Origin of the sequence: Anaerotruncus sp. AF02-27, assembly GCF_003465835.1 — a bacterium.
In the GTDB taxonomy this organism is placed as follows: Bacteria; Bacillota; Clostridia; order Oscillospirales; family Ruminococcaceae; genus Anaerotruncus; species Anaerotruncus rubiinfantis.
Genome location: NZ_QSBX01000001.1, coordinates 108,518 through 165,877, shown reverse-complemented (window position 1 = coordinate 165,877; position 57,360 = coordinate 108,518). Strand labels below are relative to the sequence as shown.

56 protein-coding genes (1 of these 56 running past the window's edge) are annotated in these 57,360 nt (G+C 57.0%); 39 read left to right on the top strand and 17 right to left on the bottom strand.

The window, feature by feature from the left end:
* The 4 genes from DWV16_RS00855 to DWV16_RS00840 all read left to right on the top strand — a co-directional run.
* On the top strand, nucleotides 1–275 hold the final stretch of the coding sequence (locus tag DWV16_RS00855) for an NAD(P)/FAD-dependent oxidoreductase (RefSeq protein ID WP_118477563.1). 955 nt of this gene lie to the left of the window's left edge; only the last 275 of its 1,230 coding nucleotides appear in the window; its start codon lies off the left edge, out of view; its stop codon occupies nucleotides 273–275.
* Complete coding sequence (locus DWV16_RS00850) at nucleotides 275–1,000, top strand: glutamate synthase (protein ID WP_066457330.1); 726 nt, start codon at nucleotides 275–277, stop codon at nucleotides 998–1,000. The genes DWV16_RS00855 and DWV16_RS00850 overlap by 1 nt, the downstream gene beginning before the upstream one ends.
* A gap of 72 nt (nucleotides 1,001–1,072) precedes the next feature.
* Nucleotides 1,073–2,392: a glutamine synthetase family protein gene (locus DWV16_RS00845; RefSeq protein ID WP_066457331.1), complete on the top strand. Its 1,320-nt coding sequence runs from the start codon at nucleotides 1,073–1,075 to the stop codon at nucleotides 2,390–2,392.
* 35 nt (nucleotides 2,393–2,427) lie between these two features.
* Nucleotides 2,428–2,997, top strand: a complete 570-nt coding sequence (locus DWV16_RS00840; protein ID WP_118477561.1) for an ANTAR domain-containing response regulator — start codon at nucleotides 2,428–2,430, stop codon at nucleotides 2,995–2,997.
* 56 nt (nucleotides 2,998–3,053) lie between these two features.
* On the opposite strand, the gene DWV16_RS00835 is transcribed toward DWV16_RS00840, so the two are convergent.
* Entirely contained in the window at nucleotides 3,054–4,220 is a 1,167-nt protein-coding gene (locus DWV16_RS00835; protein WP_066457335.1) for a M20 family metallopeptidase, read from the bottom strand.
* Between the two features lie 242 nt (nucleotides 4,221–4,462).
* Between DWV16_RS00835 and DWV16_RS00830 the strand changes: the two genes are divergently transcribed.
* A complete protein-coding gene (locus DWV16_RS00830; RefSeq protein WP_066457337.1) occupies nucleotides 4,463–4,858 on the top strand; it encodes a hypothetical protein in 396 nt (131 codons plus the stop codon).
* 3 nt (nucleotides 4,859–4,861) lie between these two features.
* A complete protein-coding gene (locus tag DWV16_RS00825) occupies nucleotides 4,862–5,071 on the top strand; it encodes a helix-turn-helix transcriptional regulator (RefSeq protein WP_066457339.1) in 210 nt (69 codons plus the stop codon).
* 56 nt (nucleotides 5,072–5,127) lie between these two features.
* On the opposite strand, the gene rbr is transcribed toward DWV16_RS00825, so the two are convergent.
* The 4 genes from rbr to DWV16_RS00805 form a co-directional block, all read right to left on the bottom strand.
* Nucleotides 5,128–5,667: a rubrerythrin gene (gene rbr, locus DWV16_RS00820; protein ID WP_066457342.1), complete on the bottom strand. Its 540-nt coding sequence runs from the start codon at nucleotides 5,665–5,667 to the stop codon at nucleotides 5,128–5,130.
* A gap of 87 nt (nucleotides 5,668–5,754) precedes the next feature.
* Complete coding sequence (locus DWV16_RS00815) at nucleotides 5,755–6,588, bottom strand: Mrp/NBP35 family ATP-binding protein (protein WP_066457346.1); 834 nt, start codon at nucleotides 6,586–6,588, stop codon at nucleotides 5,755–5,757.
* A gap of 68 nt (nucleotides 6,589–6,656) precedes the next feature.
* Entirely contained in the window at nucleotides 6,657–7,244 is a 588-nt protein-coding gene (locus tag DWV16_RS00810; protein WP_118477560.1) for a GNAT family N-acetyltransferase, read from the bottom strand.
* Nucleotides 7,245–7,377: 133 nt separating this feature from the next.
* Nucleotides 7,378–8,061 carry a YitT family protein gene (locus DWV16_RS00805; protein ID WP_118477559.1) on the bottom strand — a complete coding sequence of 228 codons (684 nt, stop codon included), beginning with the start codon at nucleotides 8,059–8,061 and terminating at the stop codon, nucleotides 7,378–7,380.
* Between the two features lie 169 nt (nucleotides 8,062–8,230).
* Between DWV16_RS00805 and dinB the strand changes: the two genes are divergently transcribed.
* A complete protein-coding gene (dinB, locus tag DWV16_RS00800) occupies nucleotides 8,231–9,475 on the top strand; it encodes a DNA polymerase IV (RefSeq protein ID WP_066457356.1) in 1,245 nt (414 codons plus the stop codon).
* A 91-nt stretch (nucleotides 9,476–9,566) separates the two neighbouring features.
* Here dinB and DWV16_RS00795 read toward each other — a convergent pair whose 3' ends face one another.
* Both DWV16_RS00795 and DWV16_RS00790 read right to left on the bottom strand, forming a co-directional pair.
* The gene (locus DWV16_RS00795) at nucleotides 9,567–10,136 is read right to left on the bottom strand and encodes a 4Fe-4S binding protein (protein WP_118477557.1); all 570 of its coding nucleotides are present in this window, start codon (nucleotides 10,134–10,136) and stop codon (nucleotides 9,567–9,569) included.
* Nucleotides 10,133–10,333 carry a 4Fe-4S binding protein gene (locus DWV16_RS00790; protein WP_066457360.1) on the bottom strand — a complete coding sequence of 67 codons (201 nt, stop codon included), beginning with the start codon at nucleotides 10,331–10,333 and terminating at the stop codon, nucleotides 10,133–10,135. Before DWV16_RS00790 ends, DWV16_RS00795 begins: the two co-directional genes overlap by 4 nt.
* Nucleotides 10,334–10,984: 651 nt before the next feature.
* On the opposite strand from DWV16_RS00790, the gene DWV16_RS00785 reads away from it, so the two are divergent.
* The 7 genes from DWV16_RS00785 (at nucleotide 10,985) to DWV16_RS00755 (ending at nucleotide 17,777) form a co-directional block, all read left to right on the top strand.
* Nucleotides 10,985–11,917: a substrate-binding domain-containing protein gene (locus tag DWV16_RS00785; RefSeq protein ID WP_066457362.1), complete on the top strand. Its 933-nt coding sequence runs from the start codon at nucleotides 10,985–10,987 to the stop codon at nucleotides 11,915–11,917.
* A gap of 173 nt (nucleotides 11,918–12,090) precedes the next feature.
* Nucleotides 12,091–12,978: a phosphate ABC transporter permease subunit PstC gene (gene pstC / locus DWV16_RS00780; RefSeq protein WP_066457364.1), complete on the top strand. Its 888-nt coding sequence runs from the start codon at nucleotides 12,091–12,093 to the stop codon at nucleotides 12,976–12,978.
* A complete protein-coding gene (gene pstA, locus DWV16_RS00775) occupies nucleotides 12,979–13,866 on the top strand; it encodes a phosphate ABC transporter permease PstA (protein ID WP_066457370.1) in 888 nt (295 codons plus the stop codon). It abuts the gene before it with no gap.
* A gap of 5 nt (nucleotides 13,867–13,871) precedes the next feature.
* Entirely contained in the window at nucleotides 13,872–14,627 is a 756-nt protein-coding gene (gene pstB / locus DWV16_RS00770; protein ID WP_066457372.1) for a phosphate ABC transporter ATP-binding protein PstB, read from the top strand.
* Between the two features lie 24 nt (nucleotides 14,628–14,651).
* Nucleotides 14,652–15,311: a phosphate signaling complex protein PhoU gene (gene phoU / locus DWV16_RS00765; RefSeq protein WP_066457374.1), complete on the top strand. Its 660-nt coding sequence runs from the start codon at nucleotides 14,652–14,654 to the stop codon at nucleotides 15,309–15,311.
* Nucleotides 15,312–15,393: 82 nt separating this feature from the next.
* Entirely contained in the window at nucleotides 15,394–16,074 is a 681-nt protein-coding gene (locus DWV16_RS00760) for a response regulator transcription factor (RefSeq protein WP_066457379.1), read from the top strand.
* Between the two features lie 20 nt (nucleotides 16,075–16,094).
* Entirely contained in the window at nucleotides 16,095–17,777 is a 1,683-nt protein-coding gene (locus tag DWV16_RS00755) for an ATP-binding protein (protein ID WP_066457381.1), read from the top strand.
* A 50-nt stretch (nucleotides 17,778–17,827) separates the two neighbouring features.
* On the opposite strand, the gene DWV16_RS00750 is transcribed toward DWV16_RS00755, so the two are convergent.
* A complete protein-coding gene (locus DWV16_RS00750) occupies nucleotides 17,828–18,541 on the bottom strand; it encodes a GAP family protein (protein ID WP_066457385.1) in 714 nt (237 codons plus the stop codon).
* Nucleotides 18,542–18,939: 398 nt separating this feature from the next.
* On the opposite strand from DWV16_RS00750, the gene DWV16_RS00740 reads away from it, so the two are divergent.
* The gene (locus DWV16_RS00740; protein WP_243007249.1) at nucleotides 18,940–19,302 is read left to right on the top strand and encodes a hypothetical protein; all 363 of its coding nucleotides are present in this window, start codon (nucleotides 18,940–18,942) and stop codon (nucleotides 19,300–19,302) included.
* 130 nt (nucleotides 19,303–19,432) lie between these two features.
* On the opposite strand, the gene DWV16_RS00735 is transcribed toward DWV16_RS00740, so the two are convergent.
* From DWV16_RS00735 to DWV16_RS00705, 7 genes are all read right to left on the bottom strand, one after another.
* Nucleotides 19,433–21,988 carry a 3'-5' exonuclease gene (locus DWV16_RS00735; RefSeq protein WP_118477554.1) on the bottom strand — a complete coding sequence of 852 codons (2,556 nt, stop codon included), beginning with the start codon at nucleotides 21,986–21,988 and terminating at the stop codon, nucleotides 19,433–19,435.
* Nucleotides 21,985–22,707: a DUF523 domain-containing protein gene (locus DWV16_RS00730; RefSeq protein ID WP_243007248.1), complete on the bottom strand. Its 723-nt coding sequence runs from the start codon at nucleotides 22,705–22,707 to the stop codon at nucleotides 21,985–21,987. Before DWV16_RS00730 ends, DWV16_RS00735 begins: the two co-directional genes overlap by 4 nt.
* A 127-nt stretch (nucleotides 22,708–22,834) precedes the next feature.
* On the bottom strand, nucleotides 22,835–23,791 hold the full coding sequence (locus tag DWV16_RS00725) for an ABC transporter permease (protein ID WP_066457408.1): 957 nt from the start codon (nucleotides 23,789–23,791) through the stop codon (nucleotides 22,835–22,837).
* Nucleotides 23,791–24,882 (bottom strand): ABC transporter permease, encoded by a 1,092-nt coding sequence (locus tag DWV16_RS00720; RefSeq protein ID WP_066457418.1) that lies wholly within the window; start codon nucleotides 24,880–24,882, stop codon nucleotides 23,791–23,793. The genes DWV16_RS00725 and DWV16_RS00720 overlap by 1 nt, the downstream gene beginning before the upstream one ends.
* On the bottom strand, nucleotides 24,879–26,414 hold the full coding sequence (locus DWV16_RS00715; protein WP_118477553.1) for an ABC transporter ATP-binding protein: 1,536 nt from the start codon (nucleotides 26,412–26,414) through the stop codon (nucleotides 24,879–24,881). The genes DWV16_RS00720 and DWV16_RS00715 overlap by 4 nt, the downstream gene beginning before the upstream one ends.
* A gap of 156 nt (nucleotides 26,415–26,570) precedes the next feature.
* Entirely contained in the window at nucleotides 26,571–27,791 is a 1,221-nt protein-coding gene (locus DWV16_RS00710; protein WP_066457424.1) for a BMP family ABC transporter substrate-binding protein, read from the bottom strand.
* Between the two features lie 95 nt (nucleotides 27,792–27,886).
* Nucleotides 27,887–28,465, bottom strand: a complete 579-nt coding sequence (locus DWV16_RS00705) for a xanthine phosphoribosyltransferase (protein ID WP_066457431.1) — start codon at nucleotides 28,463–28,465, stop codon at nucleotides 27,887–27,889.
* A gap of 360 nt (nucleotides 28,466–28,825) precedes the next feature.
* On the opposite strand from DWV16_RS00705, the gene DWV16_RS00700 reads away from it, so the two are divergent.
* The 14 genes from DWV16_RS00700 to DWV16_RS00635 all read left to right on the top strand — a co-directional run bounded on the left by DWV16_RS00700 (nucleotide 28,826) and on the right by DWV16_RS00635 (nucleotide 43,926).
* Complete coding sequence (locus tag DWV16_RS00700; protein ID WP_066457433.1) at nucleotides 28,826–29,374, top strand: helix-turn-helix domain-containing protein; 549 nt, start codon at nucleotides 28,826–28,828, stop codon at nucleotides 29,372–29,374.
* A gap of 69 nt (nucleotides 29,375–29,443) precedes the next feature.
* Complete coding sequence (locus DWV16_RS00695) at nucleotides 29,444–31,114, top strand: AMP-binding protein (protein WP_066457436.1); 1,671 nt, start codon at nucleotides 29,444–29,446, stop codon at nucleotides 31,112–31,114.
* A 187-nt stretch (nucleotides 31,115–31,301) separates the two neighbouring features.
* Nucleotides 31,302–32,762: a carbon starvation CstA family protein gene (locus DWV16_RS00690; RefSeq protein WP_341423463.1), complete on the top strand. Its 1,461-nt coding sequence runs from the start codon at nucleotides 31,302–31,304 to the stop codon at nucleotides 32,760–32,762.
* Between the two features lie 144 nt (nucleotides 32,763–32,906).
* Nucleotides 32,907–33,395 (top strand): ribosome maturation factor RimP, encoded by a 489-nt coding sequence (rimP, locus tag DWV16_RS00685; RefSeq protein WP_066457442.1) that lies wholly within the window; start codon nucleotides 32,907–32,909, stop codon nucleotides 33,393–33,395.
* A gap of 46 nt (nucleotides 33,396–33,441) precedes the next feature.
* Nucleotides 33,442–34,506 (top strand): transcription termination factor NusA, encoded by a 1,065-nt coding sequence (gene nusA, locus DWV16_RS00680; RefSeq protein WP_187116772.1) that lies wholly within the window; start codon nucleotides 33,442–33,444, stop codon nucleotides 34,504–34,506.
* Nucleotides 34,507–34,598: 92 nt separating this feature from the next.
* Complete coding sequence (gene rnpM, locus DWV16_RS00675; protein ID WP_066457445.1) at nucleotides 34,599–34,874, top strand: RNase P modulator RnpM; 276 nt, start codon at nucleotides 34,599–34,601, stop codon at nucleotides 34,872–34,874.
* Nucleotides 34,867–35,169: a ribosomal L7Ae/L30e/S12e/Gadd45 family protein gene (locus tag DWV16_RS00670; protein WP_118477552.1), complete on the top strand. Its 303-nt coding sequence runs from the start codon at nucleotides 34,867–34,869 to the stop codon at nucleotides 35,167–35,169. The genes rnpM and DWV16_RS00670 overlap by 8 nt, the downstream gene beginning before the upstream one ends.
* A 117-nt stretch (nucleotides 35,170–35,286) precedes the next feature.
* On the top strand, nucleotides 35,287–37,911 hold the full coding sequence (infB, locus tag DWV16_RS00665) for a translation initiation factor IF-2 (RefSeq protein ID WP_118477551.1): 2,625 nt from the start codon (nucleotides 35,287–35,289) through the stop codon (nucleotides 37,909–37,911).
* Between the two features lie 14 nt (nucleotides 37,912–37,925).
* On the top strand, nucleotides 37,926–38,264 hold the full coding sequence (rbfA, locus tag DWV16_RS00660; RefSeq protein ID WP_066457449.1) for a 30S ribosome-binding factor RbfA: 339 nt from the start codon (nucleotides 37,926–37,928) through the stop codon (nucleotides 38,262–38,264).
* 19 nt (nucleotides 38,265–38,283) lie between these two features.
* Nucleotides 38,284–39,288, top strand: coding sequence for a bifunctional oligoribonuclease/PAP phosphatase NrnA (locus DWV16_RS00655; RefSeq protein ID WP_066457452.1), 1,005 nt, complete (start codon nucleotides 38,284–38,286; stop codon nucleotides 39,286–39,288).
* A complete protein-coding gene (gene truB, locus DWV16_RS00650; protein ID WP_066457464.1) occupies nucleotides 39,276–40,187 on the top strand; it encodes a tRNA pseudouridine(55) synthase TruB in 912 nt (303 codons plus the stop codon). The genes DWV16_RS00655 and truB overlap by 13 nt, the downstream gene beginning before the upstream one ends.
* A 28-nt stretch (nucleotides 40,188–40,215) precedes the next feature.
* The gene (gene ribF / locus DWV16_RS00645) at nucleotides 40,216–41,151 is read left to right on the top strand and encodes a riboflavin biosynthesis protein RibF (RefSeq protein ID WP_066457467.1); all 936 of its coding nucleotides are present in this window, start codon (nucleotides 40,216–40,218) and stop codon (nucleotides 41,149–41,151) included.
* 185 nt (nucleotides 41,152–41,336) lie between these two features.
* Nucleotides 41,337–41,603: a 30S ribosomal protein S15 gene (gene rpsO / locus DWV16_RS00640; RefSeq protein ID WP_207734290.1), complete on the top strand. Its 267-nt coding sequence runs from the start codon at nucleotides 41,337–41,339 to the stop codon at nucleotides 41,601–41,603.
* Nucleotides 41,604–41,805: 202 nt separating this feature from the next.
* The gene (locus DWV16_RS00635; protein WP_118477550.1) at nucleotides 41,806–43,926 is read left to right on the top strand and encodes a polyribonucleotide nucleotidyltransferase; all 2,121 of its coding nucleotides are present in this window, start codon (nucleotides 41,806–41,808) and stop codon (nucleotides 43,924–43,926) included.
* Nucleotides 43,927–44,085: 159 nt separating this feature from the next.
* On the opposite strand, the gene DWV16_RS00630 is transcribed toward DWV16_RS00635, so the two are convergent.
* The gene (locus tag DWV16_RS00630; RefSeq protein ID WP_118477549.1) at nucleotides 44,086–44,616 is read right to left on the bottom strand and encodes a GNAT family N-acetyltransferase; all 531 of its coding nucleotides are present in this window, start codon (nucleotides 44,614–44,616) and stop codon (nucleotides 44,086–44,088) included.
* 273 nt (nucleotides 44,617–44,889) lie between these two features.
* Here DWV16_RS00630 and DWV16_RS00625 point away from each other — a divergent pair, with 273 nt between their 5' ends.
* From DWV16_RS00625 to DWV16_RS00610, 4 genes are read left to right on the top strand one after another with little or no spacing between them, the layout of a single operon-like run.
* On the top strand, nucleotides 44,890–46,176 hold the full coding sequence (locus DWV16_RS00625; protein WP_242863631.1) for a hemolysin family protein: 1,287 nt from the start codon (nucleotides 44,890–44,892) through the stop codon (nucleotides 46,174–46,176).
* A 3-nt stretch (nucleotides 46,177–46,179) separates the two neighbouring features.
* Nucleotides 46,180–46,986 (top strand): glutamate 5-kinase, encoded by an 807-nt coding sequence (gene proB / locus DWV16_RS00620; protein WP_066457478.1) that lies wholly within the window; start codon nucleotides 46,180–46,182, stop codon nucleotides 46,984–46,986.
* A 37-nt stretch (nucleotides 46,987–47,023) separates the two neighbouring features.
* Nucleotides 47,024–48,268, top strand: coding sequence for a glutamate-5-semialdehyde dehydrogenase (locus tag DWV16_RS00615; protein ID WP_066457481.1), 1,245 nt, complete (start codon nucleotides 47,024–47,026; stop codon nucleotides 48,266–48,268).
* Nucleotides 48,269–48,291: 23 nt separating this feature from the next.
* The gene (locus DWV16_RS00610) at nucleotides 48,292–49,074 is read left to right on the top strand and encodes a hypothetical protein (RefSeq protein ID WP_066457482.1); all 783 of its coding nucleotides are present in this window, start codon (nucleotides 48,292–48,294) and stop codon (nucleotides 49,072–49,074) included.
* A 77-nt stretch (nucleotides 49,075–49,151) separates the two neighbouring features.
* Here the strand turns inward: DWV16_RS00610 and DWV16_RS00605 are convergent, their stop codons facing one another.
* Nucleotides 49,152–50,405 (bottom strand): AraC family transcriptional regulator, encoded by a 1,254-nt coding sequence (locus DWV16_RS00605; protein ID WP_066457484.1) that lies wholly within the window; start codon nucleotides 50,403–50,405, stop codon nucleotides 49,152–49,154.
* A 295-nt stretch (nucleotides 50,406–50,700) separates the two neighbouring features.
* Here DWV16_RS00605 and arcA point away from each other — a divergent pair, with 295 nt between their 5' ends.
* The 6 genes from arcA (at nucleotide 50,701) to DWV16_RS00575 (ending at nucleotide 57,244) form a co-directional block, all read left to right on the top strand.
* Nucleotides 50,701–51,918 (top strand): arginine deiminase, encoded by a 1,218-nt coding sequence (gene arcA / locus DWV16_RS00600; RefSeq protein ID WP_066457487.1) that lies wholly within the window; start codon nucleotides 50,701–50,703, stop codon nucleotides 51,916–51,918.
* 45 nt (nucleotides 51,919–51,963) lie between these two features.
* Nucleotides 51,964–52,956 (top strand): ornithine carbamoyltransferase, encoded by a 993-nt coding sequence (argF, locus tag DWV16_RS00595; RefSeq protein ID WP_066457490.1) that lies wholly within the window; start codon nucleotides 51,964–51,966, stop codon nucleotides 52,954–52,956.
* 19 nt (nucleotides 52,957–52,975) lie between these two features.
* Nucleotides 52,976–53,935, top strand: coding sequence for a carbamate kinase (gene arcC, locus DWV16_RS00590; protein ID WP_066457493.1), 960 nt, complete (start codon nucleotides 52,976–52,978; stop codon nucleotides 53,933–53,935).
* Nucleotides 53,936–53,950: 15 nt separating this feature from the next.
* Nucleotides 53,951–54,856, top strand: a complete 906-nt coding sequence (locus tag DWV16_RS00585) for a DMT family transporter (protein ID WP_079988201.1) — start codon at nucleotides 53,951–53,953, stop codon at nucleotides 54,854–54,856.
* A 161-nt stretch (nucleotides 54,857–55,017) separates the two neighbouring features.
* Nucleotides 55,018–55,794, top strand: coding sequence for an SDR family NAD(P)-dependent oxidoreductase (locus tag DWV16_RS00580; protein ID WP_118477548.1), 777 nt, complete (start codon nucleotides 55,018–55,020; stop codon nucleotides 55,792–55,794).
* A 10-nt stretch (nucleotides 55,795–55,804) separates the two neighbouring features.
* A complete protein-coding gene (locus DWV16_RS00575) occupies nucleotides 55,805–57,244 on the top strand; it encodes an amidohydrolase family protein (protein ID WP_118477547.1) in 1,440 nt (479 codons plus the stop codon).
* Nucleotides 57,245–57,360: the final 116 nt, after the last annotated feature.

The window sequence follows — 57,360 nt, the reverse complement described above, 5'->3', positions numbered from 1 at the left end:
ACTTCTTCGGCCTGCATATCATCACGGCGGGCAGTTGCGAAGGCGAAAGCTGTGTTTTCGAGCAGGACGGAAGTTACAAACGGCTGGTCATCCGGGACGGAAAGCTGGTCGGCTATATCCTGATCGGCGCGGTGGAGCGCGCGGGTATCTACACCGCGCTTATCCGCGACCGCACGCCGCTCAACTCGATCGATTTTGAGCTGATTAAGGAAAAACCGCAGCTGATGGCCTTTTCGAAAATGGACCGCCTGCGCAAACTGGGGGGACTGGATTGATGAAAATCACGGTTGGAAATATGAACTTTCAGGAGCTGAACGAAAAAATCCGAGCAAGCGCCGACCGGCAGATCCGGCTTGAAAACTGTATCGGGCAGCGGTATATTGCAAGCGGGCTTGCAGATCGGGAAATATACATCACCGGCGTGCCGGGCAATGCCCTGGGTGCGTATCTCAGCGGCGGATCGATCACGACCGCTGGAAACGCACAGGACGCGGCCGGCGACACAATGAACGGCGGCGAGATCGTCATCCATGGTTCTTGCGGCGACGGTAGCGGTTATGGAATGCGCGGCGGCAGAATCTATATCCATGGCAATGTTGGTTACCGGGCGGGCATCCATATGAAGGCCTATCGGGAAAAGCTGCCGGTCATGGTGATCGGCGGGGTAGCGGGAAGCTTTTTGGGGGAATATCAAGCAGGCGGACTGATTGTTGTGCTGGGGCTTGGGAGAAGCGCGGATACGCCGATTACCGGTTATTTCTGCGGCACCGGGATGCACGGCGGAAAGATCTTTCTGCGGTGCGCCGCCCCGCCGGCCAGCCTGCCTGATCGGATTCTTGTGCGGGAAGCGGCCGCCCAGGATCTTGCGGAAATTGAACCATACGTCACCGAATTCTGCAAAAAATTTGGTGAGGACCGCGCGGAGATTTTGGACAGCCGGTTTTATGTCCTGACCCCGGACAGCAAGAATCCATATAAACAGCTTTATACCTATAATTAAACGTGGTACAATAAAATTGCAGGAAACCGATTACAGAAAGAAAGCGGCGTATGGTTTGGAAGGGGTTTGGTTATGGATTATACAATGAACGAAGTGCTGCGGTTTGTTGAAGAAAATGATGTAAAGTTTGTGCGTCTGGCCTTCTGCGATATCTTTGGCACGCTTAAAAATATTTCGATCATGGCGAACGAATTGGAGCGCGCATTCCAGCAGGGAATCGGTTTCGACGCTTCGGCAGTCGAAGGGTTCATGAACGTGGAGGAAAGCGATCTGCTCCTCTTCCCGGATCCGGGCACATTGGCAGTGCTGCCATGGCGGCCCGCGCAGGGGCGGGTTGTGCGGTTTTACTGTGACATCCGGCATCCGGACGGCCGTCCGTTCGCAGGGGATGGCCGGAGTATCCTCAAAAACGCGGTGGCAAAAGCCGCCGCGGCCGGATATGAGGTGCGTGTCGGCGCGGAATGTGAATTCTATCTGTTCCAGATGGATGAACACGGCGAACCCACCAACATCCCGCACGATCAGGGCGGCTATCTCGATATTGCGCCGCTTGACCGCGGGGAGAATGTCCGGCGGGAAATCTGCCTGACGCTGGAGGAGATGGGGATCTATCCGGAAAGTTCCCACCATGAGCAGGGACCGGGCCAGAATGAGATCGATTTCCGCTATTCGGACGCGCTCTCCTGCGCGGACAATTTCATCACCTTCAAATCGGTGGTGCGCACCATCGCCGCGCGCGACGGGCTGTTCGCGTCGTTCATGCCCAAGCCGTTCCCGGACAAGAGCGGAAGCGGCATGCACATCAACCTGTCGCTTTTTAAAGATGGGATCAACCTGTTCACCAACCGGGGGAATTTCCACAGCCCGGTCGCACATAGCTTTATTGCGGGCGTGATGCGCCGCATTCCGGAGATCACCCTGTTTCTCAATCCGACGGCCAACTCCTACCGCCGGCTCGGCGCCTTTGAGGCGCCCGCCTATGTGAGCTGGTCGCGGGAGAACCGCTCCCAACTCATCCGTATCCCGGCGGCGGACGGGGAATACGCCCGGTTCGAACTGCGTTCGCCCGATCCGCAGTGTAACCCGTACCATGCGTTCGCGCTGCTGATGGAAGCGGGTTTGGAGGGCGTGCGGGAAGGCCTGCCGCTGCCTGAACCGTTGAATCTGAACCTGTATGCCGCGCCCGCCGCGCTGCTTGCGCAATGTGAAAAGTTGCCGGGTGATCTGGGGGAAGCGGTGGAAAAAGCGGCGTCCAGCGCTTTCGTGTCACGGGCGCTGCCTCAGGAGACGGTGGAGAAACTGGTCTGTGTGCGGAAGAAGGAATGGCGGGACTGTCAGGCCGCTGCCGACCGGGATGGTTTCGAGTGGAGGCATTCGTTTGACCGGCTGTAAAATAGGGGCGGATTGCTCTTTGGAGGGGTGACGGCATGGAAAGCGTTTTTATCGTATCCAGTTCCCAGCAGGCGGCCGATCTGCTCAGCGGCCTGCTGGGGACAGCGGGATACCGCCAGACAGCTTATGCAAAGTCCGGCGCTGAAGCGCGCCGGATGCTGATCGATAACGATTTTGGCCTCATCCTGGTAAATACGCCGCTGACGGATGAATTTGGGCATGAACTGGCCATTTCGGTTTCTCAGATGACCACGGCGGGGGTCATGCTGCTTGTGAAAAACGAAAATGCGGACGAAGTATCAGCCAGGGTGGAGGATTATGGTGTGCTGGTCGTGGCAAAACCGGTCATCCGGCCGATCTTCTTTCAGGCGCTCAAGCTGGTGAGCGCGGCGCGCAACCGGATCGTGGGTCTGCAGAGCGAAAACGTCAGACTGCAGAGCAAGATTGAAGAGATCCGCCTAGTCGACCGCGCGAAGTGCGCGCTCATCCAATACCTCAATATGACCGAACCGCAGGCTCACCGATACATCGAAAAGCAGGCAATGGATATGCGCACCACCCGCCGCGAAATCGCGCAGAACATTTTAAAAACCTACGAGGTGTAAAAGAACAATATAAGGGGCGCCGGCTAAAGCCGGCGCCCCTTATACATTGCGAAAAATCAGAATATCATGTCTTTTGCAAGCTGGAACAGCACCTGCTGGACTTCAAGGATCGGCTCGCAGTCAACAAATTCATTTGGCTTGTGGCAGACCCCCAGGTCGCCCGGTCCGAAGGACATCGTATTCGGATTCGAGAGCGAACCCGCGATGACCGCGGCGTCGGTATAGCAGGAGAAGAAATTGATGACCGGCTCCTCACCCAGCACCTTCCGATAAGCATCTATGGCCGCGTTGTAGAGTTTTGCATCCGGATCGCGCTCGATCGGGGGCCGCTGAGCAATGATGTCATAAGTGACTTTTACGCCCTTGACAACCGCCTCGGCGTCCGCGATCGCCTCATCGAGGATGCGGATGGCATCCTGTGGGGTGGTCGGCGGGGAGAGACGCACATCAATGCACAGATCTACCTGATCGGAAACGACGTTCGTGTTGATGCCGCCCGCTATGGTGCCGAACGCAACCGTGGAATCACCCAGCTCCGGATGGCTCGGGAACCGTTCGATTCGCTCGCGGAATCCGTGGATCACTTCGCCCATTGCCGCGATGGCATCGATTCCCTGCCACGGGGTGGAAGCGTGAGCGGCGCGGCCCTGCGCGTGGATTTTAAACCAGATCTTGCCCTTGTGGGCGACAATAATTTCCTTTTTGGTGGGTTCCTGGTCGGCGACCCAGCTGTCCGCCCGGACCCATCCGCTGGTCATCGACTGTTCCGCGCCGGTCATGACGTTGCCCTCCTCGTCGAACGAGGCAATGAACACAAAGGAGTGCTTCGGCTTTTTACCCATCTCGGCGAGCGATTTGAGGGTCATCATGGCGCAGGCCATGCCCGATTTCATGTCGCATGCACCGCGGCCGTAAATTTTCCCGTCGATGATCTGGGCGGCGTAGGGATCACAGTTCCAGCCTTCGCCCTCGGGGACGACATCCATGTGCGAGATGTAGACGAGATTCGGATGCTCGATTTCACCCGGGAGATGGGCGATGACGTTGAATCGCTTGGGATCCGCCGGATACGGATCGCGAAAGACTTCCACACCCGGCAGTTTGGAGCACCAATCGTAGATGAAATTTCCAACTTCGGTTTCATAAACGCCAGGGTTTGTGCTCTTGTGGCGCACCAGCTGTTGGGTCAGCTGGATGACCTCATAGTCCGCGTAATTTTTCATAGTCAGACACCTTCCTTACAAAAAATATCTCCGAAAATATCCACCCCTATGATACAACTCTTTGTCTGCAAGGTCAATTTTTTCGGGTGTTTTCTACGAAAAATTGGTATATAGGACGATTGGAGTTGGTACAGATGTGCAATAGCCTGATCGGATATTTTGAAAGTGCGGCTTGACAGAAAATTTTTAAAGTGATATATTTATCTCATAAGATACAAATAAATCACATTGGAGGAATCTGTATGAAGCTTCCGCGCCTTTCCATCGTCCGTTCCAAACAGGTGGAGCTCATCTGCACCGGCACGATCGGCGCTCTGCTGCTCTACGCCGGGCTGCCGATTGAAAAACCCGCATGGACCATGCTGTTCGTCATGCTGTTTGCGCTGCTCGCCGGACTGGGAATCGTCCTGGAGGTCCTCATTCCGAAGGAGAAATCGGACGAACGGGCCAGGAAAAACGAAGCGCAGGCGGACGCCCTGGTATTTAACCTGGTCTATATTGCCGCTGCCGTGGTTACGCTGCTCACGCTTGGAGAGGTCAGCCTTTCAATCACCTCCACCGAAGTGATCTACTGCTTTGTGGCCATGGGGATCCTGCGCAGCGGTGTCTTTCTCTACTATGAGCGGTTCGGGGAGTAAGGCATGCTGAAGACGAAGATACGCGAACTGCGGGCACGCGCCGGGATGGAACAGGGGGAGCTTGCGCGGCTGGTACAGGTGCGCAGGGAAACGATCGGCCGGCTGGAAAAAGGACAGTACAACCCCTCCCTCAAGCTTGCGATGGATATTGCGCGGGTGTTCGGCAAGACGGTGGAGGAGATTTTTACCTTCACCGAAGGACCGGAAAAATAATTCCCCGGCGGGACAGAAGTCCCGCCGGGGAGAAGAGGGGGAATAGAAAGGGGATATCAATAATTTTGAGCGCGCACCTGGAACCATGCCTGTGGTTTCTCGCAGACCGGACACATCTTGGGCGCTTCGGGTCCCTCGAAGATATGGCCGCAGTTGAGGCAGATCCAGGTGACCTGCTGCGGCTTTTTGAATACCATCTGGTTCTTGACATTCTGGAGCAGCGTTTCATAGCGTTCCATATGCTCTTTTTCCACTTGGCCAACCAGTGAGAACAGCGCGGCGATCTTGTCGAAGCCTTCGGCTTTGGCTTCCTCGGCAAAGGTTTTGTACATCTCTTCCCATTCGTAACGCTCGCCGTTGGCGGCGTCCTGCAGGTTCACATCGGTGGCGGGCATGCTTTCATGCACCAGCTTGAACCAGATTTCAGCGTGTTCCTTTTCATTATTCGCGGTCTCCTCGAAAATGCGGCCGATCTGTTCAAAACCATCCTGTTTGGCTTTGGCAGCATAGAAGGTGTATTTGTTGCGGGCCTGGCTTTCGCCGGCAAACGCGGCAAGCAGATTGGCTTCGGTTTTGGAACCTTTGAGAACTTTCATATCCATAAAACTCCTTTGTCAGAATCTTTATGGATAGTTTCGCCCAAAAAAACCCGCTTCATACAATGAAGCGGGTTTTTTTTACCGTTATTCCTGCAAATTTTCCACAGCGTCGGCGGCTCCGTCCATCCAGTCGCCTTCAAACAGCTCGACAACGCCTTTATCCACAACCTGTGCGATGTCGGGATTGATCGGCAGCTTCGCAAGCACCTTGAGCCCATGCTGCGCGGCGATTGCATCGATGTGGCTCTCGCCGAAAATCTGAATCTTTTTGCCGCAGTCGGGACACTCGACATAGCTCATATTTTCCACAATACCGAGAATCGGGATTTTCATCATGTCGGCCATCTTGACCGCCTTTTCCACAATCATCGAAACCAGTTCCTGCGGGGAGGCCACCACAATGATCCCATCGAGCGGGATCGACTGGAAAACGGTGAGCGGCACATCGCCGGTTCCGGGCGGCATATCAACAAACAGGTAATCCACATCGTTCCAGATCACATCGGTCCAGAACTGTTTGACCACGCCGGCAATGGCCGGACCGCGCCAGATGACAGGATCGCTCTCGTTCTCAAGCAGCAGATTGATCGAGATAACGTCGATGCCGGTTTTGCTCTTGACCGGGTAGATCCCCTCCGGACCGCCTTCGGCGCGTTCATGCAGGCCGAACGCCTTGGGGATCGACGGGCCGGTGATATCCGCGTCCATGATTGCGGTGTTGTAGCCGCGGCGGTTGAGGAGCACCGCGAGCATCGAGGTGACAAGGGACTTGCCGACGCCGCCCTTACCGCTCACCACGCCAATTACCTTGCGGATACAGCTCAGTTCATGGGGCTTTTCGAGGAAATCCTCCGGCTTCATCTGCCGCTCGCTGCAGTTTTGGCTGCAGGATTCACAATTGTGGTTACATTCGCTCATTTAACAGTACATCTCCTTTTGGAGTATTATCCACACGAATATTAGTATATTGCGCCCTGGCCGGTTTGTCAAATCGAAAACCGGCCTTCACAATGCGGTTGCAGGATTGCTTCCAGCGTTTCGCGCGGGAGCTCCCGGATGGGGCGGATGGGTTCAGGCTGCGGTTCATATGGCGCGATCTGCTTTTCAAACCAGACAACGTCGCGCCATGCACCGCACTTGAAGCCCGTGTTCCGGAAAAAACCAGCCCGGGTAAAGCCCATCGAGAGATGCAGCTTTTCGCTTTTCAGGTTTGGCTGGGTGACCACACCGTAAACCGTTTTGATATTCTGCAGCTTCAAAACTTCCATTAAAACCCCATATAATTTCCGGCCGAGTCCTTTTGATGTGACGGACGGGTCAAGGTAGATCGAAAGTTCGGCGTTCCACTGGTATGCTTCCCGCTCCATCTGCCGGTGGGCGTAAGCATATCCGACGGCCCGCCCGCCTTCCTCGCAGACCAGGTAAGGATATACGCTGGAAATGGATGCAATCCGTTCGGAAAACGCCTGCTCGGTGGGGAGGGTGTATTCAAAGGTGATTGTGGTTTCGACATACTGCGCATAGATGCGCAGCAATGCCGCGGCGTCATCGGGGGCGGCAAACCGGATTTTCATGAGAATTCCTCCTGGAGATTTCTGGCTTTTATCTTAACACGAAGCGGCGGTCTTGACAAGGCGCGCATGGGAAAAGAGAAGGCGTGAAATGATTGCACATTTCACGCCGTACTGATAAAATAGAAGGGAACGCTCAGGAAGGATTGGGCTGTGCCGCCGGGGCGGCCGGAAAGAGCCGCCAGCGTTCACAGCACAGACAGATGAGATGCTTTTTGAACCAGCCCGCACAGGTCCCCACTGTCAGAGCGGCGACCAGCGTGCCTTCCCGCACGCCCGAAATATGATGCATCGCCAGAAGCGAAATGAGGATCGCCAGGATCACAAGCGTGACATCGCAGCCGGTTTTCGCCTTGCCGAACGCGACGCCCCACTTTTGAGAAATCGCCTTGGCCATCCCGTCCGCCGGGAGGATGAGCGCGTCCGCGACCACCTCAACCGCCACACCGAACCCCAGCGCCGCACATCCGAGCAGAAGCATCGCGATTTGGGACAGATAATTTGGCAGAGGGACCGCGCGCAGAAAATACATATTCAGATCGATCCCGGCACTGAATACGAGCGTCGCGGGAAGCTGCAGTAGCTGGGTCAGCTCGAAATCCCGCCGGAGGATCGCCGCCTGCACGCCAAGCATCACGATGTTGGTGAGCAGGGTGAAGGTGCCAAGCGACAGCGGGAAGAGGAAGGTGAGCACATAGGCGAGCGAGGAAATCGGGGAGGTGCCGAGCCCCGCGCGGGTGACCAGCGCGACGCCGGCCGCGCAGAAATAAAGCCCGGCGAAAAAGACGGCATAACGACGGAAAAGCTGGGAACGAAGCATTTCAACACCACTAACTAATATTTTTTATATCTAAAAAATATTTTTATTAAACTTGTCCGTCTTTATTTTACCACGCCAAAGCAGAAAATAGCAACGAAATAATGACCAAAAAAACCGAAAAAATTTTAATGAAATTGCGAATGTCAAACGGATGGAAAGGAGGCGCGGGATGGATCGGACCATTTTGCACTGCGACTGCAACGGCTTTTACGCATCGGTGGAATGCATCCTGCGTCCCGAATTGCGCGAGACCCCGATGGCGGTCTGCGGAGACCCGGAAAGCCGCCATGGGATCATCCTGGCCAAAAACGAGCTGGCCAAGCGTTATCAGATTCAAACCGCCGAAACGGTCTGGCAGGCCAGGCGCAAATGTCCAGGCCTTACGCTGGTGGCGCCTCATCGGGATCAGTATCAGAAATATTCACGGCTGGTCAACGCGATCTATGCGCGCTATACCGATCAGATCGAGCCGTTCGGCATTGATGAGAGCTGGCTGGATGTGACCGGCAGCCGCGGGCTTTTCGGGGACGGCAAAACCATCGCGGATGAGATCCGGCGGGTGGTGCGCGCCGAACTTGGTCTCACGGTGTCGGTCGGGGTCAGCTTCAATAAGATATTCGCCAAACTCGGCAGCGATTACAAAAAGCCGGACGCCACCACCATTATCAGCCGGGAGAATTTCCGGGAGATCGTTTGGCCGCTGCCAGTGACCGATCTGCTCTATGTGGGAAAAGCTGCGGCGCAGATCCTCCGGCAGGTTGGCATCACCACAATTGGGGAACTGGCGAAAGCCGACCGGGAGGCGCTTTCAAAGCGCCTTGGGAAGATGGGTGAGACACTGCACGACTATGCCTGTGGGTTGGAGGACAGCCCGGTGCGCCCGGCGGATGAAGCGCGGGAGATGAAATCGGTCGGAAACGGCATGACTTATAAGCGCAACCTGCACGGGATGGCAGATATCCGGCTTGGCGTACTCACGCTGGCAGATGAGGTTGCCGCCCGGCTGCGGCGCCACGGCATGAAATGCAGGACGGTGGTGGTGACCATCCGCGACCCGGATTTTAAAACAATCACCCGGCAGCGTCCGCTTGAAAAGGCAAGTCATCTGGGCAAAGAACTGTCCGACGCGGCGCTTGCGATTGTCCGGGAGTCGTGGGATCTGCGCAGACCGATCCGGATGCTGACCATCACCGCCGCAAATCTGGTGGAGGATGGGTTGGAAACCGAACAGCTGAGCTTTTTCACTCCGCAGCAGGATGAGCAGGCACGCGAAAAGCAGGAAAAGCTGGAGAACGCGGTGGATGGTATCCGTGACAAATTCGGTAAGAGCGCGATCAGCCGGGCCGGGGTACTCGGCAACGATCTGGGGATCGACCGGCACCGGGAGCTGCCGGAGGGATACAAGGGCCCCTGACTGCGGGATCGATGGGCCGAAAAAGCGTCTTGGGAACCGGCGGGGCAGCCGTTTCCCAAGACGCTTTGCAGGTTGCGGTTATTCAGCCGCTTCAGTGTCTTTTCAGCTTGCAGATGGCCTGCGTCATCGTGCCCATCGGGCACCAGACGCACCAGGAGCGCGGTTTCCAGAGCAGCATGCTTACCATCCCGAGGATGGTGGAGGTGAGCATCAAGCTGTAAAAACCAAAAGCGAACTGCGCCACCCACGGTGCGACCGCAGTTCCCTGGTAGGCAAAATGCCAGGGCAGCCGGAAGGTCCAGAGCAGGGTGACCGTTTCATGCAGGTTCCGGCTGCCTGAAAATACCAGCCAGGTGGAAAAAAGCATGTTGATAAACATCAAAAGGAAAAAAGTCAAAAAGCCGTAGCGCCACCATTTGGCTCCGATCCAGCCGGGGGTGGGGCGGTTGCGGGACAAGCGGCTGCCAAGCAGTTCGAAGAGCTGGCCGCGCCCGCAGTAACGATTGCAGTACCCTTTTGAACCGCCGAAAACCGCGAAGCCAAGCGGCACCAGAAAACAGATCATTCCCAGCCACGCGAACAGGATGTTGAAAAACCCGAGCGCCAGATAAACGGCAGATGCGACCCAGAGAAAATCGTACCATTTTTTGGATTTTTTCACGCGGTTTCCACCTCCTTGACAGCGATTGCCCCGGCAGGACAGATTTTGGCGCACCTGCCGCACCCGATACAGAGCGCTTCACTGATTGTGGCGACGATGCCGCGCGGAACCGAAAGGGACGCGCACGGGCAGATTTTGATGCAGGCGCCGCAGGCTACGCACCGATCCGGATTGATATTGGCCAGCCGTTTTGCCATGAGATGACTCCCCTTTTCTTTATGCTGAAACCAGCATACCACAGCCTATGCCCTCATTTCTGTGACCAGGTCACAGAAATGAGGAGCGGCCCGCTTCGGAGATCTAATCTGAAGCGGGCCGCTTTTTATAGAAAGCGCGTGTAATCCGCGCCGTTGACTTTTTGGCCTGTCCAACCCGCCGGACCGGTATTCCGACCATCCGGCGGATGAACAGTGATAATCATAAATCCATGGCTTTTGCGGACAGCCAGGGATTGTATCCGCATGTTTGGCGGCAAATGATGGTTGTGATGAGAGGGATAAAATGGTATTACGCTTAAAAAAGAGAGTTTTCAGGGTTATTGCTGCATCGGCATCACCGGCCCTTTCCTTTGGCGTGATTACAGTATAGCGGGACTCTATGAAGCCCGTTTGAAGAATTTTTGACTTTTAACGGGGAAAAATCTGACTAAACTGTTTCGTAAAATTGAACGTTGGACGGATTGCCCAAATATAAAGAGAAATATTCATCGCTTTGACGAATTTTACATGGATTTTACAGAGCTGAGCTTGTGACTTTACAATGTAAAACTATAATAGCACTCGTACAAAAGAGAATCTGTACGACAAAACAGCAATGAATTTTACATGAAATAAGAAAGGTGAAAAACTATGAAAAGAATTCTTGGCATAACACTTGCGGCAATGATGTCCCTTTCGCTGCTCGCCGGATGCGGCGGCTCCGATGAGCCTTCTTCGAGCACCGCCCCCGCGGCGCCCGCTTCCTCCGCAGCCCCGGCTTCTTCCGAAGCGCCCAAAGGTATGGAAGGCCCGATCACCGTTGTCTCCCGGGAACCCGGTTCCGGTACCCGCGGCGCGTTTATCGAATTGATGGGCATTGAGGAGAAGGGCGCGGACGGTACAAAGACCGACCACACCACTCAGGATGCGGTTATTGCCAGCCAGACCAACGTGGTTATGACCAACGTCGCGGGCGACCCGAACGCGATCGGTTACATCTCCCTCGGTTCGCTCAATGACACCGTGAAAGCGGTCAATGTTGACGGCGTGGAAGCGAACGCCGAAAATGTCAAAGCCGGTACCTATAAGGTCGCGCGTCCCTTTAACATCGCCACCAAAGGCGAGCCCACTGGCCTTGCGAAGGATTTCATCGACTTCATCATGTCAAAAGAAGGCCAGCAGATCGTAGTTGACGCCGGCTACATCGCGGTTGCGGATGACGCCGCCGCCTATGCGGGTGACAAGCCCCAGGGCCGTCTGGTCATCGCTGGATCCTCCTCGGTTTCCCCGGTTATGGAAAAGCTGGCCGAAGCCTACAAAGCGGTCAATGCCGGCGCTGAGATCGAACTGCAGACCAGTGACTCCACTGCGGGCATGACCGCCGCGATCGACGGCACCTGCGACATCGGCATGGCTTCCCGCGGGCTCAAAGATACCGAATCCGCCGAGCTTGTCGGCCTGGCGATTGCAAACGATGGCATCGCGGTTGTGGTTTCTCCGGAAAATCCGGTTGAGAACCTGACCAGTGAGCAGATCAAAGGCATCTTCACCGGCGAAATCATCGACTGGGCCGACGCCCAGTAAACAGGACCAACCTCCTGTGTCCGGCCGCCGTGGGAGCGACGGCGGCCGGACACCCTCGAAAGAATTCCTCTGAAAGCGAGCGCTTTTTTTCTTTTCTTTCCTTCCGAAAAGGGGCGGACAAAAATCCGCCCCTTTTCCCAAAGCGGCGGCCAAAATCCGGAAAGGGTGTTACAATGAACAAATTCAAAGAAAAAGCGATGGAGATCCTCTTTTTGATCTGTGCACTGGCTTCGATCATCGCGGTGCTGCTGATCTGTCTGTTCCTTTTTGCGAACGGCCTGCCCGCGATGGCAAAGATCGGCGTGTTCGACTTCCTGCTCGGAGAAAAATGGGCGCCGTCCGATGTGCCCGCGTCTTTTGGGATCTTCCCAATGATCCTGGGCAGCATCTATGTGACCGCCGGAGCAATCCTGATCGGCGTGCCGGTTGGAATCCTCACAGCCATCTATCTCGCATATTTCTGTCCCAAAAAGCTGCATGCGGTTTTAAAACCCGCGGTGGAACTGATGGCGGGCATCCCTTCGATCGTCTACGGCTTCTTTGGAATGGTCGTACTGGTGCCGGAAATCCGCACCATTGGACGGGCGCTCCAGCAGGCGGGCGTCTTTCGGAAGGTGGATAACGGAGGCAGCATCCTGACCGCTTCGATCCTGCTGGGTATCATGATCCTGCCCACCATCATCGGCGTGTCAGAATCCGCCCTGCGCGCTGTGCCGGGCAGTTATTATGAAGGCGCGCTGGCGCTTGGCGCGACCCATGAGCGCGCCGCTTTCTTCGCGGTTCTTCCAGCGGCAAAATCCGGTATCCTGGCGGGTATCGTGCTGGGCATCGGCCGGGCGATTGGCGAAACGATGGCGGTCGTGATGATCGCGGGCAACCAGCCGCGCATACCGCAGAATATTTTTCAGGGGGTGCGCACTCTGACGGCGAACATCGTGCTGGAGATGGGCTACGCCGCCGAGCTGCACCGGGAAGCGCTGATTGCGACCGGCGTAGTGCTGTTTGTATTCATCCTGCTCATCAATCTGACTTTCTCGGTGCTCAAAAGGAGGATGGGATAAATGGCGGGACAGAAAGACGCGGTCCGAGGGATCAACCGGGTCGGCATTGCCCGAAAATGCAAGGACTATCTGGCGCATCCGCTCTCGCTGCTCCTCTTTTTGCTGGTGACGCTTGCGGCGGTCATCACGGTATTCGTCCTCTTTTACATCATCGTTTATATCCTGGCCAAGGGCGTCCCTTACCTCACGCCCTCCCTTTTTGAGCTCACCTACACCTCGGAGAACGTTTCACTCTTTCCTGCGATCGTCACAACGGTGCAGATGACCTTTCTTTCGCTGCTCATTGCCGCGCCGCTTGGGATCTTCACGGCCGTTTACCTGGTGGAATATGCCAAACGCGGCAACAAGGTGGTCGAACTGGTGCGGATCACCTCCGAAACCCTCTCCGGAATCCCTTCGATCGTCTATGGGCTTTTTGGCATGCTCTTTTTCGTCACAGCGCTGCACTGGAGTTTCTCGCTCATCGCGGGCGCCTGCACGCTGGCAATCATGATCCTGCCGCTCATCATGCGCACCACCGAGGAAGCGCTCAAATCGGTGCCCGATTCCTTCCGCGAGGCCAGCTTCGGGCTTGGCGCGGGGAAACTTCGCACGGTCTTTAAAATTGTGCTGCCGTCCGCAGTGCCGGGTATCCTGGCGGGTATCATCCTGGCTATCGGGCGCATTGTCGGCGAGACCGCCGCGCTCATCTACACAGCCGGCACGGTGGCGCAGATCCCCGGATCGCTGATGGCGTCCGGACGCACGCTGGCCATCCATATGTACGTGCTCTCAAGCGAAGGGCTCCACACAAACGAGGCTTACGCCACGGCGGTCGTTCTGCTGGTGACCGTCCTGCTGATCAACACGCTGTCCGCGGTAATCGCGAAACGACTGACAAAGGGGTAATATCCATGAACGGTATCAAATTTGCAATCGAGGATCTCGACCTTTATTACGGCGATTTTAAGGCGCTCAAGGATATCAACCTGCGGCTTCGGGAAAAGACGATCACCGCTTTTATCGGGCCTTCCGGCTGCGGGAAGTCCACCCTGCTCAAATCCCTTAACCGGATGAACGATCTGGTGGAGGGCTGCCGGATCACCGGGAAGGTGACGCTTGACGGGGAGGATATCTATGGAGATATGGACATCAATACGCTGCGCAAGCGGGTTGGCATGGTCTTTCAGAAGCCAAACCCGTTCCCGATGAGCGTCTACGACAATATCGCATATGGCCCGCGCACCCATGGAATCCGCTCAAAGGGCAAGCTCGACGAGATCGTCGAACAGAGCCTGCGTTCCGCCGCGATTTGGGACGAACTCAAGGACCGGCTCAAAAAATCAGCGCTCGGGCTTTCGGGCGGCCAGCAGCAGCGGCTTTGCATCGCCCGCGCGCTGGCGGTCGACCCGGAGGTTCTTTTGATGGACGAACCGACCAGCGCGCTCGATCCGATTTCCACTTCTAAAATCGAGGACCTTGTGTTAGAATTGAAGCAGAAATACACGATCATTATCGTGACCCACAATATGCAGCAGGCCACGCGCATCTCGGACGAGACGGCGTTCTTCCTGCTCGGCGAGGTGGTTGAGTTCTGCGACACCGAGCGGATGTTCTCGATGCCGGGAGACAAGCGAACCGAAGATTACATCACCGGCCGGTTCGGATGAGAAAACTGGAAAAGGGGAAAAGCCATGAGAAACCGTTTTGACAAGGAACTGGAACTTTTAAATACCGAACTGATTAAGATGGGCCAGCTTGTGGAAAGCGCCATCCGTGACGCGGTCAAAGCGCTTCTGGAAAAGGATCTCGCGCTTGCGAAAAAAGCGATTCAGTTCGATTCCGAAGTGGATGAAAAGGAAAAGGAGATTGAACACCGCTGCATGAAACTGCTTTTGCAGCAGCAGCCGGTCGCCGCCGACCTGCGGCTCATCTCCACCGCGCTCAAAATGATCACCGATATGGAACGCATCGGTGACCAGGCGCAGGATATCTCGGAAATCACCATCCGGCTCATCAATGAGGAATATATCGACTCGCTCGAGCACATCCCGCAGATGGCCGAGGCGACCATCAAAATGGTCACAGAAGCGATCGACGCCTTCGTCAGCCGCGACATGGCGCTCGCACAGGCGGTCATCGAATATGACGATGTGGTGGATAACCTCTTCATCGAGGTGAAGGACGACCTGATCCGCCTCATCCGCCAGGACCCGGCGAATGGCGAACAGGCGATCGACCTCATCATGGTGGCGAAATATTTTGAGCGGATCGGCGATCATGCGACGAATATTGCCGAATGGGTGGTCTTTTCGATCACCGGCGAGCATGTCGGGGACCATCCGGTCGATTAAACCCGGATGGCCGCCTTTGGGGCAGATGGCGCTGGAAGCCCGCGGAGCGGGCGGATCACATGAGCAAAGGAGTTTATGCGGTATGGCAGGGACACGCATTTATCTGGTGGAAGACGACGAGAGCATCCGGGAACTGATCCTGTACGCCCTCACGAGCAGCGGGTTTGAAGCGCAGGGCTTTGACTGTGCCGAACCCTTTTGGGTGGCGGTGAAACAGCGCTCCCCGGGACTGGTGCTGCTGGACATCATGTTGCCGGGCGATGACGGCCTTGCCATCCTGCGCCGCTTGAAGGAGTCCGGCGGCACGTCGCAGGTGCCAGTGATCATGCTGACCGCAAAGGCCACCGAATACGACAAGGTGAAGGGGCTTGACCTCGGTGCGGACGATTACATAACCAAACCGTTCGGGGTTATGGAACTGATCTCACGCATTCGGGCGGTGCTGCGCCGCGTGAAACCCGAGGAGAATATCGCGCTTGTCTCCTGCGGGGGGATCACCCTCGATGAGGAGCGGCGCACCGTCACCTCACAGGGGGAGCCGGTTACGCTGACCTATAAGGAATTTGAGCTGCTCAGTTACCTTCTGCGCAATGAGGGGATTGTGCTCACCCGGGAAAAGATCATGGAACGGGTGTGGGGATTTGATTATGAAGGCGAAAGCCGCACGGTGGATATGCATATCAAATCGCTGCGGCAGAAGCTCGGCGCATGCGGCGCGCTGATCCAAACCGTGCGCGGCGTGGGTTATAAGGTTTCGGTTTAAGAAAGACAGGGGGATCACCCGTGAAAAGAAGAATGTATTGGAGTCTGTGCGCCACCTCGATTTTGCTTGTGCTGCTCACCATGGCGCTGACCCTCTGGTCGGTCTATGGGCTGCTTGTCCGGCAGGCAAAGACCGATCTGCGGCAGGAATATAACCTGATTGCAAGATCTATCACCTATGCCGCGCCAAACGCAGCTGATTACCTGGACAGTCTAGATCTGCGTCTTGAGAGCTTCCGCGTCACAATGATCGCGCCGGACGGCACGGTGCTCTTTGACACCGACAACAATTCCAATAAGATGGAAAACCACCTGTCCCGTCCGGAGATTGCCTCGGCGCTTGAAACCGGAAAGGGTGAAGACATCCGCCGGTCCGAAACGATGGGGCTGGATTCGTTCTACTATGCGGAAAAGCTTCCGGACGGCAGCGTGCTGCGCGTCTCGAACCAGACGCGCAGCATCGGCGCCGTATTTGTGAGCATCATCCCGCTGATTGCGGGGATCGTGCTGGTTATCCTGGTGGCGGGTATGGCGATTGCGTCGCGGCTGACCCGGCGGATGCTCCGCCCGATCGAAGAGCTCGCGAAGAACATCGGGAACACCGATACCCTCGAAGGCTATGAGGAACTCGAGCCGTTTTTCGTAAAAATCCGGGAACAAAACCGGTTGATCAGCCAGCAGATGGAGCATCTGCGCGAGGAGCGGGACACCATCCGGACGATTACCTCAAACATGAAGGAGGGACTGGTGCTTCTGGACAGAGGCCGTTCGATCCTTTCGGTCAACCGCAGCGCAATCTCCCTGCTTGGGGCCAAAAGCGCAGATTACACCGGAAAGAACCTGCTCAATCTTTCGCGCGGCGTGGAAATGGACGAATGTGTCGGAAGGGCGCTTGCCGGGGCCAGCGCCGATGTGGTTGTCGACTGCGACGGGCGCGCCTGCCACATTTTTGCAAGCCCTGTGCTGAACGCCGGGGAGGTCTGCGGCGCGATCGTGCTCATCATGGACGTGACCGAGCAGCAGAAGGCGGAGAAGATACGCCGCGATTTTACCGCGAACGTTTCCCATGAGCTCAAAACCCCGCTCACCTCGATATCTGGCTTTGCGGAGATGATCGAAAACGGCATGGTGGGGCAGGAGGCGGACGTGAAAAAATTTGCCGGCCGCATCTATCGCGAGGCAAGCCGTCTGATCACCCTCACCGACGACATCATCCGTCTCGCACGGATCGAGGAGGACGGCCGGGCGGATATGGAGCCGGTCGATCTCAAAGCGGTGGCGGACAGTGTGGTAAATACCCTCGCTTTTACCGCGGAGCAAAAACAGGTGGCGATTGCCGCCGGAGGCGGGCCGCTTACCGTGCAGGGCAATGCGCGCATGCTTGAGGAGCTCGTTTATAACCTCGCGGAAAATGCCGTCAAATATAATCGGCCGGGCGGCCGGGTGGATATCGGCGTGCGCCGGGAGGGGGACTGTGCGGTGCTCACCGTGTCGGACACCGGAATCGGAATTCCGAAGGAACATCAGGAGCGGATTTTTGAGCGTTTCTACCGGGTGGATAAATCCCGCTCGAAACAGACCGGCGGCACCGGGTTGGGGCTTTCGATCGTGAAGCATATCGTAGAGCGGCACGGCGGGACCATTTCGCTCGTGAGCGCGCAGGACGCGGGCACCACGGTTACGGCGCGCATCCCGCTGCAATAGACAGGTAAAAGCAAAAAGGCGGCTTCCCAAAGGGAAGCCGCCTTTTTGCTTCATACCAGCATGCCGGTGATTGCATGGGAGATGAGGAATACCCCGGCGCCGCCAGTGACGAGCGGCGTGAGGATTTTTAGAAGGCGGTTGGTTTTGCAGGTGAACCACCGGTAAAGACTGTCAAAACGGTCCTGGCACCGGACATAGAGCAGATACATGAGCATGAGCGGCGCGGAATAGATGAGGTTATAGACCACAAGGATCGTCACGATCAGCCAGATGGGGAGGGCGTGAGTGAGCAGCACGGCCAGAAAAGCAAAGTAGGGAAGCGCCGAAGGCAGTTCGCAGAGGGTGGCCACGCTGCCGAGCACAAACAGGGACGCCGGCCCGACATGATGTTCCCGGTTCTGCTTTTCAGGGGGTGGGGAACCTTTAAGCGCGGCCAGATCGTCCTCGAGCGCGCGAATTTTTTCGCTGGTGAAGATATGGCTGGTGGCGACAATGAGGACGATGCCCAAAAGCAGCTCCGCCGTAAGCAGAAGCGCGAGATGCCGGGTGAAGAAGTCGGCGAGGAAGCTTCTCAGCAGCGCCGCGGCGCCGAAATAGACGAGCAGGCCTCCCAGAAGATTTGTAAAGAAGGTGGCGCTGATGTAAAACCAGATATGCTGCCGGCGGCGGGCCAGTCCCTGCAGCACAAACTGTTGTGCGATCGCCACCGGGTTCAGGCTGTCCACGACGGCGGCCGCAATTGCGATTGCAAAAATCGAATACATAGGTACGGCTCCTTTACTACGAAAATCCACCTCAAACCAGACTATGGCGGTTTGGCTTTTTTGGTGCGGGCCGGATCGCCGGGGAAAAGAAAAATCGTCAGGCCTGTCATATCCACAGGCCTGACGATATGTTTCAAAAGTTTTCCGGGTTTTGCATCGCGCGGCCCGGCGGCCGCGGCGATCCGGCTGATTCAGTTCCCTGCCATCTTAGCAAACCCGGACGGCTTTGTCAAGGGGGAAACGCAGAGCTCCCTATTTATCTTGGGACTGATGATTTTCAACTCCGTTAATTTCACTACGTGTTGAATAAAGCAGAAAAAGATGATAGAGTAAATAAAAGGAGTTGAACTGATATAAAAAAGAAAATCATCATATTGCTATCTGTTGTAGTAATTTTTTTGACTGGCATTATTGTGTGGTTTAATATCCCACTCGACTTGATGGATTTAGACCCTAATGAGGTCTTGGAAATCGTTGTTTTCAATGGTAACAGCGGAAATGCAACACATATTACCGACAAAGAGCAGATTCAACATATTGTCGAAAATTTGAATGATGTTGAAGTAAAGAGGTCAAAACCATCTGTTGGATATTCTGGGTATAGTTTCAAAGTAACTATTTATCTGTCTGATGGAAATGAAGCAGACGATTGGAACAATTTTATTATCAATTCAGATGATGCAATTAGAAAAGACCCGTTTTTCTATTCGGTCACAAAGGGAAACATTGATTACAGTTATATTGAAAGAATTGTAAAATAATGGGGATTTCAACTTGCTTGTCAAGCAGTTATCTTCTAAATAACCTCCCTTCGTCGAAATGACGAAGGGAGGTTATTTAGATCCCGAATCAGTCCAAAGGGTAATTGGGAGACGCAGGGGCTTTGGGCTGCTATCCCAGCATCTCCAAAAACCGGCTTGGCTTTGCGGGGGAATTGCCCAACCCATAACGGGCATAGGAGAGGAACAGCTTCCTTTTTGCGCGGGTGATCGAGACGTAGAACACCCGCTTTTCCTCGGTTACATCGCCCGAACGCACTGCCTGGAAGGTGGGGAATACCCCTTCCTGCAGCACTGGCAAAAAGACGTAGTCAAATTCGCAGCCCTTCGACTGATGCGCGGTGATGACCGGAACCTTGTTTCCGGTGCGGGAACGCTGGCTCAGCTCCCCGGCGGTGAGCGCCGACAGTTCCAGCAGGTTTGCGATCTGCTGCGGCAGCGGTACGCCGGGTTGAACACAGTCGGCGGCGTAGTCAGCGAGCAGTTCGAGGCTCGATCGTTTTTCTGGGTCGTCGGCATAGGCTTTGTCAAGACCGAAACGTTCCCGCACCAGGCAAAAAAGCCCGGGCAGGTCCAGGCCGTCCAGTTTTCCCGCAACCTCCCGGAAGATGGCGAAAGCCTGTGCGAAGCGGCCGATGTACTGCGCGTAGCAGGCGCGGCGGGCCTCGGTGCGCGGGATGAGATAACGCAATATAAGCGCGGTCAGCACATCGGCGGTGGCGAGAATGTCATCCATCGCATCGTGCGTGGGGTCGTGCGCCGCGCCGAGCGCCGCCGACACGGTTGCGAGCTTATGGTCGGGCAGATCCTTGAGAAACCGCCGCGAAAGGTCGAGGGTATCGTACCAGACGTTTGCGAACGGCCGTCTTACCGCGCGGCGGCGCAGGTTATTTTGGGTGATCGCCATGTCGAAACCTACGTTATGCCCGACGATCACACAGCCGTCGGTAAAGTCGAGAAAGGCCCCAAGCGCATCGGCGGGGTCGTCGCCGCGTTCTGCCAGAAAGGCGTCCGAGAAGCCGTGCACCCGTTCGGATTCCCCCACCGGCCGGGAGGGGCGCAGGTAGCGCTCGAACCGCGCCGCGACCGCACCGTCCGGCGCGAGGCGCACCGCCGCCATCTGGACGATATCATCCGCATACACGTCGGTGCCGGTCGACTCCACGTCGAATACGACGACCTTCCCTGCGTCGAGCGCTTCGATGAGCGGCGCGAAGAAATCCCCGGTGCGCTGGGTGCGCGGGTCGATGAAGTCGGGCAGCGCCACGCCGAGCCCCTCCTTGTAGCGGGAGATAACCGCGTTTACCGTTGCGGCGCCGACGCCCGGCAGCAGACGGACAAGTATCCGCTTAAGGCTTTCGCTGTCACGCGGGTTCGCAATGACCGACAGGCAGGCGAGCGCGTCTTTGCTTTCGGCGCGCTTAAAAAGGCGGAATTCGTCCGCCAGCATGAACGGGACCGGTTTGCCTTCGCCAGGCCGGCCGGTTTTGAGAAGGTTGCAGACCTCGTTGCAGGCTTTGTTGGTGCGGGTGATGATCGCGGCACGGGAATAGTCGGCCAAATCGAGCTTTTGCAGTTCCCTGTAGATCCAGTCGACCTCTTCGGGCAGCGTGTCGAACGACCGGACCGTCACATCGGTGCAGGCGGGGGAGGAAATCCCCGGCCCGCCGGGAATCCCTTTACCGAAGGCGGTGTAGAGGAAATTCTGCGCGACGGCGAGCAGCTGCCCGCTGCTGCGGTAGTTGATGGTAAATTCGATCACAAGCGGGTGATATTCGGCGGTGAAGCGGTTCAGGAGCGCGTCGGGATTCGAGCCGCGCCATTGATAGATCGTCTGGTTGAAGTCTCCCGCAAGCAGGATAACGGCATTGCCGCAGAGCTTCTGGAGCAGCTCATATTCCGCAATACTCACATCCTGCACTTCGTCGATATGGATGTACCGATAACGCCCGCGCCAAAGAACCTTCGTCTGTGGATCAGAAAGGGTCAGGCTGGCGCGGATAAGCAGGTCGGAAAAGTCGAGGGTGTTGTTTTGCAGGAGCTTTTCATTATAAAGCCGAACAATCGATGCCCCATATTTGGCGAGAAAAGCATAAAATTTCGGGTCGAACTGGTACTGCGCGTCGACGCAGATGCGCTCTGTTTCGGCGCGCCGCACGGTGAGCGCCTCGGCCGCCGCGCCGGAAATCCCGCCCGCCGGATGCGCGAGCTGGCAGTCCTTCACAAGCCCGATGAAGTTTTGCAGGATCGTTGCGGGCCGGTCGGCCAGTTCCCGACCGGTCACGGTGTAGACCACCTCCCGGATCACCTCGCGCGCGTCGTCGGTGTCGCAAACGGTGAAATCGCAGCCAATATCGGTGAAGCTTCCCGGCGTCTGGCGCAGCAGCCAGGCGCAGAAGCTGTGGATGGTGCGCACCGTGACCGCGCGCGCAGGGGCGCCCGCGATCTTTTCGATCCTTTCGACCATCTCCTTGCAGGCGCGGTTGGTGAAGGTGAGACAGAGGATCTCTTCCGGCTTTGCGGCGTTTGCGGTGAGCAGGTTTGCCACTCTCCAGGCGAGAGTGGAGGTTTTGCCGGTGCCCGCGCCCGCGAGCAGCAGGATGTGGTCGGTTTTGTTTTCGGCGGCGAGCGACTGTTGGGCGTTCAGCACTCCGGCGGTCGCGCTCATCGGAAATCCTCCTCGGTTTGTATTTCGACGGCCGCTTCGCGCAGCAACGCGGCCGTAAGGCCCTCGCCGGGGATCACTTTTCCGGAGAAGGTTCCGTCATAAACCAGATGGGAGCCGCAGGAGGGGCTTTTTTCCTTGAGGATTGCCCGGTGGACATCGAAAATCCGTACGGTTTTCAGGGCAAGTTTCGCGCCGCGCGCGAAAGCCTTGGTCAGGTCGTCGCCGTCGTGGGAAAGGACCGCCCCTCCGCGCCGCTCGCAGGGGGTGCGCGGCGTGGGAAGCCCGGCCTGCGCTTCGGGGCAGATGGGGACCGCTTCTCCGGCTTCGACAAGCTTTTGAACGGCGGCCACAAGGTTTGCTCCGCCGTCGTAGCGGCAGCATTCTCCGGCGAGGCAGCCGCTCACCGCGACCGATGGCTGCGGCAGGCCGCAGAGCTCCCGGTAGGCTTTTGTGAGCGCCGCGTCGAGATAGTCGCAGCGCGGGCGCAGGCCGGCCGCGTCGACGCTTCGCTGCATCAGCGCGACCGTGCCGGCGAAACGCGCGTCCTCACCGTCGGTTTCGGCAAGCTCGAGCGAGCTGTGGTTGACCGGGGTGCCGTCGATGAGGTGCAGCGCGGCGTTATAGACGATTGTGCCGCAGTAATCGACTGGAATGACGGCCGGGCGGTAGACGAATCCGTTCACGGTCACAGCGTTGTTTTGGATATAGTCAAGATTCATTTGTTTCACCTCGTAAAATCAGCCCGCCCGGATTGCGGGCGGGCTGATTGGAATTTGTGAAAATGGAGGGCCGCTTTTTGCGGAAAGCAGCCATTGAAAACCGCACCCTTCGATTCGGGCGCCGCCGCTACCTTTCTTCGCGGTAGTAGTTGTTGCCGAGGTAGGCCGGGATATTGACACCCTTCGATTTGTTCATCGAAGAAACGATCAGCACCAGCGCGGTGATAATAAACGGGAGCATGTCATAGAAGGCGACCGGGATGTCAATGACGCTCTTGGGCATATAATACTTGAGCACCCGAAGCGCGCCGAATACAAATGACCCGCCGATCGCATAGGCCGGTTTCCAACCCGCGAAGATGACCAGCGCGACCGAAATCCAGCCAAGCCCGCCGACATTGTCGCTGATCCAGACGCCGCCGTTGATGATCATCGAGCAGTACGCGCCGCCGATGCCGCAGATACCGCCGCCCAGCAGGATGTTCAGGTATTTCCATTGGATGACCTTGATGCCTGCCGCGTCGGCCGCGGCAGGATTTTCCCCGATGGCCGAAACATTGAGGCCGGTTTTGGTGCGTGAAAGGTAAAAGCCCATAATGAGCGCAATGACGATGCCGAGATAGACGAACGGGTTATACGAGAAGAACAGCTCGCCCACAACCGGCAGATCGCTGAGTCCCGGGATATGGACGCTGCGCATGTTTGCCGTGATCCCATCGGGGAGCTTGAGGGTGCCGGTTTCGGAGAAACCAAGGGCATAGAGCCCCAAAAAGTTTGCAAGCCCCACGCCAAAGATGGTGAGCGTAAGCCCGGTGACGTTCTGATTGGCCATAAAGGTGACTGTCAGAACGGCATAGATGAGGGCCGAAAGCACGCCGGCGGCAAAAGCGGCAAGCAGCGCGACCGTGAAGCTGTCGCTGTAATAACCGGCCATGAAGCCCGCGCAGGCGCCGATCGACATCATGCCTTCGACGCCGAGATTCAGATGGCCGACCTTTTCGGAAACGATCTCGCCGACCGTGCCAAAGAGGAGCGGCGTCCCGGCGAGCACCGCCGCGACCAGAAATTTGATGAACAGATCCATTAAGACGCCCCTCCTTTTTTGCGCATCACAAAGTTATACCGGATAAAGAATTCACATCCGAGCACGAAAAACAGGATGACCGCCTGCAGCACATCGGCGCAGTCGATCGAAAGCCCATAGGTGGACTGGATGACGCTGCTGCCTTTTTCGAGCACCGAGAAAAGAAACGAGATGATGGTGATTGAAATGGGGTTGAGCTGTCCGAGCCAGGCCACGATGATCGCGGTGAAGCCGACCCCGCCCGCCACCGCGTTGGTCAGGGTGATGTCGCTGCCGGTGGCCTGTACCATGCCGGCGACGCCCGCGACTGCGCCCGAAAGGAACATCGTGCGCAGCATGATCGTTTTAACCTTCATCCCAGCGTACTGGGCGGTGTGGTTGCTTTCCCCAACGACGCTGATCTCATAGCCCTGCTTGGTATACTTTAGATAGATGTAAACCAGCGCAACCAGCACCAGTGCGATGATCCAGCCGAACTGCACGCCCAGCACCTTGTCGAGCGCGGCGTTCGCGTCGAACCGCGCGATCTTTGGGAAGCCCTGCGAGCCGGGGTCCTTCCACGGACCGTCGCGCAGGAAGTTGACCATATGTAATGCGATATAGTTGAGCATCAGGGTAAACAGGGTTTCGTTGGTGCCCCACTTCACCTTGAAGATCGCGGGAATGAGTCCCCAGAGCCCGCCGCCGATGACACCGGCCGCGAACATCACAAGGATCAGCACCCAATGGTTCCAGCCGCTGTGGAAGAGGGCGAAATAGGACGCGCAGATCGCGCCGGCGATGATCTGCCCCTCGGCGCCGATATTCCAAAAGCGCATTTTGAACGCCAGCGTTACGCCAAGCGACGAGATGAGCAGCGGGATCATGATTTTGACGGTGGCCTGAATGGCCATCTTGGAACGGAAGGCCCCCGAAAGGATGGTTCCGTAGATTTCAAACGGATTGTGGCCGAGCATCAGGATGAACACGCCGCCCGCGATGATTGACAGCACCAGCGCTTCGGCGCGCAGCAGCATGACCTGCCGCGGAGAACGTTCAGCGCGCTTGACCACCCGCAGAAATGGCTCGCGGATCGTTTTTTCCTGGTTCATGCGCTCACCTCCCCAGAATCGGTGTGGGAATCGGTCATCAAAAGGCCGATCTGTTCCTTGGTCGCGGTGCGCGCGTCCACAAGCCCGGTGATCCGGCCATGGCAGAGCACCAGGATCCGGTCGGAAAGCTCGAGCAGCACGTCGAGGTCTTCGCCCACGAACACCACAGCCACGCCGTTTTTCTTCTGCTCGTTGAGCAGGTCATAAATCGTGTAGCTCGAGTTGATATCAAGCCCGCGCACCGGGTAGGCGGTGACCAGCATGGCGGGGTTCGATTCGATCTCGCGGCCGATCAACACCTTCTGGACGTTTCCGCCGGAAAGCAGGCGCACAGGCGTATCCACGCCCGGCGTAACGATCTCGAGATCCTCCACCAGTTTTTCGGCGAGCGCCCGGGCGGGCCCCCGGTCGACAAACGGGCCGGAGCCGTTCTGATAGGATTTTAAGAGCATGTTGTCCACCATGCCCATCGAGGCGACCAGCCCCATCCCAAGCCGGTCCTCCGGAACAAAGCCCATGCGGATGCCAAGCTTGATGATTTCGGCCGGTGTTTTACCGAGAATCTCCTCACCTTTGAAGGTGATGTGCCCGCTCTCGGCGCTGATGAGCCCGGCGATCGTCTCGCAAAGCTCTTTCTGTCCGCTGCCTGCCACGCCTGCCACGCCGAGAATTTCCCCGGTGCGTACCGCAAAGGAGATCTTGTCGATGGCGCGGGAGCCGTCCGGCTTTTTAACCTGCAGATCCTTGATTTCCATGACCGTCTGGGGGTCAACGGGGTCCGGCCGGCTGATCGAAAGGCTGATCGGGCGCCCGACCATCAGCTCAGTGAGCTTTCGGGCGTCGGTTTCAGCGGTATTCACCGTGTCCATGCTTTTTCCCTTCCAGAGGATGGTCACCCGGTCGCTAAGCTCCAGCACCTCCTGGAGCTTATGGGTGATGATGATGATCGCACAGCCCTGTTCACGCATCCTGCGCAGGATGGCGAAAAGTTTTTCGGTCTCCTGCGGGGTGAGCACGGCCGTGGGTTCGTCCAGAATCAGGATCTGGGCGTTGCGGTAGAGCACCTTGAGGATCTCGACCGTCTGCTTTTCACTGACGCTCATCTCATAGACCCGCTTCTCCGGATCGATCTCCAGCCCAACCGAACGGCTGATTTCAAGAATCCGCTCTTTCAGGACCTTGGGCGGGATCTTCTTTTCCTTGGTGCCGAGCACGATGTTGTCCATCGCGGAAAAGACATCCACCAGCTTAAAATGCTGATGAATCATGCCGATGCCGAGATTCATGGCGTCGACCGGCGAATTGATCGCCACCTCGCGCCCCGCGATTGCGATCGACCCGCTGTCCGGATGGTAAATACCGGACAGCATATTCATGAGGGTCGTTTTGCCCGAGCCGTTTTCCCCAAGCAGGGCAAGGATCTCCCCATAACGGACCTTCAGGTCGATTTTGTCATTGGCCACCACGCTGCCGAAGGTTTTCGTGATCTGCTTGCATTCGATCGCGTAGGTTTCATTTGCAGTCTGTGACACGTTATCACCCCAAACTTTGTTTTCCAGGTGGGTTTGCTCCGCAAAAGACGCGCCTATTCCGTATGCTTTGCGCAGAAAACCCGCCGGTGTATAAATTTTGAAAAAGGGCGGCCTTTTTTGAAAGACCGCCCTTTTGTCAAACGCTTATCGATCCGGTTATTTCAGGACGACGTTCTTGTAGTACCAGTGGATTCCGCCGGTGATATCGGCGTCGGAAAGCTTCTCGCCTTCCGCGCAGACGACGTTGCCTTCGTTGTCCTCGATCGGGCCGGTGAAGACGTCCCATTCGCCGGACAGGATCTTGGCTTCGGCTTCGTCAACCTTCTCCTGGGTGCCTTCCTCACAGAGGTCGGAAAGCGGAGCCATGGTGACAAGGCCGTCCGCCATGCCACCGAAGTAGTTGCTGCCGTCCCAGGTGCCGTTGATGACATCTTCGACAGCCTTGGTGTAGTAAGCCGACCAATCCCACATGGTGGAGGTCAGGACCGCTTTCGGGGCGTCCTTACTCATATCGGAGTTGTAGCCGACCGCCCAAACGCCTTTTTCTTCAGCGGCAAGCGCCGGGTTCGGAGTGTCGCAGTGCTGGCCGATGACGTCGCAGCCTTCGGCGATCAGCGCTTCAGCAGCCTGTTTTTCGCCTTCCGGATCAAACCAGCTGCCGGTGACCTTCACGTAAACTTCCGCGTCCGGGTTGACCGAGGCAACGCCCATCGCGAACGCATCGCATCCTCCGGTGACTTCCGCGTTTTCCTTGTTCTGCGCGGCGACGTAGCCGATCTTGTTGGTCTTGGTCTTGAGGCCCGCCGCGATGCCGGTCAGGTAACGGGACTGATAGATGCGGCCGAAGTAGTTGTTGAAATTCGCGCCGTTCGACTTGTAGCCGGTGCCGTGCGAGATGATGACCTCCGGATACTCGGCGGCAATCGCTTCGCAGGTGTCCATGTAGCCCCAGCTGGTCGCAAAGATGACCTGGCAGCCTTCCTCAATGCACTCGAGGATCGCGGTTTCGATCGCGGAGGCATCCTGGTCGTTGACATTGTTCTTGCGGACGATCTGGTCGTCGGAAAGGCCGAGCTTCTGCTGCATGCCGACAATGCCCTGGTCATGGGTGTAAGTGTAGCCGGAACCTTCCGCCGGGTCGGTGATGTGGATGACGCCGACCTTCAGGTCCTCTTTGGCGACGGGCGGGTAAAGACCCTGGGCCGGCGCTTCAGCAGCTTCGGATGACGCGGGTTCGGAAGCATCGGCCGGAGCGGACGATGCCGGGGCGGCGGAAGACGCCGGAGCAGCGCTGCTCGCGGGGGCGGTGGAGCTGCCGCAGGCGGTCGCGAAGATCATCGCGAATGCCATCAGCAGAGCCAAAATCTTTTTGTTCATTTTTCATTTCCTCCCAATTTTCGTAAAAAATACGAATTTATCTTGCAAACATCCGGGCGGCGGGTTTGGCCGGCCGGATGCTGACAACATCAAAATCAGTTGCGGAAAAGGATTTTGCCGGTCTGATCGTCCATCCCGTCGACAATGGCGAGCGATTCAACCCGCACGCCCTGTGAACGGATCAGCTTTCCGCCCTCCTGGAAGCCCTTTTCGATCACGATGCCCGCGCCGACGAGCGCGGCGCCGGAATCGATCACCAGTTTGCAGAGTCCCTGCAGGGCGCTGCCCTTGGCGAGAAAATCGTCGATAATGAGAACCCGGTCGCTGGGGGTGAGGAATTTTTTTGAGACGATGATGTCGTAAACCCGCCCATGGGTGAAGGATTCAACGCGGGAGGTGAAGACTTCACCGTCGATGTTTTTGCTCTGGGATTTCTTCGCGAAAACCACGGGCACGTCAAAAAACTGCGCTGTTACACACGCAATCCCGATCCCAGATGCTTCTATGGTTAGGATTTTGGTCACACCGCAGTCGCCGAATAGCCTTTTAAATTCTTTGCCGATCTCCATAAACAGGGAAATATCCATCTGATGATTCAGGAAACTGTCCACCTTGAGGACATTCCCGGCCTTGACATGCCCGTCTTTGAGGATCCGTTGTTTCAGCAGTTCCATTGAGAGTCTCCCTCCGTTTTGGCATATGCTTGTCCGGACCCCGGCCACGCATTGTTGCTATAGGAACAGTTTAACGTAAATTTACAATTTCTTCAATGGGGCAATATGCAAAAAAACCGGAGAAAGTAAAGGAAGGGGTTTGTCCATATTAACAAAAAACAAACTAAAAAATTGTAAGGTATGTAAAAATAAATTTAGAAACATGTCCTCCAAGGCCATGTTTTGCGGCAACTTCGACAATTTAGGTCCCTGAAAAAAAGGAAAGTTCCACAAATCGGCGCTTGTAATTTAGCCCGTTAAATTGTAAAATAAAGACTACCCCTTGAAGGGAAGATAAAACTTGGAAAAAGGAGGAGCAGTATGAACGACCAGATTAAACAGATTGCCGAACGAATCAAAGAGCTGCGCAGCATCCTTGAAGTGGATGTAGCGACGCTTGCCAAGCAGGTGAACGTATCTGTAGAAGAGTATGAAAAATACGAAAACGCCGAAGCCGACATTCCCATAGGAGTCATTTATGGTGTAGCGGACGTACTGAACGTCGATCCTACCGTGCTCCTCACGGGCGAAGCGCCCCGTATGGAGGATTATACCATTGTGCGCGCCGGCAAGGGCATTTCGGTCGAGCGCTACAAGGGCTACAAATTTGCTTCGCTTGCATTCAACTATATCGGACGCACCTTCGACCCGATGCTCGTCGACCTTCTGCCGATGGAGAAGGGCCCGGAGCTGGTCGTCCACGGCGGACAGGAATTCAACTATGTATTGGAAGGCACCGTACAGCTCGTCATCGGCAGCAAGGAGTTTCTCCTTGGTCCTGGCGACAGCGCGTTCTTCAACCCCATGACCCCGCACGGACAGCGCGCGGTAGGCGGCCCGGTAAAGTTCCTCACCATCATCAACGAGTGAGGGACTGAACTTTCCGTCCCGTGCCGCGCAATAATTAACGAATGAGAAGAAAGAACGGTGTAATATCCAATGATTGAAAAGTTTCTGCCCCGTACGGAATTTGATTCGTACGAGGATTTCAAAGCGAACTATAAACTGAACATCCCGGAGGATTTCAACTTCGGGTTCGACATCATCGACGAGTGGGCCCGCCAGGACCCGGAAAAGCCCGCGCTCGTCTGGATCAACGACAATTTCGACGAGGAACGCCTTACCTTCACCGACATCAAGGAACGTTCCAACCAGGCCGCCAATTTCTTTAAGGCCAAGGGGATTAAAAAGGGCGATTTTGTCCTGCTCATCCTCAAGCAGAGGATCGAAACCTGGGTCTGCATGGTCGCGCTGCATAAAATTGGCGCTATCGTCATCCCCGGCACCTTCCAGCTGATGCCGCACGACATCGAATACCGGTGCAACAAAGCGGACATCAAGATGATCTGCACCGTCGACGAGCCGGAGCTGCTCGCGAACATCGAATCGGTGCGTCCCCAGTGCCGCGCGCTGCGGCATGTGGCGGTTGTGGGGGAACATATCCCGGAAGGTTTTCTCGATTTCCGCGGGGAAGTCAAAGCCTATCCGAAGCAGTTCCCGCGTCCGTCCGGCGCGGAGGGCACCAACGTCCACGATCTGATGCTCGGCTATTTCACCTCCGGCACCACCGGTATGCCCAAGCTGATTGTACATAATTACGCCTATCCGCTCGGCCATATCACCACGGCCAATTACTGGCATCAGGTGCGCGACGGCGGGCTTCACCTGGTCGCATCCGATTCCGGCTGGGCCAAGTTCGGCTGGGGCAAAATTTACGGGCAGTGGATCTGCGGCGCGGTCATCGTGGCCTACGACACCGAGGGCAAGTTCGACGCGCACCATATGCTCACCACCATCGAAAAGCTGCGGCCGGTCACTTTCTGCGCGCCGCCGACCGTTTACCGGTTCCTCATCAAGGAGGACCTGTCCGGCTACGACCTTTCCTCGATCAAAAAGGCGACCATCGCGGGCGAACCTTTGAACCCTGAGGTCTATAATAAATTTAAAGCTGCGACCGGCCTCGAATTGACCGAAGGCTTTGGACAGTCGGAAACGACGGTCATCATTGCGAACTTCCCGTGGTTCCCGATCAAACCGGGCTCCACCGGCAAGTTCTCGCCGCTTTACGATTTGGATATTGTGGACGAGGAGGGGCATTCCTGCGAGGACGGCATCGTGGGCACCATCGTGGTCAAAAACCTTGATAAAAACCGCCCGGCAGGCCTTCTGGTGGAATATTACCGCGAAGCGAAGGCAAATGCCGAAAGTTTCTTTGACAATATGTATTCGACCGGTGATACCGCGTGGCGGGACAGCGACGGCTACATCTGGTTTGTGGGGCGCAATGACGACGTGATCAAGTGTTCCGGCTACCGTATCGGGCCGTTTGAAGTTGAAAGCGCGCTCATGACCCATCCATCGGTGCTCGAATGCGCCATTACCGCGGCGCCCGACCCGGTGCGCGGGCAGGTGGTCAAGGCGACCATCGTGCTGGCGAAGGGCTACGAGCCGTCCGACGCGCTCAAAAAGGAATTGCAGAACCATGTGAAAAAGGAGACTGCGCCTTATAAATACCCGCGCATCGTCGAGTTCGTGGAGGAGCTGCCCAAAACGATCAGCGGAAAGATCAAACGCAAACAGATCCGCATTGATGATCAGAATAAGGCGTGACAGAAAAGATTCGCAAAATGAGCGGACGGTATGAAAATGCCGTCCGCATTTCTTGTGTTTTGCACAATCTCCCACAAAAAAGGTTGAAACTTCGGGGAATTGGATGTAGAATGAGGGACAGTATCTTTGGAAAGCGGTAATTGGGAGGCTTTCGGGATGCGAATTGGGAAGGGAGAGAGACACGTTGGTGACATTCTTGATTGGCCTCGCTGTTCTGGCGGCCGGAGGGTTTTGGTACGGGCGTGTATGTGAGCGGGAATTCGGGCCGGACGACCGGCCGACGCCTGCGGTGACGCTGGATGACGGCGTGGATTATGTGCCGATGAACAAATGGAAAAACAGCCTGATCGAGCTGCTAAACATCGCGGGGATCGGGCCGATCCTGGGGCCGATCCAGGGTATTCTGTTCGGGCCGGTAGCTTTTTTGCTGATCCCTGTCGGGTGCATTTTCGGCGGCGCGCTGCACGACTATTTCACCGGTATGATCGCCATGCGCGAGGGCGGCGAGCAGATGCCGCTTCTGGTACGCAAATATCTGGGGCGCGGAGTTTACGGTATCTACAACGTCTTTTTGGGCCTTTTGATGCTGCTGGTGGCGGCGCTCTACATCTATACGCCGGGCGAGCTGCTGGTCACGCAGGTGATGCGCCGGCCGGCCGATGCGGACACCCCGCTCATCTGGATCGTGTTCGGCGTGATCTTCGTCTATTATGTTTTTGCGACGCTGGTGCCGATTGACAAGCTCATCGGAAAAATCTATCCAATATTCGGCGGGGTCATGCTGATTTCAACGGTCGGAATCTTTTTTGGGCTTTTCAGCAGCGGATATGAACTGCAGAACCTCACCTGGGGCGGGCTGCTTGGCAGCCACTCTGGCGGGCAGCCGCTCGTACCGGCATTCTTCGTGACGGTGGCCTGCGGGCTTGTTTCCGGATTCCATTCCACCCAGAGCACCATGCTTTCCCGGACGGTGCGGGAGGAAAGGGAGGGCAAAACCACCTTTTATAATATGATGATCTGTGAAGGGGCCATCGCTATGGTTTGGGCGGCTGCCGCGATGGGGCTCTATAACAAGGGGATCGACGCGTCTGTCGTCGGCACGCCTTCGGTGATCGGGCTGGTCGCGAACGATCTGCTCGGCCCAATCGGCGGGCTGATCGCCATCCTCGGCGTGATCATTCTGCCGCTCACCTCGGGCGACACTGCGCTGCGTTCGGCGCGCGTGATGCTTGCGGACTTTCTGCAGATCGACCAGAAGCCGATGAAAAAGCGCCTGATGCTGACGGCGGCGACCTTCCTGCCGGTGGCGGCGATCCTGGTGCCCACCAAACTGGCGGGAGATGGATTCAATACCCTGTGGCGGTATTTCGCGTGGAGCAACCAGACGATCGCGCTGTTTGCCTTTTCGGTGGTCGCGGTTTATCTGATGGTGCGCGGAAAGAACTATCTGATGGCTATGTGTCCCGGAACTTTTTACGCCTTTGTGATTTTCAGCTATATTCTGAACGCCCACATCGGATTCAATCTGCCGCTGAGCATTGCGTATGTGATTGCCGGCGCTCTGACGGTGGCTTATGTGACCATGACCCTCGCCTGCGGGCACAGGATGATACGGCTTTATCACGCGGACCTCATCCAGTGCACCTGATTTTGCGCTTTTTTGGCGGGCGCGGCGGGATAAAGGCTTGCATTCGGCATAAAATTATGGTACAATACCTTAAAGTAAGAATAGAAACGAATGTGAAAGAGTGAGGTTGACCTCACTCTTTCCTTTGTGTATGGAGGGATTTGGTTGGCCCAGCAGAAGGGGAAAAGGCCGAACACCGCAGCGGTCTGCGCCGAACTGGCGGCGCCTGTGGCGGAAGAATTGGGCGTTTACCTGTGGGACGTGGCGTTTGAAAAAGAAGGCGCCGGATGGTACCTGCGCTACTTTATCGACAAAGATCAGGAGGGCGGCGTGGACATCGATACCTGCGAGGAGTTCTCCCGCCGGATGAGCGACCTGCTTGACGAAGCGGACCCGATCCCGCAGAGCTACACGCTGGAGGTTGGCTCGCCGGGCGTGGAGCGCAAACTCACAAAGGACTGGCATTTCCAGAAGTATCTGGGCGAACCGGTTCTGGTGCGCCTGATCCGGCCGGTGGAAGGGGTCCGGGACTTTGTAGGGGAACTGGCGGCCTACCATGAGGATGGCACGATCGACCTTGCGCTCGACGAAGAGAGTGAAATGTCTTTCACGCTTGACGAGACGGCCTATGTGCGGCTTTATGAAGAATTTTGACGTAAACGCGGATGCGGCAATGAATGATAATGGAGGAGTCCGGAAAATGATTACAACCAGCAACAGCGAATTTTTTGAAGCTCTGGCGCTTCTGGAAAAGGAGAAGGGAATCCCGAAGGAGCTGCTCGCGGAAAAGATCGCCACCGCCATCGGCAATGCGATCCGGCGCGACATGGGCGCTTCGGAGGACAGCGTCGTGGATATCAACCCGGAGACCGGCCGTTTTTATGTGGCGATGCGCAAGACGGTCGTCGACGAGGTCTATGACCCGGCGCAGGAAATCCTGCCGGAGGAGGCGGTCAAGTATAACAGCGCCGCCATCCTGGGCGACGTGGTTGAGATCCCGCTGGACACCAAGCAGTTTGGACGCATCGCGGCCCAGACCGCCAAGCACGTCATCCGCCAGGGCATCCGGGAGGTGGAACGCGGACAGCTGTTCGCGGAGTATTCCTCCAGACAGCATGACATCGTGACCGCCACGGTCATCAAGACCGATCCCCGCAAGGGCAACGTCACGCTGGAAATCGGCAAGAGCGAAGCCATCCTTCCCAAAAGCGAACAGGTTCCGGGCGAGGAGTTTGCGGATAATTCCCGCGTGAAGGTTTACGTCGTCGACGTGATCAACGGCGAAAAAGGCCCGCGCATCATGATTTCGCGCACCCATCCGGGGCTGGTCAAACGGCTCTTCGAGATGGAGGTCCCAGAGATTTTTGACGGCACCATCGAGGTCAAATCGATCTCCCGCGAGGCGGGCAGCCGCACCAAGATCGCGGTCTGGTCGAATGACGAGAACGTCGACCCGGTTGGCGCCTGCATCGGCCCGAAAGGCCAGCGCGTTTCGGCCATTGTGGACGAACTGGGCGGGGAAAAGATCGACGTGGTCAAGTATTCCGCCGACCCGGCCGCGTTTATCGCGGCGGCGCTTTCGCCGGCCGACGTGCTTTCGGTAGAGATCGAGTCGGAAAACCCCAAGGCCTGCAAGGTCACCGTCCCGGACCATCAGCTTTCTCTCGCGATCGGCAACAAGGGACAGAACGCCCGCCTCGCCGCCAAGCTCACCGGATGGAAGATCGACATCAAGCCGGAATCCGGTTTCTACGGGGAAGAATAACGCCTGCCGCCGGATGGTGCGGCTGCGGCTTGCCCGCGGCCCGGATTCGGATCAGATAGCCGCGGGGCGGCAACAGAAATGAGGGTGAGAAGATGCCACAAAAAAAGATCCCGCTGCGTATGTGCGCGGGCTGTTCGGAACATAAGCCGAAAAAGGAACTGGTGCGGGTGGTGCGTACGCCGGAAGGTGAAATCCTGCTCGACCTGACCGGAAAGAAATCCGGGCGCGGGGCATATGTCTGCCCGAACGAAACCTGCCTCAAAAAAGCCCGCAAGGCGCGGCGGATCGAACGCGCGCTCGACTGTGCGATCCCGGACGAGGTTTACGAGCGGATGGAAGCCGAGATGCGGGAGGCCCCGCATGAATGACAAGCTCTTTTCTGCGATTTCGCTCTGCCGCAAGGCCGGAAAGCTCTGCATGGGGATGGACGTGGTGAAGGAGAAGGCCTTTTCGGGCGAAGCAAAGCTGGTGCTGCTCGCCTCGGACGTTTCCGAACGCAGTGAACGGCAGGCGCGCTTTGCCTGCGGGGACTGCGGAGTGCGGGTGGCGAAGCTCCCCTACACGATGGAGGAACTCTCACGCGTCACGGGAAAAGCTTATGGGATTCTTGCAATCTGCGACGGGGGCTTTTCCCGAATGATCGAAAAGCTGCTCGGCAGTTGATACGGAAATCATGTTTGATTTTAAGATAGAGAATACGTTCTGACTCCTGCGGTTCGACTGTGGTTGTTGGACGTTACGGCAATCACGTACGACAGGAAAATAGGAGGTAATGTAAATATGCTGGAGAAATACCGGGTACATGAGGTCGCCAAGGACCTCGGCGTTCCGACCAAAGAGGTGGTTGACCTGCTGGGCAGCCGCGTCCCCGGCGAACGCAAGAGCATGACAGCTCTGAACGAAACAGAACTGAGCGTGGTGCTCAACCATTATACGAACCAGAATCAGGTCGAAAATTTTGAGGAATATTTTTCCGCCGGGCATGCGAAGAAGGAAGCCGCCGCTGCCGCGGCAAAAGCTGCCTCCGAACAGGCCAAGGCCCAGCAGCAGGCGGCATTTGCCGCGCAGCAGCGCGCCGCGCGTCCCGCCGCGCCGGCTGGACAGCCGCAGGCGCAGCAAAACGGCGGCCGTCCGTCCTTCAACGGGCAGCAGGGCAGCCGTCCGCAGAATGGCAACCGCCCTGCCTTTAATGGGCAGCAGGGCAGCCGCCCGCAGCAGAACGGAAACCGTCCGCCCTTTAACGGGCAGAATGGCAGCCGTCCGCAAAACGGCAACCGCCCGGCCTTTAACAACCAGAATGGCAACCGTCCGCAGCAGGGCCAGCAGAACCGCCCGCCGCAGCAGAACCGGCCCGCGCCGCAGCAAACCCAGCCGCAAAACGGTACCCAGCCCGCGACGCCCCAGAAGCCGCGCACCCGCGGCCCGGCGATGACGGTGGATACCCGCGCCGGTTCGGTGCAGATCAACATCGATAAATATAACGAGAAGTACGATAACCTTGCGCAATCTAAACTCGGAAACAAGGACACCGCCGCGCAGAAACAGAAGCTCAACCAGCGTTCGGCGCAGCGCCGCCAGGGCAAGCCCGCTATGAGCCGCAAGGAGAAGGAAGACGCGAAGATGCGCCGCCTGGAGCTGGAGCGCCAGCGCCGCAAAAACCTGGAGATCACCCTTCCGGAGGAAATCACGGTCGGCGATCTGGCCGCGCGGCTGCATATTACGGCCGCTGAGATCATCAAGCGCCTGATGGGGCTTGGCGTCATGGCGACCGTCAACGAGACGCTCGATTTCGACACCGCTTCGATGGTTGCGATGGAGATCGGCGCGAAGGTCGAGAAAGAAGTCGTCCTCACGATTGAGGACCGCCTGTTCGAGGTCGAGGACGAGAATGACGAAGGTATGGTCGAGCGTCCGCCGATCGTTGTGGTCATGGGACACGTCGACCACGGCAAGACCTCCCTGCTTGACGCCATCCGCCACGCCAATGTCACCGAAGGCGAGGCCGGCGGCATCACCCAGCATATCGGCGCTTATCAGGTCCTGGTGAACGACCGCCCGATCACCTTCCTCGACACGCCCGGACACGCGGCGTTCACCTCGATGCGCGCGCGCGGTGCGCAGGTCACCGATATCGCGGTGCTGGTGGTCGCGGCCGACGACGGCATCATGCCGCAGACGGTCGAAGCGATCAACCATGCCAAAGCGGCGGGCGTTTCGATCATCGTCGCAATCAACAAGATGGATAAACCTGCTGCAAACTCGGATAAGGTGAAGCAGGAACTCACAGAATATGAACTGGTGCCCGAAGAATGGGGCGGCGACGTGCCGTGCATCCCGGTCTCCGCAAAGAGCAGGGAGGGCATCTCCGACCTGCTGGAAATGATCCAGCTGGTCGCGGACACCAGCGAGCTGAAAGCCAATCCGGATAAGATGGCGAAAGGCTCGGTCATTGAGGCGAAGCTCGACAAGGGCCGCGGGCCGGTCGCGACGGTGCTTGTCCAGAACGGCACCCTGCACACCGGAGACGTGGTAATCGCCGGTACGGCGGTCGGCCGCGTACGCGTGATGTTAAACGACAAGGGCGAGAAGGTCGATGAGGCCGGACCGTCGACGCCGGTTGAGATCACCGGCCTTGACTCGGTGCCGGAGGCAGGCGACATGTTCAACGCGGTTGAGGATGAACGGCTTGCCAAGGAGCTGGTCGACCAGCGCAAATTTGAGAATAAGCAGGAGCAGTTCTCCTCCTACGAAAAGGTCACGCTGGATAACCTCTTTAGCCACATTTCGCAGGGCGACATCAAGGAACTGCCGATCATTGTCAAGGCGGACGTACAGGGATCAGTCGAGGCGGTCAAACAGTCGCTTGAGAAGATTTCAAACGATGAAGTACGCGTCAAGGTCATCCACGGCGCGGTCGGCGCGGTCAGCGAAAGCGACGTCATGCTCGCGAACGCTTCGAACGCGATCATCGTCGGCTTCAATGTGCGCCCCGATCCGGTCGCCAAGGAGAACGCTGAACGTGACGGAGTGGAGCTGCGGCTCTATCGGATCATCTACGACGCGATCAACGACGTGGAAACCGCCATGAAGGGCATGCTCGCACCGAAATACCGCGACGTTGACCTCGGGCGCGCGGAAGTGCGTCAGGTCTACAAGATCACGAGCGTCGGGACAGTCGCGGGCTGCTATGTGCTCGAGGGCAAGATCACCCGCTCGGCAAATATCCGCATCGTGCGTGACGGCATCATCGTGGCGGACGATAAGCTCGACAGCCTCAAACGCTTCAAGGACGACGTCAAAGAGGTCGCCAAGGGCTATGAGTGCGGCATGAGCCTCGTGAAATTCAACGACATCAAGGAAGGCGACGTATTTGAAGCCTATGAAGTCGAGGAATACCGGGAATAATAAAGGAGTAAATCATGGGATCTTATAGAGCATCCAGAACCGAGGAGGATATGAAGCGGGAACTGAGCGACATCATGCGTTCGCTCAAGGACCCGCGGATCACCGGCCTCATTTCGATTGTGAAGATGGACCTCGCGTCCGACCTTTCGCACTGCAGGGTGTATGTTTCCTCCATGGACGGCCTTGACGCGGCGAAAAGCGCCGTAAAGGGCCTTGAGAGCGCGTCCGGCTTCATCAAGCGGGAACTGAATTCCCGGATGAAGCTGCGGCGGCTGCCGGACTTTAAGTTTATCGCGGACGATTCGATCGCCCACAGCGCGGATATCACCCGCATGCTGGAAGACCTGAAGTAAAGGGACAGGAGGAATCTGCATGGAAGAATGCCGGGATGTCACAGCCGGGGAGGCCGCGAAACTGCTTGCAGAAAGCGACCATATCCTGATCCTGACCCATATGAAGCCGGATGGCGACACGCTGGGCAGCGGCTTTGCCATGTTCTACGCCCTGCAAATGCTTGGGAAAACGGTACGGATTGAAAATTCGGACGGTTTTCCCGCGCGTTATTCGTTCCTGTTCGAGGGGTTCGACCCGGAATCGCAGCCGCAGTTCCCCCCTGAGTTCATTCTTGCGGTGGACATCGCGGATACTCAGCTGTTGGGGGAGAAAACCGAATCCTACAAAGACCGGATCGACCTGTGCATCGACCATCATCCGTCCAACAGCCGGTATGCCAGGCGTCTGCTGCTTGACCCGCGCGCCTGCGCGACGGTACAGCGGGTCTATGACGTGATCGGGGCGCTTGGCGTCGCGCCGGACAAGCGGATCGCAACCTGCATCTACACCGGTCTTTCGACCGACACGGGCTGCTTTCGTTATTCGAACACCACGGCCGGGGCGCATCTGCTTGCGGCGAAGATGATTGAAGCCGGCGCCGACCACTACAGGATCGACAAGCTCATGTTCGAGACCAAATCGGTGGCGCGCATGGAGCTTGAGCGGATGGTCATGGATACGCTCGAATATTACTACGGCAATAAATTTGCGGTGATCGTCATCTCCCAGGACGCGGTCGAACGCACCGGTGTGCCGGAGGAGGATCTGGAAGGGATCTCTTCGGTGCCGCGTCAGATTGAAGGGGTGGAAGCTTCGGCGACCCTGCGCCAGAAGGGACCGGAAAAATACCGGGTTTCGATGCGCTCGGGCGAGAAGATCAACTCCTCGAAGGTCTGCGGGCGGCTCGGCGGCGGCGGACATGCCCGCGCAGCGGGCTGCATGCTGGAAGGGGATCTCGAAAGCGTGAAAAAACAGCTTGTTGAGGCGATCCGGGAGGATATCGAACCGCTTTGCAAAGGAAGGGGTTCAGCTTGCAGGAGTTAAACGGCATCCTCTGCATCGACAAGCCTCAGGGGTTCACTTCGTTCGATGTGGTGGCAAAGATGCGGGGCATCGCGGCCACGCGCAGGATCGGTCATGCGGGCACGCTGGACCCGATGGCGACCGGCGTGCTGCCGCTTTTTTTCGGGCGCGCCACCAAAGCCTGCGACCTGCTGCCGGATCAGGACAAGCGCTACACGGCTATATTCCGGCTGGGGATCACGACCGACACGCTCGACATCACCGGCAAGGTGCTTTCCGAACAGCCGGTCAACGCCGCCGAAGCGCAGGTGCGCGCGGCGGCGGAAAAATTTACAGGGGAATTTATGCAGGTACCGCCGATGTATTCGGCGGTGCAGGTGAACGGCCGGCGGCTTTACGACCTCGCGCGGGAAGGAAAAGAAATCGAACGCGCGGCGCGGAAGGTCTGCGTCAAAAAACTTGTGTTTCTCGCGGCCGATGAGGCCGCGCATACTTATACGATCGACGTTCGCTGTTCGAAAGGCACCTATATCCGCTCGCTTGCCGCCGATATCGGCGAGGCACTCGGCTGCGGCGCGGTGCTCACCGCGCTGCGGCGTACCGAAGCGGCGGGCTTTACAGAAGCGCAGTGCGTCACGCTCGATGAGGCGCAGCGGCTCGCCCAGGCGGGGGAGCTTTCGCGCCGCTGTCTGCCGGTGGCCGAGGCGTTTGGCGGGCTGCCGCAGGCAGAACTCAGTGAAAAGCAGGCGCGGATGTTTCAAAACGGCGTCCGGCTTGACCGCGCGCGGGTGAACTGTCCGGACACGGACGGGATGCTCGCGGTATACGGCCCGGGAAAGGTTTTTCTGGGGCTGGCCCAGACTGAAGGCGGAGAATTCCGAATGAAAAAGCTTTTCATCCTGCCGGAGAGCGCCGGTTAGACTATGAACGAGAGGGGAGGCGTGCCGTTTGAAGCGATATGCGACCATCCGGGAAACCAGCCCGGCCTGCGCTTCGGCCGCGGTCGCGCTGGGGTATTTTGATGGACTGCACATCGGCCATGCCGCGGTCATCGGACGGGCGATCGCCCGTGCGAAGGAAGGCATGTGCGCGTGCGTATTCACCTTCACGATGCATACGGCGCATCCGCAGGCAAAACAGGAGGGAAGCGACCTTGTCACCGAGGAAGAGAAGTACCGCATCCTGGAGCAGTGGGGCGTGAGCCTGGTGCTGGCGCCGGACTTTTCTGAATTCAGGGATATGAGCCCCGAGGAATATGTGGACGAGGTGCTGGTGAAGCGGCTGCATGCGAAAGCGATCTGCTGCGGGCACGATTTCCGGTTCGGGCGCCATGCGAGCGCGGGCGTCATTGAACTGGCGGCGCTGTGCGACGCGCGCGGCATCGAAATCGACATTGTCCCGGCGGTAAAATATGAGGGCAAACGGATCAGTTCGACCTGGATTCGCGAATTGATCGGCCGCGGCGAGGTGGACACCGCCGCGAAGCTTTTGGGCAGGGCGTTCGGCTATGACTTCACGGTCGTGCCCGGCAAAAAACTGGGGCGCACGATCGATTCCCCGACCATCAACCAGCGGCTGCCAAACGGGTTTGTCGCGATGCGTCACGGCGTCTACGCTTCGGCTTCGATGGCTGAGGGCAAATGGTACCCGTCGGTGACCAACGTCGGAGTGCGCCCCACGGTGGAGGACAGCCGGGCGGTCAACTCGGAAACCTACCTGTACGGCTTTTCGGGCGACCTTTACGGGAAAAAGGTACAGGTGCGGCTCTTGAAGTTCCTGCGCGATGAGCAGCGGTTTGCTTCGGTGGACCAGCTCAAGGAGCAGATCCAGCGGGACACGCAGGATGCGCTGCCCTACGCGCGCACTTATATTACGGCGCTGTAGCATTTTTTCGCAAAAAGTTTTTTGATCCCGGTATGGAGCCTTTACAAACCGCCCATACTATGCTATAATTTCAATTCAAGCGGCCTTTTTCCCGGAGACAGGGATTCACGCCCGTTTTTACACGGGGGTTATCACCCGCCTGTCCCTGAGATTCAGGACGGAAAATTTTATGAGGTGATTTTATCATGATGCGCAAAGAAGAGAAACAGGAAATCATTCAGCAGAACAAAACCCACGAGGGAGACACCGGTTCCCCGGAGGTGCAGATCGCAATCCTTTCCAAACGGATCAACGACCTGACCGAGCACCTGAAGGTCCACAAGAAGGATCATCATTCCCGCCGTGGCCTGCTGCAAATGGTTGGTAAGAGAAGAAACATGCTCAACTACCTGGCCAAGAAAGACATCAACCGCTACCGCGAGCTGATCGCCAAACTGGGCCTGCGCAAGTAAGCAGCCTGCTGTGGAGGCAGACGGCGGATATGCCGTCTGCCTTCACCTGCGTATTCCAGTGGTTCGCCATGGGGCCGTGAGCGCACTTTTAGCAGTTACCGGAGCGCCCGAAACGACCGTTTCGGAGGCTGCGATACTTGCTAAAAAGGACACGGCTCCGTGAAAATAAACGCTTTATTTTCTTTGAAACGGAGGAACAACAATGTTCGAAAATTACAAGGTATTCGAAACCGAATTCGGCGGCCGCAAGATGACCTTCGAAACCGGGAAAATGTGCTGCCTGTCGAACGGCTCGGTGCTGGTGCGCTGGGGCGAGACGGTGGTGCTCTGCAACGTAACAGCTTCCCAGAAACCCCGCGAGGGCATCGACTTTTTCCCGCTGTCGGTCGACTTTGAGGAAAAACTTTACTCGGTCGGCAAGATCCCCGGCTCGTTCATCAAGCGCGAAAGCCGCCCGAGCGATAAGGCGATTCTGGCTTCCCGTCTGGTGGACCGCCCGATCCGCCCGCTTTTCCCGAAGGATATGCGCAACGACTGTTCGGTTGTCATGACCGTTATGTCGGTCGATCCCGACTGCCTGCCGGAAATCGCCGGCATGATCGGAACCTCCTTCGCGCTGTCCATCTCGGACATCCCGTGGAAAGGCCCCATCGCGGGCGCGAACATCGGCCTGGTCGACGGCGAAGTCGTCGTTTGCCCGAATGCCGAGCAGCGTGAGAAGAGTGATCTCAACCTCACCGTCGCCGCCAACGAGGACGTCATCTGCATGATCGAGGCCGGCGCGAATGAGGTCAGCAACGAAGTCATGCTCGACGCGATTATCAAGGGCCACACTGAAATTAAAAAGATGGTTCGCTTTATCAAGGAAGTGCAGACTGAAATCGGCAAGCCGAAGTTCTCCTTTGAGTCGATGGAAGTCCCGCACGACCTGTTCGACGCTGTGGAATCCTTCTGCGCCGAAGATGTGAAGGTTGCGCTCGACACCGACAACAAGGTGGTCCGCGACGAACGGCTCGCGCCGATCGTCGACCGTGTGCATGAAAAATTCGACGACGGCCTGGAAAACCCGGCCATTCTCGACGAAGTGATGTATAAGCTCCAGAAAAAGATCGTCCGCCGCTGGCTGCTCGATGAGCAGAAGCGGGTCGACGGCCGCAAGATGGACGAGATCCGCCCGCTGGCTGCCGAAGTCAGCCTGCTGCCCCGCGTCCACGGTTCCGGCATGTTCACCCGCGGCCAGACCCAGGTGCTGACCGTCTGCACCCTCGGAACGGTCAGCGAAGCGCAGAAGCTCGACGGCATCGACGACCAGGAGCAGAAACGCTACATCCACCACTACAACTTCCCCTCCTACTCGGTCGGTGAGACCCGTCCGAGCCGCGGCCCCGGCCGCCGCGAGATCGGCCACGGCGCGCTCGCGGAGCGTGCGCTTGAGCCGGTGATCCCGTCGGTGGAGGAGTTCCCGTACACCATCCGCCTGGTTTCCGAGGTGCTTTCCTCGAACGGCTCCACCTCCCAGGGCTCGATCTGCGGCTCTACGCTCGCCCTGATGGACGCGGGCGTGCCGATCAAACGGCCGGTCGCGGGCATCTCCTGCGGACTCATCACCGAAGGCGACCGCTGGATGACCATGGTCGATATCCAGGGGCTCGAGGACTTCTTCGGCGACATGGACTTTAAGGTCGGCGGCACCGAAAAGGGTATCACCGCGATCCAGATGGATCTCAAAATCGACGGCCTGACCTACGACATCATCAAGGAGGCCTTCGAAAAGACCTATAAGGCCCGGATGTATATCCTCAACGACATCATGCTGCCGGTCATCCCCGCGCCGCGCGAGGAGCTTTCCAAATACGCGCCCAAGGTAAAATCGATCCACATCCATCCGGACAAGATCCGTGAGGTCATCGGTTCGGGCGGAAAGGTGATCCAGAAGATCACCGCCGACTGCGGCGTCAAGATCGACATCGACGATGACGGTACTGTGGTTGTTGCCTCGACCGACGCGGACGGCATCCGCCGCGCCATCTCGATCATCGAAACGATCGTCAACGACCCGGAGGTCGGCGCGATCTACAAGGGCAAGGTCACCCGCCTGATGAACTTCGGCGCGTTTGTCGAGCTCGCCCCCGGCAAGGAGGGCCTTGTGCACATCTCGAAACTCGATATGGGCCGCGTCGAGAAGGTGGAGGATGTTGTCGCCGTGGGCGACGAAGTGATTGTCAAGGTCACCGAGATCGATCAGCAGGGCCGCATCAACCTCTCCCGCCGCGACGCGCTCATCGCGATGGAGGCGAAGAAGAACGCCGCCAAAGGAAACTAAAAGCTGCTTCATCAGATAACAAAACGCCCCCGGCCACTGGCCGGGGGCGTTTTTGGTTTCTCTTTTGTGCTGCCGAAGGCTGCTCCTCTCAATGATTCGTCAGGATAGACAAGAGCAGGCAGCCGCTTGAAAGATAGCGGCTGTCCGGCAAACGAAAATTTATAAAAAAGCATGATTCATGATCTTGTTTTGTAAATGAGCATAAAAGGCATCGTATTCCGCTTGTGAAATCGGCCTGGGGCTGCTCATGACAACAAGTTCATGTCCCTTGTCTCCTTTATGGTAAGGAGGGTGAATATGGAAATACGGATTCTCAACAAATTCACATCGTTCATAGAATCCTTTTCTTCTTATAGATACTGCATCGATGGGAGGATCAATTTCAAGTATAAGAGTTTTCTTCTGTTTCTGCAAAAGGGAAAGTACTCTCTTTCCATATTGCTTGTTTCGCATCTCCGGCAAAATACAAAAATGTTCTATATAGATATAGTTCAAATTTTCCCAATATAAAACAAGCCCTACGAAAACGCCCGCATCGTAAATCAATTCGAAGTGATAGGTATCATCATTCAAAATTGCAGCTTGAGAGAACGCCTCTCGTTGTTCATGAAGTGGAAAACTGATTTGATACAGTTCTAAAGCTCGCTTATACATGGGGTGCAGTGGATTTGTGATTCGTTCAAGATCCATAATTAATCCCTTTCTAAAATTCGATTTGCCGGGTCCATTCTATCACACGATTGAACCGCTTTCAATCAGGGATACTGGTGAAAACGATGGGCTTTTCGCCTAAGCGCTGGGATAAAAGGGATTTTTATTTTGCGGATTTGAATTTTCAGTAAACTTATGATAGAATAGATTGTTAATCGACGCGGAATTTGCTATGATACTAACAGTTGCATCCTTGCAATTGTATATCCGCTCGAAATTATACTTAATGTAAATCTGGAGGTTCGATTTTTCTTGGACAGTACAAGCGGTATCCTTTATATCGCGCTGATGGTCCTGCTTTGCTTTTCAGCGTTTTTCTCGGCCAGTGAAACGGCCTATTCTTCGCTCAACAAAATCCGCATGAAAAATTACGCGCAGGAGGGCAACAAAAAGGCACAGCGCGCATTGAAGGTCGCGGACGATTTTGACCGTCTGCTATCCACCATCCTCGTGGGAAACAACGTGGTCAACATGACCTGCGCATCGGTGGCGACAGTGCTGGCTACCAGCCTGTTCGGCGCGTCGGGCGCGGCGATCGCAACCGCTGTCATGACCGTGCTGGTGCTGATCTTCGGGGAAATCCTGCCAAAAACGCTGGCCAAGGAAAACAGCGAATCGATTGCAATGAAGACGGGCGGGCTGCTCTGGTTTTTCATAAGGCTGCTCACGCCGGTCGTATTCATCTTCGTCAAGATCAAGGAATTCGCTCTGCGCATGCTCAAAGGTACCGACGCGCAGCCGTCGGTGACCGAGGAGGAACTCAAATACATTGTCGAATCGATCGAACAGGAAGGCGTGCTGGAAGAATCCGAAAGCGAGCTGGTCCAGTCGGCGCTTGAATTCGACGAGATCAGCGTCCAGGAGATTCTCACCCCACGCGTTGACCTGGTGACCATCGATGTGGAGGATCCGCTCGAAGAGGCGCTGCGTACGGTGCTGGAGGCGCATTTCTCCCGTATCCCGGTCTACCGTGGGACGGTGGACAACATTATTGGCGTTTTGCAGGTGCGCGACCTGCTCAAGGCGGTGGTCACCGGGGAGGAGACCCGCGTGGCGCACCTGCTGACCGACTGCGTCTATGTGCATAAGACGATGAAGATTTCCGCGCTCCTGGCCGAACTCAAGGCAAAGAAACTGCATCTGGCAGTCGTAACCGACGACTATGGCGGCACAATGGGCATCGTCACGATGGAGGATGTGCTCGAGCAGCTTGTCGGCGACATCTGGGACGAAAGCGACGAAGTGGTGCCCGATCTGGTCAAGACGGGCGATAACACCTATGTTGTGAGCGGCGATATGAATGTCTTTTCCCTGCTGGAGGATCTGGACGAAGATGCCAGGGATTTTGACAGCGATTATAACACCGTGGGCGGCTGGGCGATGGAAATGCTTGGCCACATCCCCGAGGTGGGTGAAAAGTACCAGTATAAAGATCTGGTAATCACCATCCTGGTGGTCGAGGAGCAGCGGATTCTTTCCCTGCGGGTGGAACGCATCCCGACTTTGCAGGATATGGAAAACGAAATAAAGGGACGATAGAAGATGGATCGTAATTTTCAAAATGTCAGACGGGTGGTTGTAAAGGTGGGTTCCTCCACACTGACCCATGAGAGCGGGCTTCTCAATATCCGCCGGGTCGAACAGCTTGTGAAGGTGCTTGCCGACCTCAAAAACAGCGGAAAACAGATCATCCTGGTCAGTTCCGGCGCGATGGCCGTCGGCGTGGGCAAGCTGGGGCTTGCGAAAAAACCGGGCGACATGCCCGGCAAGCAGGCGGTCGCCGCTGTCGGCCAGTGCGAGCTGATGTACATATACGACAAACATTTTTCGGAATATAACCATGTGACCGGCCAGATCCTGCTCACGCGGGACGTGGTGGACGACGGGGTACGCAAACAGAACGTCCAGAACACCTTCAACCGCCTGATCGACATGGGCGCAATCCCGATTGTGAATGAAAACGACTCGGTCTGCACCGAGGAGATCGAATACGGCGGGACCTTTGGGGACAACGATACCCTGTCCGCCATCGTCGCGGTGCTTGCGAACGCGGAACTGCTGGTGGTTTTGAGCGACATCGACGGACTTTACGACGCGAATCCCCGTACCAACCCGGGCGCGAAGCTGATCCCGGAGGTGGACGTGATCACCCCGGAGATCGAAGCGGCGGCGGCGGGCGCGGGCAGTGCGCGCGGCACCGGCGGCATGATCACCAAGGTGCACGCGGCGCAAATTGCAACCGAAAAGGGGATCGGCATGGTCATCATGAATGGCCAGAACCCGAAACGGCTGTACGACCTGTTTGAAAACAAGGCGATCGGGACTTACTTTGTGCCCCGGAAAGCCTGACCACACATAGAACAAGCTGGAAAGGCAAGGTGTTTTGATGAACAGTCTGACAGAGCTTGGCAAACGCGCAAAAGCCGCGTCGCGCATACTTTCCTGTGTGACGACCGCGCAGAAGAACCGGGCGCTTTCCGCCATAGCGGACACGCTTTGCGCGCGGACGCAGGAGGTCATCGCCGCCAATGAAAAGGATCTCACCGCGGCACAGGAAAACGGTATGACCCAGTCGCTGCAGGACCGCCTGCGGCTGACTGAGGACCGGATCGCGGGAATTGCAAAGGCCGTGCTGGAGATTGTGGGACAGGAGGACCCGATCGGCCGGGTGACCGGCGGCGGCAGCCGTCCGAACGGCCTTAAGATCGAAAAGGTTACGGTGCCGCTCGGCGTGGTGGGCATGATCTATGAGGCGCGCCCGAATGTGACGGTTGACGCGGCCGCGCTCTGCCTCAAATCCTCAAACGTCTGCATCCTGCGCGGCGGCAAGGAAGCGATTCATTCCAACACCATGCTGGTGGAGCTGATGCGCGAAGCGGTACAGTCCGCGGGGCTTCCCGCCGACTGCATCCTGCTGGTGACCGATACCACCCGCCAGTCGGCTGCCGACCTGATGACGCTCGATGGATATATCGACGTGCTTTTCCCGCGCGGCGGCAAGGGACTCATCCAGAGCGTGGTGAAAAACGCCAGCGTCCCGGTCATCGAGACCGGCGCGGGCAACTGCCACATCTTTGTGGATGCCTCTGCCGACCTCGAGATGGCGGTACGGGTCTGCGACAATGCAAAGACCTCCCGTCCTTCGGTCTGCAACGCGGTCGAGACGGTGCTGGTCCACCGCGAGATCGCGCCGCTGTTTCTGCCGAAGCTGAAAGAGGCGCTTGACGAACATCGTGTGGAGCTGCGCGGCTGTGCGCGCACAGCCGCTCTCATTCCCGGCGTTGTCCCGGCCAGCGAGGAGGACTACGCCACCGAATACGACGACTATATCCTTGCTTTGCGGGTGGTCGATACGCTCGATGAGGCGATCGAACATATCCAAGCCTATTCGACCGGCCATTCGGAAGCGATTCTCACAAATGATTACCGCAATGCGCAGGCCTTCACCGCACGGATTGATTCGGCTGCGGTTTATGTCAACGCGTCCACCCGTTTTACCGACGGCGGGGAATTCGGCTTCGGCGCGGAGATCGGCATCTCCACCCAGAAACTGCACGCGCGCGGCCCGATGGGCCTTGAGGCGCTCTGCTCCTGCAAATACATTGTGACCGGAGACGGCCAAACCAGATAAACCTACATTGGAAAGGAAAAGGCATGGGAAAAAAGAAGCGTTCCGAAAAGCCGGCCGGCCGGCAGAATCTGCCGGCGGACCGGATTCACTACCGTAAAAACAAATATGCCGCGCCGATCGGGGGAATTTTCATTTTCCTGTCGATTGTCGGGCTTATTGGGCTGACCATCTTCTGCGTCAATTTCACCCGCGGGATGCTCGATAACTCCCGCGAGAAGCAGCAGTTTGAACAGATCATCTATCCTGTGCTGATGTTCGACCCGGTGCCGTTTGAAAAAGCCACCGACGCGGACCCACTGTTCCTGCTGCAGTCGTCGCTCTGGAGCACGCTGCTCGGAGAAAAACGGGACAGCTACCAGTTCGATGCAATGGAGCGGCTGATTGTGCCTTCCTCCGACGTGGACGTGGCCTGCGCGCGGCTGTTTGGGCCGGATGTCAAGCTCGAACATCAGAGCTTCGGCGATTACGAGACCACCTACTATTACGATGAGGAAACCAAGACTTATTACGTCCCGGTCACGGGCCAGGTCGGACTTTATACCCCGAGTGTCGAATCGGTCGTCAAGAAGGGCGACCAGTTCACTGTGACAGTCGGCTATGTGCCGCCCGCAAACGCCTGGACCCAGCGCATCGGCACCGACGAAAAGCCGAAACCCATCAAGTTTATGAACTATGAGCTGCTGAAGGTGAGGGACCATTACCAGCTCACCGCGATCCGCGACCTGCCTTCGGCCGATGGCCAAAGCCATGCCGGCCAGGGCATCCCGAACCAGCTTGTCACTGAGCAGCAACGGGCCGGCGACTGATTACAGGGGACAAAACGGAACAGCAAAATAAAACAAGGCGGAATATCCATTTCGGATATTCCGCCTTGTTTTATTTTTTAACCGTTCAGATGCGCAACACGGCTGTGCTGCGCTTTCGTACGGTAAGCGCTGGGGGTCATCACCATGAGCTTTAAAAAATTGCGCGTGAGGGTTTTGGGGTTGTGGTAGCCGACATCGAGCGCAATTTCGAGGACGCTCTTTTTGGTTGCGGCGAGCAGCTCGCAGGCCCGGTTCACCCGCACCAGATTTAAAAAGTCCTCAAAATTGCGTTCTACCTGGCAGAGCATGATGCGATGGAGCTGCTCGACCGAGATGCCGAAATTGTGCGCGACGGATTTTGCGGAAAGTTTCTTTTCGTAGTTGCGGTAGATGTAATTTACAAGCGTGTAGGAAACGCGGCTTTCCTCGATCTGGCAGATGTTCTGGACTTTCTGGTAGGTGTTGCGGTATTCGCCGATTTTGACCCCCATCCGCGCGGCAAAGACTTTGGAGATGTGCGATTCGTCCACATAGCCGAGAAATTCCGCCATTTCCTTCAGGGTGAAGTCGGTGTAGAGCAGGAAGTTGACCGTTTTGCCGATACGCATCTCGTTGAGAAGATCGAAGAAGGAGAGCCCGGTCATCTGGGTGATGTTGGCGCTCACGGTGGATTCGCTGCAGAAAAAGACGCTTGCGAGCAGTTTCAGGGTCAGCTTTTCATTGCAGTGCAGATACATGTAACGCAGGATCTCGGTGTAATCAATCATCGCGTCGCGCTTTGTCTGGGACTGTTCCATGGCGCTGCGGCAGTAGAGGACAAGCAGCTGCACCAGCATGCTGGCGGTCATGATGCTGGAGAACGGTTTTTCCTCCGAAAGCTGAAGGGTGGATTCCATGCCGAGCTCACAGCGCAGCGTATCCAGAATAAATTCCACTTCCGGTAGCCGGTTGGGATCACATTGGACAACCGGCTTCTCCTCAATCAGCGGCTGGATGGGCAGCGGCTGCCCGTCCACCCCGCGGAACAGCTTCGCGATGCGTTCGACCGTATCGAAATGGTACGCGATCAGGACATATTGCAGAGGGCTGTCCACCTGGATGATGTCACTGACCTGCCAGGGCAGGATCGCGACCAGGCTGCCGCTTGTGAGGGAATAGGATTTTCCCTGCAGGGAGATCTCGCCGCTTCCGTTTTTGACGTAAAGGAACCGGGCCTCCTGGTGGATGAGCGGGGTGGTCGGCCGGTCGATAACTTCCTGATCAAAGCTGAAAAGGCGGCCCTGATCAAATTGGGAACGGGCGAACGACTGCATTTCAATGAGTTTTTTCATAGCGATCCAAATCCCTCCGCTGACTGTCTGTAAAAAATTATACCATATTCCGGATTTGATTTCACTTTCATTTTTGCTTTGCACAGACATTTCGCATGAAATCTATTGTATTTAAAAGTGGATTTTAGATAAGTTGCCGAATTGTTTTTCGGCGGTATATCCCATATCTGAAGGGAAATGCGTGTGGAAAGTTCTGCTTATAATACAAAAACACCGTTTTTTACTGTCCGGAAAACCTGTTAAGGGTCTGTTAAAATAGAGGGCAGTGATAATCCGTTTGAAAGGAGGAAACGAATTGCCCATTTGCGTAAAAAGCGAAATCGGCCCCCTGAAAAAGATCCTTTTACAGCGGCCGGGCAAGGAGTTGGAGCATCTCAGCCCAAATACAATGGGACAGTTGCTGTTTGACGATATTCCATATCTGTATGGCGCACAGCTCGAACATGACCGTTTCGCAGACACCCTGCGTGAAAACGGGGTGGAGGTCCTGTATCTGGAGGATCTTGTGGTGGAAACGATATCTCAGGATGAACGCCTGAAGAAGGCCTTTGTCCGGGAGGTGATTGAACAGGCGGACAGCCTGGCGGTCAACTATCAGGAGGAGCTGTACGATTACCTGCTCAGTTTTTCAGATCCCAGGAAACTGGTGCTCAAAACGATGGAAGGCATCTGCCTTAATGAGATTCCATCCCATAAAAAAGACCGGCTAGCCAGCCTCACCCAGCCTGACACCCATTTTGTGATGGACCCCATCCCGAACCTGTACTTTACCCGCGACCCATTCGCCTGTATCGGAAACGGAGTCAGCTTAAACCATATGAGCTCGTTTACCCGCAACCGGGAAACCATCTATGGAAAATACATCCTGAATTACCATCCGGACTACGCGGGCAGGGTACCGCTCTACTATACACCGGACGAACACCTCAGCATCGAAGGCGGCGACATCCTGAATCTGAGCTCCAACGTGCTTGCGGTTGGGATTTCTCAACGCACCCAGCCGGAGGCGGTCGAGCTGCTTGCCCAAAATATATTCCGGGACGAAACGGCTGAGATTGATACGGTGCTGGCATTCGACATCCCCCGCACCCGGGCGTTCATGCACTTGGACACGGTGTTTACCCAGATTGATGTGGATAAATTTACCGTCCATCCCGGCATCCTCGACACGCTGCGGATTTTTGAGCTGACCGGCAAAGGAAAACCCGAAATCCATACACGTGAAGTCTCCGGAAGCCTTGCACAGGTGCTCGGCAGGTATCTGCGCATCGACAGCGTCAAACTGATCCACTGCGGCGGGAAGAACCAGATTGCCTCCGAACGCGAACAGTGGAACGACGGCTCGAACACGCTTTGCATCTCGCCCGGCGTAGTGGTGGTTTACGACCGCAACTATGTGACCAACGAGATATTGGAGGCCTCCGGCGTCAAGGTGCTTAAACTCCCCAGCGCAGAGCTTTCACGGGGCCGCGGCGGCCCGCGCTGCATGAGCATGCCGCTGCAAAGGCTCTGAAACAGGGCCGGACAAACCAAATTGGAATAAAGGAGCGTAAAAATCATGGCAATCAACCTCAGAGGGAGAAGTTTCCTGAAACTTTTGGACTTTTCAGCGCAGGAGATCCGTTACCTGCTGGATCTTTCAAAGGATTTTAAAAGCATGAAGCGCGCGGGCGTGCCGCATCGCTGGCTTGCTGGCAAGAACATCGTGCTTTTGTTTGAAAAGACCTCCACCCGTACCCGCTGTTCGTTTGAGGTGGCCGGTATGGACTTGGGAATGGGCGTGACCTACCTCGATCCAGGCAGCAGTCAGATGGGAAAAAAGGAGAGCATCGCGGACACAGCCCATGTGCTGGGGCGCATGTACGACGGGATCGAATACCGCGGGTTCAGCCAGAATCTGGTCGAAGAGCTTTCGGAAAACGCGGGCGTGCCGGTCTGGAACGGGCTCACGGATGAATTTCATCCCACCCAGATGCTTGCAGACCTTATGACCATCGAGGAGAAAAAGGGCGCGCTCAAAGGGCTGCGCTTTACCTTCTTCGGCGACGCCAGGAACAACATGGGCAACTCCCTGATGGTCGCCTGCGCGAAGATGGGGCTGCATTTTACCGCCTGCGCGCCCAAGGAGCTTTTCCCCGCGCAGGAGCTGGTGGATACCTGCAAAAAGCTTGCGGCCCAAAGCGGCGGCAGCGTTTCCCTCACCGAGGACATCGCGGAAGGCGCGCGCGGCGCCGACATCATCTACACCGACATCTGGGTCTCGATGGGGGAGCCGGACAGCGTGTGGGAAACCCGCATCAAGCTGCTGACCCCATACCAGGTGAATGCGAAGGTTATGGGACTTGCCAAGCAGGACGCGCTTTTTATGCACTGCCTGCCGTCCTTCCACGACACCAACACCACCACCGGCAAAGAGATCGCGGAAAAATTCGGTATCACCGAGATGGAAGTATCCGACGAGGTGTTTGACGGTCCGCAGTCGGTGGTGTTCGACGAAGCGGAGAACCGCATGCACACCATCAAAGCGGTCATGTATGCGACGCTGCAGTAATTTGAACGGAATGAGGGCTATGGACAGAAAACGGATTGTAATTGCATTGGGCGGCAATGCCCTGGGCAAAACGCCGGACGAACAGCTCCGGCTGGCCCGAGGCGCGGCCAAATCGATTGTGGATCTGATCGAGGCGGGCGGCGAGGTTGTTATCACACACGGCAATGGCCCGCAGGTTGGGATGATCAACCTTGGGATGGGTGCTTCCGCCCAAAGCGGCGTGATTCCGGCAGAAATGCCGTTCGCGGAATGCGGGGCAATGAGCCAGGGATACATCGGATACCATCTCCAGAACAGCATCGCAAACGAGCTGCATGCGCGCGGCATCCATAAAGAGGTGGCCGCGGTCGTCACACAGGTGGTGGTAGACCGGGACGACCCGGCTTTCCGCAGCCCGTCCAAACCGGTGGGCGCGTTTTATACCTATGAACAGGCGCAGGCGCTTGCCACGGACAAGGGCTACTGCATGCGGCAGGACGCGGGCCGCGGCTGGCGGCGGATGGTAGCCAGCCCGCAGCCGGTGGATATCCTCGAGAAAAAGGTTATCCGCTCACTTGTGGAACAGGGAAATGTGGTTATTGCCGCGGGCGGCGGCGGAATCCCGGTGGTGCGGCGGGACGGACGGTATGTCGGCGTGCCGGCTGTGATCGACAAGGACCTGGCTGCCGCGAAGCTCGCAAAATTTCTGGACGCGGATATGCTGCTCATCCTGACAGCGGTGGAGCATGTGGTCATCAACTGGGGCAAGCCGAATCAGATCGCGCTGCACCGGATCACAGCGGACGAAGCGGTCTGCTTCTGCGCGCAGGGACAGTTTGCGCCGGGGAGTATGCTGCCGAAAATTCAGGCCGCGGTCGAATTTGCACAATGCGGGAAAAAAGCGGTGATCGCATCGCTTGACCGGGCGCTCGAGGCGGTGCGCGGCCAGTCCGGCACAGTGATTTTACCGGCTCCGCGCGCGCAGGCGGCGTCGGCATAAAGGAGAGGGGAAAGCGTGGAAACGAAACGGAAGAGTTGGATTTGGCTCGGCTCGCGCGCGGCGCTGCTTTTGGTGGGGATCATCTGGGGCAGTTCGCTGGTGGTGGTCAAATCCTCGGCGGAACTGATCCAGCCGAACCTGCTGATCGCGAGCCGTTTTTCACTGGCATGTATCGTACTGTCAATCATCTTTTTCAAAAAATTCAAGAAACTTGACCGGGATTCGCTCATCAGCGGCGCGATTATCGGCGCGTGCCTGTTCGCGGCCTACTGGCTGCAGACGCTGGGTGTCACGCTCGCCATGCCCGGGAAAAGCGCATTCCTTTCCTCCATCTACTGCGTGCTTGTGCCGTTTGTATTCTGGATGATCGGCGGCAAACGGCCCGCGCCGCACAATCTGATCGCGGCGTTTTTATGTGTGACGGGCATCCTGCTCTCCTCGGTCACAAGCGGTTTTTCGATCCTGCCGGGAGATCTGCTGGCGCTTTCGAGCGGACTGTTCTTCGCGGTGCATATCGCGGCGGTCGGAAAATACGGGGATGGGAAGGACCCGGTGCTCATCACCATTCTGCAGTTCGGGTTCTGCGCCGCATTCGCCTGGATCGCGACCTTTACGCTCGAAGGATTCCATCCACAGTGGCATCCAGGCGCGACCGGCGGGGTGCTCTATCTGGCCCTTGCCTGCACGGCGCTGGCGCTGCTTTTGCAGAACGTCGGGCAGAAATATGCGGACCCGTCGAGCGCGTCGATCCTGATGAGTACCGAATCGATCTTCGGGGTGATTTTCTCGGTCGTCTTTATGGGCGAGATCCTCACGGCAAAACTGGTGCTGGGATTCGTCTTTATCTTTGCATCGGTGCTGATCTCAGAGGTGCCTTTCACAATCCGCACACGGAAATTGCGGACTGATACTCCCTGCTGACACAATAGATGGGGATAAAAGGTCAAGGAATGTCGAATAACTTGGGATTTTGTATTGAAAAAATATTTATGCAGTTTATAATAATATAGTGACCTGCAAAAGCGGGAATCCAGTTATTTCCATAACTTTTGTATCGTTGCAAATAAATGAGGAGGAGAATAATGGAAGCAAAACTGATTGAAAAGGCAATGTACGACTATTTTAAACTGGTCGGTAAAACCGCGATCGTCACCGGTGCGGGCAATGGGATCGGCCAGGGCATTGCCAAGGTACTCGCCGGGCTCGGCGTGAACGTTGTGGCCTGTGACATTGAGGAAGACAGTGTAAAAGGCACGGCCGATGGCATCACCCAGGCGGGCGGCACCTGCATCGGCATGTACTGTGACGTGCGCAAATATGAGGACATCCAAAAGGTGATCCAGACTGCCATCGACAAATTTGGTACGGTGGACATCCTGGTCAACGACGCCGCCGGGTGCGGCGGCGGTGTGACGGTGGATACGATCAACGAGGAAGAGTGGATGCGCCTCATCGAACTGAACCTCAACAGCGTATACCGTTTTACAATTTCCGTCCTGCCGCTGATGCGCGCGAAGAAGAGCGGGAAAATCATCAATATCAGCTCAGGCGCGGGTATCACCGGAGATTTCTCCGACCCGCATTATGCGGCCGCCAAGGGCGGCGTAATCGCATTCACCAAGGAGATCGCCCATGAGGTCGCAAAGGACCGCATCAACGTCAACAGCGTTGCGCCGGGCCTTGTGGATACCCGGATGGCGCGCATCCGCCCGTGGGAGGATGAAATCGCCGACACCCTGTGGCACCGGGTCGGACAGCCGGAGGACATCGCGTATGCAGTGGCGTACCTGGCGTCTTCGGCAAGCGATTACCTCACCGGGCAGGTGATCTCTCCGAACGGCGGAGCGTGGATGCAGTAAGGAAAAGAGTGTGAATGCGGTGACGGTGGATTACCTGTTCCGCCACGCCGTCGTGGTGACCATGGCGGACGCCGGGGGCTGCGGCCTCATTGAAGATGGGGCTGTGGCGGTGAAGGCGGACCGGATTGTCGCGGTGGGCGAGACAAAGCAGCTGGAGAAGCTTTACCCCGCGCATCGGGAAATCGACGCATCGGGGAAGCTTTTGATGCCGGGACTTGTTGATGCTCACATGCACACCCGCGCGAGCCTTTGGAAAGGCCTGGCGCAGGACTCTCAAAACTGGCTGGCTGACTGTTCGATCCCCTACCGGGAAGCGCTGGATGGCCCATCGGGCAGGGCGGGGTCGATGGTGATGATCGCGGAAGCGCTCAAAGCCGGGACCACCACCTTTGTGGATCAGAATGAGGATATGTGCCTGCTCGCGGAAAACCATCTCCAGGCAGGGACACGCGCCCTGCTTGCGCAGCAGGTGCACGGGCTGCCGCCTGGGACCGCGCTGATCGCGAAGGGGGAGCTTTACCCGCTTGACCCAGCGGTAGAAGAACGGCTGTTTGAACAAAGCCGGAAACTGGTGGAAACCTGTCACATGCAGGCCGGCGGCAGGCTCACCTGCGCGATGAGCCCTCTGGGGCCGGACCGCGTTTCAAAAGAGATGCTGCTGGAAGTGGGGGAATACGCCCGGAAAAATGAGCTTGCGATCCATATGCATCTCGCCTGCGGCGAGCGGGAAACCGACCAGATGGAGCGGCGCTACCACAAACGCAGCATCCCGCTGCTCGATGAGCTGGGGCTTTTGAATGAGCGGCTGGTGGGCATCCATCTGTCGGTTGCCACCGACGCGGAACTGCGCCGGTTCGCGCAGTCCGGGGCGGCGATGGTGCTCTGCTCCGGCAGCGAGGCCATTGTGGACGGGAATATCCCGCCAGCCTATGAGTTCAATTCCTACAGCCCAAAGCTTGCAATCGGTTCGGACCAGACCTCGGGCGGAAATACGAGCAACCTTTTTTATGAGATGAAGGTGGGCGCGCTGCTCAACAAATGCAAGTTCCACGACCCGGAAATCTGGCCAGCGTGGAAGATGCTGCGGCTGGCGACCATCGACGGCGCGCGGGCAATCGGAATGGGCCATGAGATCGGTTCGCTGGAAGTGGGAAAAAAAGCCGACCTCATTCTGTTGGATCTGCAGGTGCCGCATATGGCGCCACAGCTCTTTGCTCCCCTGCGCAATCTCATCCCAAACCTTGTTTATGCGGCAAACGGCAGCGAAGTGGTCCTTTCGATGATCGATGGCAAACTTGTCATGGAGGACCGGAAACTGCTGACACTGGACGAAAGGAAGGTGGTTGAGCAAGCGAACATCGAGGGGGAAAAACTGCTTCAACGTGCGAAAAAAGCGCTGTTTTCTCATGAGACGGCAATGAACCGCCTGATGCGGCAAAATAAGCTCTAGTTTATACGGAAAGAAGGAAAAAGTGTGAAAAGAGTGACAGCTATTCTTTTGGCATTGGCATTGATGTTGGCAATGGCCGCCTGCGGCGGTTCGGATTCGGCACCAGCCGCTTCCGG

Bases quoted from the DNA above. Each gene is read 5' to 3' on its own strand.
- DWV16_RS00850 (WP_066457330.1), top strand. From the start codon at position 275: ATGAAAATCACGGTTGGAAATATGAACTTTCAGGAGCTGAACGAAAAA.
- DWV16_RS00845 (WP_066457331.1), top strand. From the start codon at position 1,073: ATGGATTATACAATGAACGAAGTGCTGCGGTTTGTTGAAGAAAATGAT.
- DWV16_RS00840 (WP_118477561.1), top strand. From the start codon at position 2,428: ATGGAAAGCGTTTTTATCGTATCCAGTTCCCAGCAGGCGGCCGATCTG.
- DWV16_RS00835 (WP_066457335.1), bottom strand. From the start codon at position 4,220: ATGAAAAATTACGCGGACTATGAGGTCATCCAGCTGACCCAACAGCTG.
- DWV16_RS00830 (WP_066457337.1), top strand. From the start codon at position 4,463: ATGAAGCTTCCGCGCCTTTCCATCGTCCGTTCCAAACAGGTGGAGCTC.
- DWV16_RS00825 (WP_066457339.1), top strand. From the start codon at position 4,862: ATGCTGAAGACGAAGATACGCGAACTGCGGGCACGCGCCGGGATGGAA.
- rbr (WP_066457342.1), bottom strand. From the start codon at position 5,667: ATGAAAGTTCTCAAAGGTTCCAAAACCGAAGCCAATCTGCTTGCCGCG.
- DWV16_RS00815 (WP_066457346.1), bottom strand. From the start codon at position 6,588: ATGAGCGAATGTAACCACAATTGTGAATCCTGCAGCCAAAACTGCAGC.
- DWV16_RS00810 (WP_118477560.1), bottom strand. From the start codon at position 7,244: ATGAAAATCCGGTTTGCCGCCCCCGATGACGCCGCGGCATTGCTGCGC.
- DWV16_RS00805 (WP_118477559.1), bottom strand. From the start codon at position 8,061: ATGCTTCGTTCCCAGCTTTTCCGTCGTTATGCCGTCTTTTTCGCCGGG.
- dinB (WP_066457356.1), top strand. From the start codon at position 8,231: ATGGATCGGACCATTTTGCACTGCGACTGCAACGGCTTTTACGCATCG.
- DWV16_RS00790 (WP_066457360.1), bottom strand. From the start codon at position 10,333: ATGGCAAAACGGCTGGCCAATATCAATCCGGATCGGTGCGTAGCCTGC.
- DWV16_RS00785 (WP_066457362.1), top strand. From the start codon at position 10,985: ATGAAAAGAATTCTTGGCATAACACTTGCGGCAATGATGTCCCTTTCG.
- pstC (WP_066457364.1), top strand. From the start codon at position 12,091: ATGAACAAATTCAAAGAAAAAGCGATGGAGATCCTCTTTTTGATCTGT.
- pstA (WP_066457370.1), top strand. From the start codon at position 12,979: ATGGCGGGACAGAAAGACGCGGTCCGAGGGATCAACCGGGTCGGCATT.
- pstB (WP_066457372.1), top strand. From the start codon at position 13,872: ATGAACGGTATCAAATTTGCAATCGAGGATCTCGACCTTTATTACGGC.
- phoU (WP_066457374.1), top strand. From the start codon at position 14,652: ATGAGAAACCGTTTTGACAAGGAACTGGAACTTTTAAATACCGAACTG.
- DWV16_RS00760 (WP_066457379.1), top strand. From the start codon at position 15,394: ATGGCAGGGACACGCATTTATCTGGTGGAAGACGACGAGAGCATCCGG.
- DWV16_RS00750 (WP_066457385.1), bottom strand. From the start codon at position 18,541: ATGTATTCGATTTTTGCAATCGCAATTGCGGCCGCCGTCGTGGACAGC.
- DWV16_RS00735 (WP_118477554.1), bottom strand. From the start codon at position 21,988: ATGAGCGCGACCGCCGGAGTGCTGAACGCCCAACAGTCGCTCGCCGCC.
- DWV16_RS00730 (WP_243007248.1), bottom strand. From the start codon at position 22,707: ATGAATCTTGACTATATCCAAAACAACGCTGTGACCGTGAACGGATTC.
- DWV16_RS00725 (WP_066457408.1), bottom strand. From the start codon at position 23,791: ATGGATCTGTTCATCAAATTTCTGGTCGCGGCGGTGCTCGCCGGGACG.
- DWV16_RS00720 (WP_066457418.1), bottom strand. From the start codon at position 24,882: ATGAACCAGGAAAAAACGATCCGCGAGCCATTTCTGCGGGTGGTCAAG.
- DWV16_RS00710 (WP_066457424.1), bottom strand. From the start codon at position 27,791: ATGAACAAAAAGATTTTGGCTCTGCTGATGGCATTCGCGATGATCTTC.
- DWV16_RS00705 (WP_066457431.1), bottom strand. From the start codon at position 28,465: ATGGAACTGCTGAAACAACGGATCCTCAAAGACGGGCATGTCAAGGCC.
- DWV16_RS00700 (WP_066457433.1), top strand. From the start codon at position 28,826: ATGAACGACCAGATTAAACAGATTGCCGAACGAATCAAAGAGCTGCGC.
- DWV16_RS00695 (WP_066457436.1), top strand. From the start codon at position 29,444: ATGATTGAAAAGTTTCTGCCCCGTACGGAATTTGATTCGTACGAGGAT.
- nusA (WP_187116772.1), top strand. From the start codon at position 33,442: ATGATTACAACCAGCAACAGCGAATTTTTTGAAGCTCTGGCGCTTCTG.
- rnpM (WP_066457445.1), top strand. From the start codon at position 34,599: ATGCCACAAAAAAAGATCCCGCTGCGTATGTGCGCGGGCTGTTCGGAA.
- DWV16_RS00670 (WP_118477552.1), top strand. From the start codon at position 34,867: ATGAATGACAAGCTCTTTTCTGCGATTTCGCTCTGCCGCAAGGCCGGA.
- infB (WP_118477551.1), top strand. From the start codon at position 35,287: ATGCTGGAGAAATACCGGGTACATGAGGTCGCCAAGGACCTCGGCGTT.
- rbfA (WP_066457449.1), top strand. From the start codon at position 37,926: ATGGGATCTTATAGAGCATCCAGAACCGAGGAGGATATGAAGCGGGAA.
- DWV16_RS00655 (WP_066457452.1), top strand. From the start codon at position 38,284: ATGGAAGAATGCCGGGATGTCACAGCCGGGGAGGCCGCGAAACTGCTT.
- rpsO (WP_207734290.1), top strand. From the start codon at position 41,337: ATGATGCGCAAAGAAGAGAAACAGGAAATCATTCAGCAGAACAAAACC.
- DWV16_RS00635 (WP_118477550.1), top strand. From the start codon at position 41,806: ATGTTCGAAAATTACAAGGTATTCGAAACCGAATTCGGCGGCCGCAAG.
- DWV16_RS00630 (WP_118477549.1), bottom strand. From the start codon at position 44,616: ATGGATCTTGAACGAATCACAAATCCACTGCACCCCATGTATAAGCGA.
- proB (WP_066457478.1), top strand. From the start codon at position 46,180: ATGGATCGTAATTTTCAAAATGTCAGACGGGTGGTTGTAAAGGTGGGT.
- DWV16_RS00615 (WP_066457481.1), top strand. From the start codon at position 47,024: ATGAACAGTCTGACAGAGCTTGGCAAACGCGCAAAAGCCGCGTCGCGC.
- DWV16_RS00610 (WP_066457482.1), top strand. From the start codon at position 48,292: ATGGGAAAAAAGAAGCGTTCCGAAAAGCCGGCCGGCCGGCAGAATCTG.
- DWV16_RS00605 (WP_066457484.1), bottom strand. From the start codon at position 50,405: ATGAAAAAACTCATTGAAATGCAGTCGTTCGCCCGTTCCCAATTTGAT.
- argF (WP_066457490.1), top strand. From the start codon at position 51,964: ATGGCAATCAACCTCAGAGGGAGAAGTTTCCTGAAACTTTTGGACTTT.
- arcC (WP_066457493.1), top strand. From the start codon at position 52,976: ATGGACAGAAAACGGATTGTAATTGCATTGGGCGGCAATGCCCTGGGC.
- DWV16_RS00580 (WP_118477548.1), top strand. From the start codon at position 55,018: ATGGAAGCAAAACTGATTGAAAAGGCAATGTACGACTATTTTAAACTG.